This is a genomic window from Thermochromatium tepidum ATCC 43061 (assembly GCF_009664085.1).
Classification (GTDB): Bacteria; Pseudomonadota; Gammaproteobacteria; order Chromatiales; family Chromatiaceae; genus Thermochromatium; species Thermochromatium tepidum.
Genome location: NZ_CP039268.1, coordinates 1,156,402 through 1,214,072 on the forward strand (window position 1 = coordinate 1,156,402; position 57,671 = coordinate 1,214,072).

The window sequence follows — 57,671 nt, forward strand, 5'->3', positions numbered from 1 at the left end:
GGCGCCGTCCGCCGGACGTCTGATGCGCATCGCGTCGGGCGGCGTTCATCAGAGGTGTCTCGCCACGCCGTCGGCGCGCCATCTCGATCAGGGCGGGTGCCTGAAGGATGCTGACCAGGGCATTGTCTCCGGTGATGACCATGCCAGCGACCAACCCGCCGAGGCGCAGATGGGCTGGGAGTGGCTTGATGACCATGTCGCGCTCATCGAGCAGCCGGTCCACGATCAGGCCCAGCTTGGTCTGGCGCGACTGGATGACGACCACCAGCCAGCCGGCGCCGGACTCGTTGTCTGTGGTGATCTGGAGCGCGGGGAGATCGCCGGCCTGGATCAAGGGCAGGAACTCGTGGCGCAGCACCATGGCCGGGCGGTCGCCGACCTGCAGGATCTGGTCGCGCGGTACCCGGATCAGCTCGGCGACCTGATGCGCGGTCAGCCCAAAGGTCCGTCCGCCGGCCTCGAAGAGCAGCACCCGCATCACGGTGAGCGAGGCCGGGAGCTGGAGCGCAAAGCGGGTGCCGAGGCCGGGACGGCTCGTGATCGACAGCGAGCCGCGCAGCTCCTCGACGATGGCGCGCTTGACCGCGTCCAGGCCGACGCCGCGCCCCGAGATCTCGGTGATGATGGGGCTGGTGCTGAATCAGGGCAACAAGATGAGCTCGTTGATGGATGCGTCGTCGAGACCTGGGGCGCGGGCCGGATCGATCAGTCCCTTCTGGATCGCCTTGGCGAGGATGCGCTCGCGGTCGAGTCCGCGCCCGTCGTCCTCGATCTCAGCACCCCGACACCTTCCTGGCGCGCCGAGAGCCGGATGCGACCGAGGCGCGGTTTGCCGGCGGCCTGGCGTTCGTCCGGGGATTCGAGTCCGTGATCGACGGCGTTGCGCACCAGATGCACCAGGGCATCGCTCAAGTGATCGATGAGCTGACGATCCAGCTCGATCTCGCCGCCGCTGATCTCGCACTGGACCTCCTTGCCCAGCTCGCGTCCGAGTTGACGCGCCAGTGGCGCGATCGGCTCGAAGACGATGGCCAGCGGCAGCATCCGCATCACCAGGGCGCGATCATTGAGTTCGCTCGTCAGGTGCTCCTGTTCCTGGACCAGATCGCACAGGGCGAGCGTGAAGGCGTGCATGGCCTGAGATTGGGCCTTCAGAGGCTCGCGTTCAGGTTCGGTCTCGGCGCAGACCAGGGCGGCTAAGGATTTGTCGAGTGCCTGGGCCTCCATCAGCTTCAGGCGCAGCTTGACCTGGTTGGAGACGACCTCGCCCATGAGCTTGATGAGCTCGTCGAGCTTGTCCATGCGCACCCGCACGCTGTCGAGGGCGCGTAGGGCGGTTGGGTCCGCGTGTGCCGGCTCCGCCGTCAGCAGTTCGGTCGGCGCGGGCTGGCTCGGCGTGCTCGTCCTGGAGTCCATGGGGCCTGAATCTGAGGGTACCGCAATGCGCGTTGGCTCGGATTCGGTCGCGGATGGCCCTGTCTCAGACCCTCTTTCCTCTTGGAAGGGGGGTGAGACCTCGGCATTGCCCTGAGCGGCTGCCGCAAGTGCCGCGCAGAGTGCCGGGTCGGCGGGCGGGATCTGACCCAGGTTCGGTTCCACCTGCTCGACTAGGGCACCAATGGCGTCCAAAGACCGCATCAGGAGGGTGCCGAGTTCGGGATTCAGGCGGATGCGGCCTTCGCGCAATGCGCCCAGCACCTCTTCGAGCTGGTGTGCGGTCTCGGCGATACCCGTCAGCTTGAGCATCCGCGCCGAGCCCTTGAGTGTATGGGCGGCGCGGAAGAGCTCGTTGATCGAATTGACGTCCAGGCCGACACCCGAGACCAGGGGCGCCAATCCGGCCTCGAGCCGCCCCAGCTGGTCACGGGCCTCGCTGGTGAAACGGGGCAGGAATTTCTTGATGTCCAGGGCCATGATCAGGATCGGCTCAGAGGCTTGCTTCGAGTCGGGCCAGATGCAGTCGGCACAGTCGGTTCAGATCGCCGAGTGCCAGGGCCGGTGCGCCGATCAGGATCGTTTGAGGATTGGCGACCTGGGTATCACGTTCGAGCTGGTGCAACACGATCCTGTACTCACGCCGTGCCAGTTCTGTCTGCCCGGTCTCGCGATAGACCTCGGCGAGCTGGAAGTGGGCCGGCCAGCAGTCAGGCTGGTGGTAGATGGCGCGGCGCAGGAAGGCGATGGCGTCGTTCGTCTGTCCCTGCCGCCGGGCACCGCGTCCCAACACCAGCAAGGCCCCCAGGTGCCACGGATCGCTCGCCAGTATCTGATGCGCCAAGGCCAGGGCGTCCGCAATCCGATCCAGCTCAAACAGCAGATAGGCCTTGAGCACCAGATCCTTCGCCCTTGGCTGGGGACAGGCACAGAGCGGTTCGAGCCGTTCGAGGGCTGTCTGATACCGTTCGGACTGGGTGAGCGTGAGCGCCTCGTCATAAACGGCATCCGCCGCCGCGTCGTCGTAGACCTGCGGCCCTGGCGGCGGGGGGCGCGCGACCGGCAAGGGATCCGAGCGCGGCACGCCACTGTCGGTATGCAAGACCAGCCGCGCCGGTCGCACCGCTCCGACCGGCAACGCCCGTCTGGCACCTTGGGCATCAGCCGTCACCGACGCACGCCCCATCCCAGCCGGCTCGTTGACGAACAGAAACACCCCGTCACGCTCACACAGCGTCAGGATGCCGAAATCATTGGCCAGCGTCTCGGAGATGCCGACGATCAGATACCCGCCGGGCACAAGCAGCGTCTTGAGCCGCTCCAGCACGCGCCTGCGGGTCGGTTCATCGAAATAGATCGAGACATTGCGAAAGAAGATCACATCCTGGTTGGCCAGGGTTTGCGGATACTCGGGATCAAGCAGATTGAGCGGATGGAAGTGCACCCCGCGGCGCAGACGCTCGTCGATCCGGAAATGATTGGTGTCTTCGGGACTGAAGTAACGCTCTTGGAGCTGAGGATTCAGGGCGCGAAACGAGAGACGCCCATAGATCCCGGCCTGCGCGCGCTCCAGGGCTGTCCGATCCACGTCCCCGGCGTTGACCTCGAACAAAGACTCGGCCAGCTCACCATAGCGCTCGCGTAATGCCATCAAGATCGAATAGGGCTCCTCACCGGTCGAGCAGCCGACCGACAGCAGCCGCACTGGGTCATCGGAGGCGCGACGCGCCAGCCGCTCGGGACAGAGCCGTTCGGTCAGCAGACGCAGATGCTGGGGCTCGCGATAGAAGTAGGTCTCGTTGATGGTGATGAGACTGGTGAGTGCCTGGAGCTCGGTCTCATCGTTGCGCAACCGCGCCAGATAGTCCTCGGGTGAGCGGGCGCCAATGCTGTCGATGCGCTTGGCGATCAGCTCGCGCCAGAGATCGTTGCCATAGGTGCCGGCATTGAGCCCTAGATGCTCGCGGATGAACTGCTGGATGGCGTCGAGATTCATGGCAGCGTGCCCACCAGACGGCACAGGGCGCCTGCGATCTGGTCCAGGGGCAATACCTGGGCGATGGCGCCGGCGAGGATGGCCTCGCGGTTCATGCCGAAGATGAGCGAGCTGGCCTCATCCTGGGCCAGGGTCCAGCCACCGGCAGCACGGATGTCGAGCAGCCCGCGCACCCCGTCGCGACCCATGCCGGTCAGGATCACGCCCAGCCCCCCCTTCCCGTAATGCTCGGCCACCGAGGACAACAGCCGGTCGCAGCTCGGGTGATAGATGTCGCGCGCGTCCGGCTCGACATAGCGCAGACGTCGGTCAGCGCTCAGGATCAGATGCTGGGCTGGATCGGCCAGATAGATGCGCCCGGGTTGCGGACGCTCGCCGGACTTGGCCACCACGACCTGCAACGGACAGAGGCCGTCGAGCCAGTCGGCCATGGCCGCGGCGAAGCCGACCGACAGATGCTGGACGATCAGGATTGGAGCGGCGAGCGTCGCCGGCAGTTGTGGAAGCAGTGCCGCCAGTGCCTGGGGGCCTCCCGTAGAGGAGGCGATGGCGATCAGACGCTCGTCCTGATTTTCAGGACGCCCGCCGACCGCACCCGGCAATGGTAGCGACTGAAGTGCCGGCTTGGTCTGAGGCACGAGCGAGGTGGTACTCGACTGACGCCGGATGTGCCGGATCACGGGTACCCCGGCGAGCATCCGCAGTCGCTGCGCCAGGGCGCCACCATCGTCGATCCCCGGTTTGGCGGCGGCCTCGAGCGCCCCGCGCGCCACTGCCTCCATGGCATGGTGCGAGTCGGCCAGATCCGAGAGCACCAGGATGGGCGTGGCCCGCACCGCCATGATCTCCTCGATGGCGGTCAGGCCGTCCATCTCGGGCATCTGCAAGTCCAGGGTGATGACGTCGGGTTTGAGCGCGAGTGTCAGCTCCAGCGCCTCGCGCCCGTTGGCCCCCTCGCCGCAGACGCTCAGTCCGGGTTCGGATTCCAGCAGGGCGCGGATGAGCGCGCGCGCCGCGCCGCTGTCATCGACCACGAGGACGCGGATCGGTTTCATGCCTGACTCTGGCCCGAGTCCTCGGCTAGCGGCGGTTCGGACGCGGCGGGCCGTTCATCGAGCACAAAGCGATCGACCTGACCCTTGAGCGTCGCCGACAGCTGCATCATGCTCTGAGCCACCTGCGAGAGGCGCCGCACCGACTCGGCGGTCTCGGCGCTGGCGGTCACGATCTCCTTGAGCGCGACCACGATTTGATTGCTGGCGGTGCGTTGCTGTTGGGTCGAGAGACTGATCTGCTGGGCCGAGCTGCTGGTCTCGCTGGCGGTCTGCACCAGTTCGCGCAGGAAGTCGGCGGTGCGCGCCGAGGCGTCCAGACCCTGATCGATGCCGACCGAGCCCTTTTCCGAGGTGATGACCAGCCGGCCGATGGTCTCCTGGATCTCGGTGATCTTGTGCGCGATCTCGGACGTCGACGCGCTGACCGAGTCGGCCAGACGCCGGATCTCGGCGGCCACCACACTGAAGCGTTTGCCCGCCTCACCGGCCGATGAGGCCTCGAGCGCGGCATTGAAGGCGATCAGCCGGGTCTGATCGGCTAGGGTGTCGATGATCTCCATGATGCGCGTGATCTCCTTGGACTTGCCACCCAGATCCAGGATCTCTTTGAGCGAGACCTGATTGTCGTGGCGGATCTCCTCCATCTTGGTCACCAGTTGGCGCATGGACTCCTCACCCTGACGACTGCCGTCATAGGTGCGGCGTGCGATCTCGACCACGGATCCCGAATATTCCGCGATCTGCGCCGAAGACGCAGACAGTTCCTCCATGGTCGAGGTGATCTCGGCCACCGAGCTCGACATCTCGCTCGAGGTAGCCGCCTGACCCTCGACGGCCTGGGCGATCTGACGCGCGGCCTCGTGGACCGAGAACGCATTGCGCTCGACCTCAGCGACCAGATCGCGTAGATGACGGCGCATCCGGTCCGTGGCCGCCGCCAGCTCGGCCAGTTCGTCGCGTCCGTCCAGGACGACCGCGCGTGATAGATCCCCGGCGGCCACGCGGTCGAGGCTCTGGGCGACACGCTGGATGCGGCGCGCGAGCACCCGCGCCGAGACAAAGGCCAGCGTCATGCCGATCGCCAGCATCAGACCGCCGAGCAGCCAGGTGCGCTCGATCGCCCGCGTCCGGATCCGGGTGTAGACCTGACGATCCTTGGCGATCTCGATCACCCCAAGCGGCTGGCCGGCATAGTCGCGGACCTGCTCGGCATAGACGGCCAGCTCCAGGCCGCCGATGGTCAGTTGGGCATACTGAGGCGTACCTGAGGAGGCCGCGGCGATGGCGGTCGCGTCGAGGAGTGGGCGGTCGCCGGCGGTGCTGGCAAAGGTCTGGATCTGGCCGTCACGGATCAGGTGCAGTCCCGCCTCGACGCCGTGGCGCGCCTTGAAGCCCTCGAAGAAGGCCGGTCCGAACGACATACCGAACTCGACCGAACCGAGGTGACGGCCCTGATCGAAGACCGGCACCAGGCCGCGCGCGCCCAGACCGCCGACGCCCCATTCCAGCCCGCGATGGGGGTACGCTCGGCATTGGTATCCACGACCGAATGGCGGAAGCTGGAGAGATCATCGCCGTATTTCTCGATCTGGTGCAGCCGCAGAAAGGAGGTCGCGGGTGGGGTATGGAACTGGAACTGGACGGCGCCATAGTCCTTGCTCAGCACCTCATAGGGCGGCAGAAGCTGGGTGCGCAACCAGTCGCGATCGCCGGCGGCAAACCGATGCTGGACCTCGGGGATATTGGCGACGAGCGCGCTTAGGGCCTCGGCCAGTCGGGTCTCGGTCTCGACGTCGAGCCGGATGCGTTCGGCGTACTGGTGCAGCTCGGTGCGCTCCGCCTCCAGGGCCAGGCCGTCTAGGGCACGCAGATTAAAGAAGGACAACACCAAGACGGCGAGCAGGATCGCGGTCCCGGCGCCGATCATGGAGTTGACCCAGAGACGGAGGTTGGTGAACATCGATTGTTTCTCGTGCAGGCCGCGTCTGGCGCGGAGGTTGAAACCGCGTTTCCCGACTGCCGGATGCTAGCCCAAGCCGAGCCGTCAAAGAAGACCGTCACCCCAGAGAAGATTAAACCCGCCGCTGGAGCCGTCATGGAGAGCTACACCGTCGTCCGTCCCGAACATCTCAACCACTATGGCCATCTGTTCGGCGGCTGTCTGCTCAAATGGGTCGATGAGATCGCCTGGATCGCCGCCAGTCGCGACAATCCGGGCTGTCGCTTCGTCACCGTCGGCATGGATCGGGTGGAGTTTCACCGCGGCGTCGATCTAGGCACGGTGCTGCGCTTCGTTGCCAACGCAAGCCGCCGCGGACGTACCTCACTGACCTATGACGTGAGCGTCTATGCCGATGATCTGGAGACCGGCAGCGAGGAGCCGATCTTCTCGACCCGCATCACCTTTGTGCGGGTCGACGCGCAGGGGCGGAAGACACCATTGCCTACCGCCGTACCGTCTCTCGTCTGACGGCGGGCGTGTCATGGCGTCTTCTGGGTTCGATCCATGACGTAGCCGGCCAGCCCCGCGCGCAGCGCCTCCGGCAGCGACTCGCCGACATGCACCTCATCCGTCACCAGGACATGGATGGTCCTGGCCGTCGCCAACTCCTCGCCGGCTTCGCTCAGGAAGCGATAACCGATCGCAAACGAGCGCCGGCGCAGATCCTCAACCTGGACCTCGACCCGGATCCGGTCCCCGTGACGCATCGGATGCCGGTAATCGGCCTCGGCATGGGTCAGAGGCAGCAGGATCTCGCCGTCGCGGATCATGGCGTGGATCGGATAGCCGATGTCCTCCATGAGGGCCTCAAGCGCGTCCTGCGCATACCGGAACAGATGGGCGAAGAACAGCCGCCCGGCGGCATCTGTGTCGTGCAGCCGGACCTGGAACGCATAGTGGAAGGGGCGATCCGTCATGACGGTGCTTGACGAAGACACCTCCCTGTGTCTTTGCGGTAGTGCATTGGTCCAGGGGCGCCGATTGCGTTTTAGGAGGAACGCTTGGCAGCGACCGAACCGCGGGTGCTCAGCATGAAGAATGCCGCGACGATGAAGGCAGCGATGGCCACGGCGATGACCATGGTCACGGGCTTGTTGGCGGGGTCGACGACCTTGAAGGGCTCACCGATCTTGACCAGGATGGCCGAATGGCGCGGATCGGCCAGCAGATAGCCGCAGAATCCGAGGAAGGCGCCATAGAACACCATCTTGATGTCCAGATAGAGACCGACCAGGAGCGCGACCAGGGCCGTCATCATCACCAGGGTCACGGCGGCCTTCTGGCCACCCATGGCGGCATCGACGCCCATCTTGTGCAGGATGTCCAGCACCCAGATGAAGGCACCCCAGATGATGATCTGCTTGATCAGATAGAACAGACGCGAGTCACCCCGGACATAGGCGTTGCCCCAGGCCGTGACCAGGGAGATGAGCCCGATGACCGGGACGAAGTAGCCCCAGTAGAGGGCGATGCCGCTGGTGTTCTCGCGGGTGAGCGCGAAGAGTGCGACCGTACCGGCATAGAGGATGAAGAGCGGGAACAGGGCGAGCATCAACGAGCCTTGCGATTTTGTGGATGTCGTCACGATGAAGCCTCCTGACGTTTGGGTTGCTGTGATTGATGAGCCGATAGCCTGTGTGAAACGGCAAGCGAGACCAGCGAATCGGTCAGGCCTGTTGATAGTAACCTCACTGAAACTGCGTGTTAAGGGTCGAACGCAAACTCGATGGGGTGCCGTAACCCCGCTTTTGGCGAACAGTGTGCGATGGATGCCTGTTGTCCATTGCTTGGAGGCCGCCGGAGGACTAGAGTTCATCCCATCCAGTCGAGTCGAAAGGGTCGCCGCCATGCCCGCTCCTGCGCCTCTCTCCAGCATCGTGCGTCTCGCACTGATCGGTCTGGCCTGTGTCTGGTCGCTTGCCGCCACGTCCGCCGAACGCTCCATCGAGCTCTTACCCGGCATCGACTACTTCGGGCGGGACTATGCGACCCTCAAATCCATCAGCCTGGACGACTGCCAGACGGCCTGTCTGAATGACAGTCGCTGTCGCGCCTTCACCTACAACACCAAGGCCGCCTGGTGCTTTCTCAAGGAGAGCCACGAGGAGCCCCGCCCCTTCGCGGGTGCCGTCTCCGGGCAGGTCGTCGAGCGGGCCGTTCAGGTGACGGGTGCCGAGGGTACGGCGCCGCGTCCCGTCTCATCGCAGGCGCGACTGGCCGAGCTCCAATTCCTGCCCCCGCGCGAGCTCGCCGAGGCGCGCCGACTGACCGCCAAGCTGGCGAGTGCGCCTGCGCCCGGGGTCAAGCTCGCGACCCTAACGGCCCAGGCGCGCACCGCGCTGCAATCCAATGAACCCGCTCAGGCCGCCGCACTCTACTCCCAGGCACTGAATCTGGCGCCGGAGGATCCGACTCTCTGGATGGCGCTGGCCGAGTCCTCGCTCGCCGCCGCCGAGGCGGGCGATTGGGACGACCGACAACGCTATCGTCAGCAGGCGACCGCTGCCGCCATCAACACCTATACACAGGCGCTGAACGACGCCGAGCGCGCCGCCGCGCTCGCGCTCATCGCCCGGACCCTGGCCCAGCGCCAGGAATGGCGGGCCGCGATCCGCGCCAATCGCGCCGCACTCGCCCTGGTCGATTCGCCCGCGCTGCGCCAGGTTCTCGATCAGCAGATCGCTGAGCATGGTTTCCGGATCAAGGGGCATGATGTCGAGTCGGACGCCGCCAGCCCGCGGATCTGTATCCAGTTCAGCGATCCGCTCGATCTGCGCCGGCCCAATCTCACCGACTTTGTGCGCGTCGTCGGTCGCACCGATCTGCCGATCGAGGCCGAGTCCAAGCAGATCTGTATCGATGGCGTGCGCCACGGTGAGCGCTATCAGGTGCTGGTGCGTCCCGGGCTGCCGGCCGCCGACGGCGAGATCTTGATTAAGGGCTCGGAACTCGACATCTATGTCCGCGACCGTGCGCCCATGGCCCGCTTCCTCGGGCGTGCCTATGTGCTGCCCAAGGGTGGCGAGGCGGCGATCCCGGTGGTCTCGGTCAATACCGAGCGTCTCGAGGCCGAGGTCCATCGACTCGGCGATCGCAGCCTGACCCAGGCGCTGGAGGAGGGACTGCTGGAGCGTCCGCTTGGACGCTGGAACCTAGAGCGCATCCAGGAACGCACCGGCGAGGCGGTCTGGAAGGGGGAGATCGAGGTCAAGTCCGAGCTCAACCGCGAGGTGACCACGGCGGTTCCGGTCGGGGCGCTGGTACCCGAACTCAAGCCCGGGATCTATGTCCTGACCGTGCGTCCGCACACTGCCCCCGATGACGGCGATTCGCTCGCGACCCAGTGGTTCCTGGTCTCGGACCTGGGTCTGACCACGCTGGCAGGCAATGACGGACTCCATGCCCTAGTCCGCTCACTCTCCAGTGCGAAGCCGCTCGGAGGGGTCGAGCTGCGTCTGGTCGCGGTCAACAACGAGATCCTGGGGCGCGCGACCACAGACAGCGCCGGCCATGCCCGCTTTGATCCCGGTCTGCTGCGCGGCAGCGGGGGCAATGCCCCGGCCCTCTTGGTGGCCGAGTCGCCCGCCGGCGACTATGCCTTTCTCGATCTGACCCAGCCGCCATTCGATCTGAGCGATCGGGGCGTCGAGGGGCGGCTGCCGCCTAAGCCGCTTGACGTTTATCTCGTCAGCGATCGCGGCGCCTATCGTCCGGGCGAGACCGTCCATCTCACCGCCCTGGTGCGCGACGCGCGCGCGCGGGCGGTGACGGAGCTCCCGATCACCTTCATCGTCAAGCGCCCGGACGGGATGGAGTCTCTGCGCACCCTGACCCAGGATCAGGGGCAGGGCGGGCATGCCACCGAGGTGCAACTGACCAAGACGGCCCCGCGCGGCACCTGGCGTGCCTCTGTCCATGCCGATCCCGAGGGGCCGGCCCTGGCCGAGCTGGCGTTTCTGGTCGAGGACTTCCTGCCCGAGCGCCTGACCTTCGAACTGGATTCATCCACTCCGGCGATCGATCCGGACGATCCGCCGTCGCTCAGGCTCGATGCCCGCTTCCTCTATGGTGCACCGGCCGGCGGTCTGGCACTGGAAGGCGAGATCCAGGTGAAACCGACCGAGACCCTGGACGCCTTCCCCGGTTATCGCTTCGGTCTGGCGAGCGAGACGTTTGAGCCGGTCGGCGGCCCGCTGCCGGAGGGGCGAACGGATGCCGCGGGTCATGCCGAGGTGCCCTTGGATCTGCCCGAGATCCCGCCGACCAGCAAGCTGCTGGAGGCCGAGATCCAGGTGCGGGTGCTGGAGCCGGGCGGGCGTCCGGTCGAGCGCCGGCTCAAGCGTCCGTTGGCAGCCAAACAGACGCGGATCGGACTCAGGCCGCTATTCGAGGGGGCGGTGGAGGAGGGCGGCCATGCCCGGTTCGAGGCCATCGCCCTCGGCGCGGATGGTCGGCGTCAGTCACTCGCCGGGGTGCGCTGGACCCTGGTGCGGCTCAAGACCAGCTTCCAGTGGTACACCTCAGATGGCACCTGGAACTATGAACCCATCACCACCACCGAGCGCGTGGCCGACGGCACCCTGGATCTGGATGCCCAGGATCCTGGACGGATCGAGGTCCCAGTCGCTTGGGGCCGCTATCGTCTGACGCTCTCGACCTCGGACGGTTCGGTGCTGCCGGTCGATCTGGAGTTCGAGTCCGGCTGGTACGTCGAACCCAAGACCCAGGACACACCGGATCTACTCAAGGTCGTGCTCGACAAACCAAGCTATCGGGTCGGCGACAAGGCGCGGGTACGGCTCGAACCGCGCTTCCCGGGGATCGCCCTGGTGATGGTGATCGACGATCGACTGATCGGCATGCAGGCGGTCGAGGTGCCCGAGTCTGGGGCGACCCTCGAACTCCCGGTGACCGCCGACTGGGGGCCGGGCGTCTATATCACGGCGGCGCTCTATCGCCCCATGGACCTGGAGGCGCGCCGGATGCCGGCCCGTGCACTGGGTCTGACCTGGGCGGGCGTCGATCCAGGGGCGCGTCGGCTGGCAGTCAACCTCCCCGAGACGCCCCAACTCAGCGGCACGGTGCGTCCGCGCCAGACCCTCGAGATCCCGGTCCAGGTCGAGGGGGTCAAGCCCGGATCGCCGGTCTATGTCACGGTCTCGGCGGTCGATCTTGGGATCCTGAACCTCACCCGCTATCAGCCACCCGCGCCGGACGACTGGTATTTCGCCCAGCGGCGGCTGGGGATGGAGATCCGCGATCTCTATGGCCGGCTCATCGACCGGATGCAGGGGTTGCCGGGCGTGGTACGCAGCGGCGGCGATGCATTGAACCTGACGATCGAGGGCCCGCCGCCGACTGAGGAGCTGCTTGCCTATCATTCGGGGATCGTCAAACTCGACGCGCGCGGTCAGGCGCGGGTCGCCGTGGATATCCCCGACTTCAACGGCACGGTGCGCGTCATGGCCATGGCCTGGGGCGCTGAGGGTGTTGGCCATGCGGTGCGCGATCTGACGGTGCGCGATCCGATCGTGGTCACCCCAACCCTGCCGCGCTTCCTGGCCCCAGGCGACCGCTCGCGTGTGCTACTCAGTCTGGACGCGGTCGAGGGGCCGGGCGGCGAGGTTGGGCTTGCGGTGGCCGCTGAAGGCGGTCAGGTCCAGGTCGCGCCTGAGTCGGCCCGCTCCAGTCTGACCCTGGCGGCAGGCCAGCGTGCGCAGACCAGCGTCGCGCTTCAGGCCGAGTCGGTCGGGGAGGCGCGTCTGAACATCGACCTGCTGACCCCGGACGGTCAGGCCCTACGCAAGACGCTGCGCGTACCAGTGCGCGCCAATGCGCCACGCACCAGCCGTACAGAGGCTGTAACGCTCCAGCCAGGTGAGGGACTGACCCTGGACGCCGAACGGCTCGCCGACCGGGTGACTGGAACTGGCGTCTTGACGGTCTCGATCGGTGGGGCTGGACGGCTGGATGTCGCCGGGCTCTTGATGGCGCTCGACCGCTATCCCTACGGCTGTGCCGAACAGCTCACCAGCCGGGCGCTCCCCTTGCTCTATCTCAATGAGGTTGCCCAGGCCATTGGACTGGCCGGCGAGGGCGGGGTGCGCGCGCGGGTGCAGGCGGCGATCGGCGAGATCCTGGCCAAGCAGGACAGCAACGGCAGCTTCGGCCTCTGGGGCAACGATGGCGGCGGCGACACCTGGCTCGATGCCTATGTCACCGATTTCCTCACCCGGGCGCGCGAAAAGGGCTATGCAGTGCCGGAGGTCCCCTTCCAACTGGCGCTCGACAACCTACACAACGGCCTCAGCAGTACCCCGGACTTCAGCTCAGGCGGCGAGGACATCGCCTATGCCCTCTATGTGCTGGCCCGCAACGGACGCGCCGCGATCGGCGACCTGCGCTACTACGCCGACACCAAGCTCGATGCCTTCGCCAGCCCCCTGGCCGTCGCCCAGCTGGCCGCCGCGCTTGCCATCCAGGGCGACCGCCCCCGTGCCGAGGGGCTGTTTCGGACCGCGCTTGGTCGGTTCATGCAGGGCCACGACGATCGGCGCTGGCGTTCGGACTATGGCTCGCTGCTGCGCGATGGGGCCGGGCTGCTGACACTGGCCGCCGAGAGCGACTCCTCGGCGCTGAACCTCCAATCGCTCGCCCAGCGGCTCCAGGCGCTCTGGGCGAGCGAGTCCTATACCAGCACCCAGGAACAGGCCTGGCTGCTGCTTGCCGCCCGGGCACTGATGCAGTCGAGCGAACAGCCAGCCCTGAGCGTCGATGGGGCGACGCAGGTGGGCTTTTTCCAGCGTCGCCTCGATGAGTCCCAACTCGCCGTGCGCCCATTGTCGATCGTCAATCGCGACACGCGTCCGGTTGAGGCCTTGGTGACGGTGACGGGCGTGCCCCGCGTGCCCGAACCGCCCGGCGGTCAGGGCTATCGGATCGAGCGCGCCTATTACGATCTGGATGGACGGCGGGTCCGGTTGGCGGAGGTCGAGCAGGGCGCGCGTCTGGTCGCGGTGCTGACGGTTGAGGCGAGCGCGCCACGTCAGGCGCGCCTGATCCTCGATGATCCCTTGCCGGCGGGCTTGGAGATCGAAAATCCCCACCTGATCGGCGCCGGCGACCTCGCGGGCATCCCCTGGCTCGGGCTGGAAAGCGAGGCTCAACACACCGAGTTTCGCGCCGATCGCTTCATCGCGGCCATCGACCGGGAGGCCGACGACCCGGTACGGTTCCAGCTTGCCTATCGGCTGCGTGCGGTCTCGCCCGGTGTCTTCGCCCATCCGGCTGCAACGGTCGAGGACATGTACCGGCCCAGTCTGCGCGCCTGGACCGGGAGCGGCACGGTCGAGGTGCGCGAGTTGGGACGCTGAGCCGAACCGTTCCATCAGACTTACTCATTCCTGCTCACACAGGAACAAAGCTGACTTCCTGCTTCGCAGAGGCCGGTTTCGTCTTGAGCGTGCGCCCAAGGCCAGAGCCCGCCTCTCCACAGGCTGTCACCGAGCAATCAGCTTGTCGCTGAAAGGGCTGGCAGCCGCCAGCCGAACTCTCGGCCACTTTTTCAAAGGCCTCTTGGATGCATGACCATCTTGCGAGACATGCAGATATTACAACATTCTCGCAAAAAAGTTCAACTATCAACGAAACTGTTCGAGCCCCAGGCCGGGACGGAATCACCCGAGACGTGCCGTGGGATAGAAGTCCAGATACCACTCCACGAACCGCGCCACGCCCTCGGCCACGGGTGTGGTGGGTTTATAGCCTGTATCGCGGACGAGGTCTGTGACGTCGGCGAAGGTGTCTGGGACATCACCCGGCTGGAGCGGGAGCAGTTCCATCTCGGCCTTGCGGCCCAGGCACTGCTCCAGGACCGAGATGTATTCCAGCAGCTCGACCGGCTGGTTGTTGCCGATGTTGTAGACGCGGTAGGGCGCGCGGCTGCTGGCCGGGTCGGGCCTGGATCCGGACCAGTCGGGGTTGCCTTCGGGCACCCGGTCGAGCACGCGGATCACGCCCTCGACGATGTCGTCGATATAAGTGAAGTCACGTCTGTGGCGACCGTAATTGAAGACCTGGATCGGTTCGCCGGCGAGGATGGCGCGGGTGAACTTGAACAGTGCCATGTCCGGTCGGCCCCAGGGCCCGTAGACGGTGAAGAAACGCAGCCCGGTGCTCGGGATCCGGTAGAGATGGCTATAGGTGTGGGCCATCAGTTCATTGGCCTTTTTGCTGGCGGCATAGAGGCTGAGCGGATGGTCGACATTGTCGTGGACCGAAAACGGCATCTGGGTATTGGCGCCATAGACCGAGCTACTTGAGGCGTAGACCAGATGCTCGACCCCATAGCGGCGACAGCATTCCAGGACATTGGCAAAGCCGAGCAGGTTGGTATGGACATAGGCCATGGGATTGGTAAGCGAATAGCGCACCCCGGCCTGGGCGGCCAGATTCACCACGCGCTCGGGGCGATGGACGTGGAAGACCTCGGCCAGTCCGGCGCCGTCTGCGATATCGAGCCGCACGTCGGTGTAGTTCGGATGATCGAGGGTGCGCGCCAGCCGTGCCTCCTTGAGCCTGACGTCATAGTAGTCGTTGAGATTGTCGACCCCGATCACGGTGTCGCCGCGTTCGAGTAGGCGCATTGAGAGGGCCGAACCGATGAAACCGGCGCTGCCGGTGATCAGGATCTTCATCGAGACTCCAGGTGTGTGAGATTACAGCCGTCCGTCGACCGCCTCGCGTGGGAGCACGGATTTGACGTCATAGAGGATGGCGCCCGGCTTACCGAAGGCGCGGAGGCGTTCGGCACCCCAGTCGGCGAATTGGCGATGGGCCACGGCCAGGATGATGGCCTCATAGACGCCGTGCTCGGGCTGCTCGACCAGTTTGAGGCCATACTCGTGCTCGGCCTCGGTCGGATTGGCCCAGGGATCACAGACATCACAGCTCAGACCATAGTCCCGTAACTCGGCGAGGATGTCGATGACGCGCGTGTTGCGCAGATCCGGGCAGTTCTCCTTGAAGGTCAGGCCCAAGACCAGCACCCGGCTATCCCGGTTGAGTCTGCCGTTGCGTGCCAGCCGCTTGATGACCTCCCCGGCGACATAGGCCCCCATGCCGTCGTTGACGCGCCGCCCGGCCAAGATGACCTCGGGGTGGTAGCCGATCTCCTGCGCCTTGTAGGTCAGATAGTAGGGGTCGACGCTGATACAGTGTCCGCCGACCAATCCGGGACGAAAGGGCAGGAAGTTCCACTTGGTCTCGGCCGCCTCCAGTACCTCCAGGGTATCCAGTCCTAGACGGTTGAAGATCAGTGCCAGCTCGTTGACAAGCGCGATATTGAGATCGCGCTGAGTATTTTCGATCACCTTGGCCGCCTCGGCGACGCGGATGCTGCTGGCCAGATGAGTACCGGCGCTGATGATAGAGGCATAGAGTGCATCCACGAAGCGCGCAACCTCAGGTGTGGAGCCTGAGGTGACCTTCTTGATGGTGGTCAGACGATGTGCCTTATCGCCAGGGTTGATGCGCTCTGGGCTGTAACCGGCATAGAAGTCACGGTTGTAGGTCAGGCCCGAGAGACGCTCGAGGATGGGGATGCAGACCTCCTCAGTCGCCCCTGGATACACGGTGGACTCATAGATGACGATCCGACCCGGCTTGAGGATGGAACCGATGGCGCGGCTGGCCGATTCGAGCGGACCGAAATCCGGCTGTTTGTGGGCATTGATCGGCGTCGGCACGGTGACGATCAAGACATGACAGTCGGCGAGCGGCTCGATGGTGTCGGTGTATTCGAGTCGGCTGGCGGTGCGCAGTTCGTCCGGCTCGACCTCGAGCGATGAATCGCGCCCGGCGCGCAGCTCGGCGATGCGCGCAGCGTTGATGTCGAACCCAAGGGTCCGATACCTTTTGCCGAACTCGACGGCGAGCGGGAGCCCGACATAGCCGAGCCCCAGAATCCCGATCTGGGTCGTGGCGAGGTCCGAATGAAAGGGGGTGTCCAAGTTGGATTCTCCTGGCGATGGCGATGCCTTAGCCGTTGCCGGCAAAGATCCGATAGGCGGGGTTGTCGGTCTCGTCCCAGTGCGGATAGCCCAGGCCGGCGAGTGTGTGTTCGAGGTCTGGATACTCCTCGGGTGGGATCTGCAACCCCATCAACACCCGTCCATAGGCCGCGCCATGGTTGCGATAGTGAAAGAGGCTGATATTCCAGCGCTTGCCGAGCCCGCTCAGAAAATCGAGCAGGGCGCCTGGACGCTCGGGGAACTCAATCCGCACCAGCCGCTCGTGTTCCAGACCAGGTGCATGCCCCCCGACCATGAAGCGAATATGCTGCTTGGCCGTTTCGTTGTCGGTCATGTCCAGTACCCGGAACTCCTTTTCTGTCAGGCGGGCGATCAGCTCGGCACGCTCATCCTCGCCCTTTGTCAGTTCGATCCCGACGAAGACCTGGGCGCGGCGGCTGTCGGCATAGCGATAGTTGAACTCGGTGATCTGGCGTCTGCCGAGCGCGCGACAGAAGCTGAGGAAGCTGCCGGGACGTTCGGGGATCTCGACCGCAAACAGGGCCTCGCGATGCTCGCCCAGTTCGGCGCGTTCGGCGACATGGCGCAGCCGGTCGAAATTGATGTTGGCCCCGCTCTCGATGGCGATCAGATGGGCGTTGCGTGTGTCCGTGGTCTCGACCCAGCGCCTGAGTCCGGCCACAGCCAGTGCCCCGGCCGGCTCGGCGATTCCGCGCGTGTCGTCGAAGATGTCCTTGATCGCGGCGCAGATCTCGTCGGCAGTCACCAGCACCACCGCATCGACGCGCGCGCGCGCGATGCGGAAGGTCTCTACACCGATCTTCCGGACCGCTACACCATCGGCGAACAGTCCAACTTGGGGCAGGGTGACAGGCTCACCGGCAGCCAGTGCGGCATGGAGCGTCGGCGCGTCCTCCGGCTCGACACCGATGATCCTGACCTCGGGATAGAGCCATTTGACATAGGCCGAGATACCGGCGATCAACCCGCCACCGCCGACCGGGACAAAGATGGCATCTGGCGGCTCGGGATGCTGGCGCAGGATCTCCATCCCGATGGTGCCCTGACCGGCGATGACGTCCGGATCGTCGAAGGGATGGATGAAGGTCAGTCCCTTCTCGTCCACCAGTTCGCGGGCATGGGCATAGGCTTCATCATAGGAATCGCCGTGGAGCACCACCTTGCTGCCCTGGGCGCGCACCGAGCGCACCTTGATCAGCGGCGTGGTGCGTGGCATGACGATGGTCGCCTGGAGTCCGAGTCGATTGGCGCCAAGCGCCACGCCCTGCGCATGATTGCCGGCGCTCGCGGCGATCACACCGCGCCCGCGTGCCTCGGCGTCGAGATGGATGAGTTTGTTGTAGGCCCCGCGCAGCTTGAATGAGAACACCGGTTGCAAGTCCTCGCGCTTGAGCAGCACGGTATTGCCCAGGCGCGCCGAGAGTTGCGGCGCGAGGGTGAGCGGGGTCTCGACAGCGACATCATAGACACGCGCCTTGAGGATGCGGTCGACATAGGAGTCAGGCATTCAGAATCCTCGGTCGGGGATGGAGCTATGGTTTAGATTAGGGTTTTGTCATCGTGGAACGTCTCGGCGCGCTTGGAGTCTGAGTCTCCTGACTCCATCATCGAACGAGCCGGCAAGTTCGATCTTCCGCGCCAGCCGGCTAGACCTCAGGCGCCCTGTCTTAGGGTCCGTCTTCGACATGCCTGATCACGCCGAGGTCGAGTGCAGGAGGATGGCGCGCTTGCTTGATCTGCCCAAGCATCGTATGGATTTGGAGATCGTAGCAACGACCTGTGCCCAGGCCCAACTGGAGCGGGTCACGCTATCGCTGGTTTGAATTTAGACTTCATCACACCGCATCTCAGCTGCGTCGGTGATCTAGACCTACATGTGCCACCGACGTGGTCCAAGACGAGCGTCCGTTTTTCCGAGAGTGAGGTATTAGTCCATGTCGATCTTTGAGCGTTATCAGGCTCGGTATGAGGCCTCGCGTGAAGAGGTGATGAGTCTTAACGAGTATCTGGAACTGTGCAAGACTGACCCCACTGCCTATGCTGGTCCAGCCGAACGGTTGTTGATGGCGATCGGCGAGCCGGAGTTGATCGATACCCGCGATGACCCACGCCTGAGCCGGATCTTCCAGAACAAGGTGATCCGGCGCTATCCGGCCTTCTCCGAGTTCTACGGCATGGAGGAGGCGATCGAGCAGCTGGTCTCCTATCTCAAGCATGCCGCGCAGGGGCTGGAGGAGAAGAAACAGATCCTCTACCTGCTGGGCCCGGTCGGGGGCGGCAAGTCGTCCTTGGCCGAAAAGCTCAAGGAACTGATGCAGGAACGGCCCTTCTACGCCATCCAAGGCTCGCCGGTGTTCGAGTCGCCCCTGGGTCTGTTCTCGCCTGAGGAGGATGGGGCCATCCTGGAGGAGGACTATGGCATCCCGCGCCACGCCCTGCGCACCATCATGTCGCCCTGGGCGGTCAAGCGCCTGCAGGAGTACAACGGCGACATCACCAAGTTCAAGGTGGTCAAGCTCTATCCCTCGATCCTGGAACAGATCGCGATCGCCAAGACCGAGCCGGGCGACGAGAACAACCAAGACATCTCGTCCTTGGTGGGAAAGGTCGATATCCGTCAGCTCGAACGCTTCGCCCAAAACGACGCCGATGCCTACAGCTATTCGGGGGCACTGTGCCGGGCCAACCAGGGCCTGATGGAGTTCGTCGAGATGTTCAAGGCGCCGATCAAGGTGCTGCATCCGCTCCTGACCGCCACCCAGGAGGGCAACTACAACGGTACTGAGGGCCTATCGGCGTTGCCATTCCAGGGCATCATCCTCGCCCACTCGAACGAATCCGAATGGCAGAGCTTCCGCAACAACAAAAACAACGAGGCCTTCCTGGATCGTGTCTTCATCGTCAAGGTGCCCTATTGCCTGCGGGTGAACGAAGAGGTGCAGATCTACCAGAAGCTGCTGCGCAACAGCTCGCTGGCCACGGCGCCCTGCGCGCCCGGGACCCTGGAGATGCTGGCCCAGTTCTCGGTCCTGACCCGGCTCAAGGAGCCCGAAAACTCCAGCATCTATTCCAAGATGCGGGTCTATAACGGGGAGAACCTCAAGGACACCGACCCCAAGGCCAAATCGATCCAGGAATATCGCGACTATGCCGGGGTCGATGAGGGGATGAGCGGGATCTCGACCCGCTTTGCCTTCAAGATCCTGTCGCAGGTATTTAATTTCGACCACACCGAGGTCGCGGCCAATCCGGTGCATCTGCTCTATGTGCTGGAGCGCCAGATCGCGCGCGAGCAGCTTCCGCCCGAGACCCAGGAGCGTTATCTCGGCTTCCTCAAGCAGTATCTGGCCCCGCGCTATGCCGAGTTCATCGGCAAGGAGCTCCAGACGGCCTATCTGGAGTCCTATGCCGAATATGGTCAGAACATCTTCGATCGCTATGTCACCTATGCCGATTACTGGATCCAGGATCAGGAATATCGCGACCCGGACACCGGCGAGATGATGAACCGCGCCATGCTCAACGAAGAGCTAGAGAAGATCGAGAAACCGGCCGGGATCTCCAATCCCAAGGACTTCCGCAACGAGATCGTCAACTTCGTGCTGCGCGCGCGCGCCAACAACGCTGGAGCCAACCCGAAATGGACCAGCTACGAGAAGCTGCGCGTGGTGATCGAGAAGAAGATGTTCTCCAACACCGAGGATCTGCTGCCGGTCATCTCGTTCAACGCCAAGGCATCGGCCGAAGAGAAAAAGAAGCACGAGCAGTTCGTCGACCGCATGACCGCCAAGGGCTACACGCCCAAGCAGGTGCGTCTGCTCTCGGAGTGGTATCTGCGCGTGCGCAAGGCACAGTGAGCGGACCAAGACCATGTCACACTTCATCGATCGGCGTCTAAACGGCAAAAACAAGAGTGCGGTCAACCGCCAGCGCTTCCTGAGGCGTTACAAGTCCCAGCTCAAGCGGGCCGTGGCCGACGCGGTCAACAAGCGCCGCATCACCGACATGGACTCCGGCGAGAAGGTCAGTATCCCGGCGCGCGACATCTCGGAGCCGGTGTTCCATCACGGCAAGGGTGGGGTGCGCGACCTGGTGCACCCCGGCAACAAGCAATTCGAGTCGGGCGATCGCATCCGTCGGCCCGAGGGCGGGGAGGGTGGCGGCTCGGGACAGGGGCGGGCGAGCAAGGACGGGCGGGGCGAGGACGACTTCGTCTTCGAGCTCTCGCGCGAAGAGTTTATGGACCTGCTGTTTGAGGACCTGGAACTGCCCAATCTGGTGCGCAACCAGCTTATGGGGACCACAGAGTTCAAAGCAGTGCGTGCCGGCTACTCGACCCAGGGCGCGCCGACCAACATCGATGTGGTGCGCTCGCTCAAGGGGGCGGTGGCACGGCGCACCGCGCTTGGCGCCTCCGCGCGTGCCCGCATTCGTGAACTGGAGGAGGAGATCGCGCACCTGCTCGCTGAGGGGGCACCTGAGACCGATCCCCGTATCGGCGAACGGCGTGCCGAGATCGACCGGCTCAAGACCCGCCTCGCCGCGTTGCCCTTCATCGACACCTTCGATCTGCGCTATCAGAGCTTTGTCAAGCAGCCCGAACCGACCAGTCAGGCGGTCATGCTCTGTATCATGGACGTCTCAGGCTCCATGGACCAGGAGCGCAAGAATCTGGCCAAGCGGTTTTTCATCCTGCTCTACCTGTTCCTCAAGCGCAATTACGAGCGGATCGATCTGGTCTTTATCCGCCATCACACCATCGCCCAGGAGGTCGACGAGGAAGAGTTTTTTTACTCGCGCGAGACCGGCGGCACCGTGGTCTCGAGTGCGCTCAACCTGGCCTATGAGGTGATCAAGGAGCGCTACGATCCGAGCCTCTGGAACATCTATGCCGCTCAGGCCTCGGATGGCGACAACTGGGATTCGGACTCCAGTCTCTGTCGCGACCTGCTAATCGAGAAGCTGCTGCCGCTGATGCGCTATTACGCCTATGTCGAGATCACCCCGCGCCAACATCAGAGCCTCTGGTATGCCTACGAGGAGGTTAAGGCCGTGCATCCGCACTTCGCGATGCAGGAGATCGACGGTGCCGAGGACATCTATCCCGTCTTTCGTGAGCTGTTCAAGAGGCAGACGGCATGAGCCGACGACTCATCACGGATTCGTCTGAGTGGTCCTTTTCGCTCCTGGAGCGTTTTGATCGCGAGATCGCGCGTTTGGCCCACGAGGTCTATGGGCTTGATACCTATGCCAATCAGATCGAGGTCATCAGCTCCGAGCAGATGATCGATGCCTATTCCTCGGTCGGTCTGCCGATCTATTATCACCACTGGTCGTTCGGCAAGCAGTTCGTGGCCACCGAGCAGACCTACAGGCGCGGTCAGATGGGCCTGGCCTATGAGATCGTCATCAACTCAGATCCCTGCATCGCTTATCTGATGGAGGAGAACAGCTTGCCGATGCAGGCCCTGGTGATCGCGCACGCCTGCTATGGACACAACAGCTTCTTTAAGGGGAATTATCTGTTTCGCACCTGGACCAGTGCCGACGCCATCATCGACTATCTGGTCTTCGCCCGAAAGTACATCGCCGAGTGCGAAGAACGCTATGGACAGGATGAGGTCGAGCTATTGCTCGATTCCTGTCATGCCTTGATGAATTATGGAGTCGATCGGTATAAACGCCCCGCGCCGCTGTCGCTGGCCGAAGAACAGCGCCGTCAGCGCGAGCGCGAGGCCTATCTGCAATCTCAGATCAATGACCTGTGGCGCACCCTTCCGACCACTGTCGAGCGCAACGAATCCTCGCGTGAGGAACGCTGGCCGGAGGAGCCGCAAGAGAACATCCTGTATTTCATCGAGAAGAACGCGCCTTTGCTCGAGCCCTGGCAGCGCGAGATCGTGCGCATCGTGCGCAAGATCGGGCAGTATTTCTATCCCCAGCGCCAGACCCAGGTCATGAACGAAGGCTGGGCCACCTATTGGCACTATACGCTCCTGAATCACCTCTACGACGAGGGACTCGTCAGCGATGGCTTCATGATCGAGTTCCTGCAATCCCATACCAGCGTGATCTACCAGCCGCCGTTCGATGCGCCCTATTACACGGGCATCAACCCCTATGCGCTCGGCTTTGCCATGATGCGCGACATCCGCCGCATCTGCGAGTCGCCCACCGACGAGGACCGTCACTGGTTCCCCGACATCGCTGGCCAAGACTGGCTCCAGGTGTTGGACTTTGCCATGCGCAACTTCAAGGACGAAAGCTTCATCGCCCAGTTCCTCTCGCCCAGGTTGATGCGCGAGTTCCGGTTCTTTGCCATCACCGACGACGACCTGGAGGAACATCTCAGGGTCAAGGCGATCCACGAGGAGAGCGGTTATCGTGTCCTGCGTCAGGCGCTGGCCGAACAGTACAATCTGGGTACGCGCGAGCCCAACATCCAGGTCTACAATGTCGATCGGCGTGGTGACCGCTCGCTGACCCTGCGTCATTTCATGCACAACCGGCGTCCACTCGGCGACTCGGTGCCGGAGATGTTGCGCCACATCCGCCGTCTGTGGGGGTTCACCGTACGCCTAGAATCGGTCGACGACCGCGGTCGGGTCGAGCTCATCGGTGAGGTTTGAATTGACGACATGAAGACATCGTTTCCACTGGTCCTGCTGTCCTGGCTGACCCTGATGACACCCGCGGTCGGGCGCGCCAACGATCTGCTCGTCGCGACCCTGGAGGCGTTTCGCGACTCCAGGACATTGGCCATCGACGGTGTGCCACTGCTCTCGGCGCCCGTGCTCGCCGATTTTTATCTCCAGCGTGACTACGCCCTGGTCTGGTCCAATCCGACACAGATCGATGCGCTGCTCGATCTGGTCGAGCGGAGCGAGGAAGACGGATTTCGCCCCGAGGACTTCCATGTCGAGCGCCTGCGCACACTGAGCCGACCCGGCGTGCTCGCGGCACTCCGTGGCAGCGCGCGCCTCGCCGCCGATCTCCAGCTCAGCGATGCGCTCTTGCGCTATGTCCATCACACCCGCTACGGCAAGCTCGATCCGGTCATCGTCGATCCACAATGGAACGATCGCCCCCCGGTGCCTGCCGAGCGTCTGATCGCCGACATGCACGGGGCCCTGGAGGCCGAGGATCTGGCCGACTTTCTCAACGGGCGTTTCCACAAACCCTTTTGGTATCAGGATCTCAAGCGTGCCTTGAGTCATTATGCAGGTGCGCGTCACCTCAATCAGCTTCCCCCGCTCACGCCTGGACCCCCGCTTTCGCTCGGCAGCCGGGGTGAGCGTGTCGCCCTGTTGCGCGAGCATCTGCGTCTGCTCGGTTATGGTGAGCGCCGGGACTCCGATCGGCCCGATGTCTTCGATGCCGCCCTAAGCGAGGCGGTACGCGCCTTCCAGCGGGCTCGTGGTCTCGTCCCAGATGGAATGGTCGGCCCCCAGACGCTCGCGGCGATCCATGATCCCGTCGACGAATCCAAGATCGATCGCATCCGCCTCAACCTGGAGCGCATGCGTTGGCTCTATGAGGACCTGCCGTCCGACTATATCTTCGTCGACGTCGCCGACTACATGGCCCACCTGGTGCGCGGACACGAGATCGTCTGGAGCACGCGCGTCATTGTCGGCAAAGAGGATTCGCAAACACCCATGTTCCGCGACCGGCTCGATCATCTGGTGCTCAATCCGACCTGGACCGTGCCGGTCTCGATCCAAAAAAATCTCGGTAACGTCTCGGACAAATACACCCTGATCGATCGACGCACGGGGCGCCGGGTCAGCGGCGGCAATGCCGCCGACTACAAACGCTATCGTGTGGTCCAGTCGCCGGGGCCGGACAATGCACTGGGACGGGTGAAGTTCATGTTCCCCAACCGCCATGCCGTCTATATGCACGACACCCCCAGCAAGGCACTGTTCGGGCGCCCGGTGCGCGCCCTCAGCCACGGCTGTGTGCGGGTGCAGAATCCGATTGAGCTCGCCGAGCTGCTGTTGGAGGAGTCAGGCTGGGATCGGGCGCGCATCGACAGCGTCTTTGAAGACACCAAGACGCGCTATGTCAATCTGTCTGAGCCCTTGCCGGTTCTGCTCTATTACCTGACGGCCCGTGCCGACGCCAAAGGCAGCCTCAGCCTGCGCCGCGACATCTATGGACGCGATCCGGCGGTGGCCGAGGCGCTCGACCAGCCCTTGCAGCGCACGCGGATCGCGCCCTATGCCTTCCTGCCGCTCGAAGCCACCACGCCCGATCCGGCGTTGGAGTATAGTGTACGATTGACGCGCTCAGATGTCGGCGCTCGCTAGGCGCTCCCGCGCGGATTGGCCGCCAGATCTGCCGCGTCTGGCCAGTCCGGGCGGCTTCGGCATGAGCGGCCTTGATCCATAGATTGGCTAAATCTCGGATTGATTTGGCGAATTTTTGCTTGCCTCCAGAGTATCCCGCCGGTTAGCATCCCCCCTGCGAACGAGTATCCGAAGGGTTCTTGCTCAAGCGCCCAAACACCAAACGACATGCGGAGGAAGCGTTTTGGTCAATCGACGCAACTGGCTATCACCCTTGGCGCTAGCGTTCTCGCTCTTGCCAATGACCCAGGCCCAGGCATTTACCACCGAGGGCCTGGCCTCCTACTACGCGGATCGCTTCAATGGCCGCCGCACCGCGAGCGGCGAGCGTTTCGACCAGGATGAACTGACGGCGGCGCATCGCACCCTGAGGTTTGGTACCCGGGTGCTGGTGACCAACAAAATCAACGGTCGCTCGGTCGAGGTCACCATCAACGATCGCGGACCCCATGCGCAGGGACGCACGATCGATCTCTCCAAAAAGGCCGCCAGTGAAATCGGCCTGCTCGGCCATGGCGTGGTTCCGGTCGAAATGCAGGTTGTCGACGTTGGAGATGTGGAGCCCTCCAGCGCCAATGAGCAGGCTCTGGCTCAGGCGCAGCGTCTACTCATCGAGCTATTTTGATCCAGGGTCTGCACAGACCACCTTGAACCCGCATTTTGCGCGTTTGTTCATCCTTCTTGCGCTATCCATCCCCGTCCTTCAGGACGGGGATGGATAGCGCACCGCGCGTAGCGCGGTTAGGCCGTCCGTCTCGCCACCTCCGTATCCCTGGTCAACCGAGCCTGTTCTCACAAGCCCCGGACTTCAGGCCGGGGGAGTTGACCGCAGGCTCCTTTGTGGCATGGTGGCGCCTATTGTCACCCATTCGTCCCCGTAACCAAAGGACCGCGCGATGCACGCCGAACTGCTCATCCATGCCGAGTGGATCCTGACCGTGGATCCCGAGGATCGCCAACTGACCGATCATGCCATCGCCATTGCCGACGGGCGTATCCAGGCGCTCCTGCCCTACGAGGAGGCACGGCGCACCATCCAGGCCGAGCAGACCCTCGAGCTGCCCGGTCATGTCCTGATCCCGGGTCTGATCAATGCCCACACCCATGCCGCCATGACCTTGCTGCGGGGCTTAGCCGATGACCTGCCGCTCATGACCTGGCTGTACCAGCACATCTGGCCGACCGAGCAGCGCTGGGTCGATGCCGACTTCGTCGCCGCTGGGACGCGCTTGGCGGTACTGGAGATGTTGCGCGGTGGGGTGACCTGTTACAACGACATGTATTTCTACCCCGAGGTTTCGGCCCAGGTGACGGCCGCGGCCGGGATGCGCGCCCTGATCGGGATGATCCTGGTCGATTTCCCGACCCGCTATGCCGCCTCGCCCGATGAGTACATCGCCAAGGGGCTGGCGCTGCACGAGTGCTATCGTGACCACCCGCTGATCCGGGTCGCCTGGGCGCCGCATGCGCCCTATTCGGTCTCGGATGGGCCGCTGCAACGGGTAGCGAGCCTGGCGCACGAACTGGGCGTGCCGATCCATATCCATCTGCACGAGACTCGAGACGAGGTCGAGCAGGCGGTCCAAGCCCGGGGCGAGCGCCCCTTTGCGCGGCTCGATCGGCTGGGTCTGATCGGCCCGGCCCTGGCCGCCGTGCACCTGACCCAACTCACAGACACCGAGATCGCGCGCCTGGCCGAGACGGGCGCAAGCGTTGTGCACTGTCCGGAGTCCAATCTCAAGCTCGCCAGCGGTTTCTGCCCGGTCGCGCGGCTCTTGGAGGCGGGGGTGAACGTCGCGCTCGGCACCGATGGTGCGGCCAGCAACAATGATCTCAATCTGCTCGGCGAGATGCGCACCGCGGCCCTGCTCGGCAAGGGTGTCGCCGGCTCGGCCGCCGCCGTGCCCGCGACCGAGGTGCTACGGATGGCGACCATCAATGGGGCACGCGCCCTCGGTCTGGACGCGGAGATCGGCTCGATCGAGCCAGGCAAGTCGGCCGATCTGGTCGCGGTCGATTTGCGCGATCCGCACACCCAGCCGATCTATCACCCGATCTCGCAGCTCGTCTATGCCGCTGGACGCCACCAGGTGCGTCAGGTCTGGATCCGGGGCCGTCAGGTCATCCGCGATGGTGCCCCGACCACCCTGCACCTGGCCGAGGTGCTCGCCGAGGCCCAGATCTGGGGGAGACGGATCGGCGGATGAATGACCCCAAAACGCCGCGCGCCCCAGGGACGTGAAAGTCACTCCGTTTCCTCAAAGACTTTGCTCGCTTTGCTCACCTGTGGTTCAAAGACGTTTTGCCGATGGGATACCCGCATGTCACTCACAGACCGGCTCTTCATCGCCCTGCAACACCTGATCCCCCAGCGCTGGCTCTCCGAACGCCTGTACTGGCTGGCGCGCGTCCGGTGGCGACCGTTCAAGCGGCTGATCATCCGAAACTTCGCGCAGATCTATCGCATCGACATGCGTTTGGCGCTGGAACCGGACCTAGACGCCTATCCACACTTCAATGCCTTCTTCACCCGCGCGCTCCGTCCCGATGCCCGCCCGCTCGACCCGGACCCGGCGGCCATCCTCTGTCCGGTCGATGGTGCCATCAGTCAGATCGGGACCATCGAGGCCGGGCGGCTGATCCAGGCCAAGGGGCGTCACTATCGCGTCGAGTCGCTGCTTGCGCTCGCACCCGGCGAGCCCCATCCCTTCGAGGGCGGGCGTTTCGCAACCCTGTATCTCTCGCCGCGTGACTACCATCGTATCCACATGCCGCTTGGTGGGCGGCTCGATCAAATGGTCCATGTGCCGGGCACGCTCTTTAGCGTTAACGCCATCACGTCCGCGGGTGTATCCGACCTGTTTGCGCGCAACGAGCGTCTGATCTGCCGCTTCGAGACCGCAGCCGGTCCCATGGCGCTGATCCTGGTCGGCGCGATCTTCGTCGGCGGCCTCGAGACGGTCTGGGCCGGTGAGGTCACGCCGCCGCATTCGGGCTTAGAGCCCCGGCGCTGGGACTATGCCGTCGACGAGCAATGTATCCACCTGGAACGCGGTGAGGAGATGGGACGCTTCAATCTCGGCTCGACCGTGATCCTGCTGCTGCCCGATCAGACCGAGTGGGAACCTGGACTGGTGCCCGGCATCGGGGTCCAGTTTGGCCAGCGGCTCGGGAGATGGCGCCCGGCAGACCCTGGCTGAACCAAAGGTGACTGAAGGCGTTTCTATCACCCGTCCAAGACTGGCGAGGCTTGATCGCGCTGGATGGATCGCGGATCCTTAATGCACAGCCTTGAACCCAGCACGACCTTAAGGAGGGCCCCATGACCCCAATCGTCCCCCGAATCCTGATTGCCGCCAGCCTGTATCTCCTGACCAGCTCGATGCCAGTCCTGGCCTCAGCCGATGACCCCTTGACCGAAGAGGCCAAACAGATCATCAAGGAATTCTCCGGGCAATTACAGTCCGAACTTAAGGCGGCGATCGAGAGCGGCGGCCCCGTCGGGGCGATCTCAGTCTGCAAGGATCGCTCGCCCGCCATTGCCGCCGAGCTGTCCGAAGCCAGCGGCTGGGAGGTTGGGCGTGTCAGCCTCAAGACGCGCAACACGAAACTTGGCACACCGGACGCCTGGGAGACCCGGGTGCTCGAATCCTTCAAGGCCCGTCTGGCCGAGGGCCAACCCGCCGAGACCCTGAGCCAGGCCGAGGTGGTCGAGGACGATCAGGGACGGAGGACCTTCCGTTTCATGAAGGCGATCCCAACCCAGGAGGTCTGTCTGGCCTGTCATGGCAAGACCATCGCGGCACCGGTCGCTCAAGCGCTCGATGAGCACTATCCGAACGACCGCGCACGCGGCTTCGAGGTTGGCGACATCCGCGGGGCCTTTACCCTATCCAAGCCGCTGACCGAGTAAAAGGGCGCTTGCAATAGCTCCAACGAGGCGGTCACCTGTGGCGACCGGCGATCGGGGGCGCCTGATCCTTGATGCAAAGAGGGGGGAGAGATGTCAGGGGCAAGATTCGACATCCTGTTCGACGGCACACTCAAACCGGGCGCCGATCCGCGTCTGGCGCGCGAGCGGCTCCAGGCGGCCTTCAAGCTGGACGCCACAGGTATCGAGCGTCTTTTCAAGGGCCAACGGCTTACCGTCAAGCGCAACGCGGACGCCGCTACCGCGGCCCGCTACAAGCGCATCTTCGAGGAGGCCGGTGCCATCGTCACCCTAAGGGCGGTTGAGGTTGCCGCGTCCACTCAATCTCCGTCACCTCCTACAAAGCCTCCTTTGGTCGCAGATCCCGAAGCCGGTGTCACGCCCAAGGTCACCACGCTTAAGACCGACACTGAGGCGGTCGCGAATCTCACTGCCGAGGGCGGCTTTGAGTTCCTCGAAGAGCCGCCCCAGGTTAGGCCGCCGGACCTCGATCTCAGCCATCTGAGCCTGGTCAACGGCTCGGATTGGAGTCTGGCCGACTGCGACCGGCCACCTGAGCCGGTGCATATCCCCGACATCAGTCATCTGCGTCTCGACGAGATCGAGACGCCCCCGGATGACAACGAGCCGACTGGACACAATCCCGCCCCATGAGCACAGATTTCGACCACATTGTCATCGGCGCTGGTATTAGCGGACTGGGTGCCGCACATTTCTCAGCCCGCCGCGGTTTGAGCACCCTGGTGCTCGAGGCGAGCGACCGCATCGGCGGCTGCATCAATAGCCAGACCTTTCCGGCGCTCGGTGGTTTCTGGACCGAGGCCGGTGGGCACACCTGCTTCAATAGCTATGGCAATCTGCTGTCCATCCTCGATGATCTGGGGCTGACCACCCAGGTCCAGCCCAAGCTCAGGGTCGGCTATAGGCTTTGGAAGGACGGTCGACGCCGCTTTATCCTCTCGGCCATCCATCCCTTCGAAGCGCTAGGCTCGCTGCCCAGGCTGGTCAAGGAACCCAAGGAGGGGCGCAGCGTGCGCGACTACTACAGCGCCGTCCTCGGTCGGCGCAATTATCGCGATCTACTCCAGCACGCCTTCCAGGCCGTGATCTGCCAGCCGGCAGACGACTACCCGGCCGAGGCGCTGTTTCGGCGCAAACCGCGCCGCAAGGACGTCATCAAGGCCTTCACCTTCGCCGACGGGCTTTCGGCCATCCCGAACGCCCTCGTCGCCCAGGGGACATTTGAGGTCCGCACCGGGCAGCGGATCGAGCAGATCGCAACCGAGGGTGAAGGGTTTAAGGTCCGACTCCAGGATGGCACCGCGATCAGGAGCGCCCATCTGACCCTGGCCGTGCCGCCTGATGTCGCAGCTATGCTGATCCCGGCTGTTTTTGCCCGGGCGCGTGCCCTGGTCGCTGGCATCGGGATGGCCGAGATCGAGACCCTGGTGCTGGTCTTCCGGCAGGACGCCCTGAACCTGCCGCCGCTCGCCGGTCTGATCGCGGTCGAGGACGCCTTCTATTCCGCCGTCTCGCGTGACTTTTTGCCCGACGCCCAGTATCGCGGCTTTGCCTTCCACTTCCGCCCCGGCGTACTTGATCCGGAATCCCAGGTCAGATGTGCCTGCCAGGCCCTGGGTGTCACCCCGGACCGGATCGCCGCCCAGTCGCGTGTCCACAATCGTCTGCCGGCGCTGCGCCAGGGTCATTTCAGACTGGTCGAGCAGCTCGATGCCGCGCTCGCCGGCACCCGTCTGGCCCTGACCGGCAACTGGTTCCTCGGCGTCTCGATGGAAGACGCCCTGACCCGCAGTCATAGCGAGCACGTCCGACTGTTCGGCGCCCGCACCTGAAGACACCCCACACCCGGAGAACCCAGCATGCAATCTATACTGCTCGTGCCGCTCTTGATCGGCGCTTTCTTCGGCCTGGCCCACGCCGAGGAGATCGGAAGTGTCTCGACCAAGTTCAAATGGATGGGCCCAAACGACAAGATCGTCGTCGAGGTCTTCCAAGACGAGGCGATCCCCGGGGTGGTCTGTTATCTGAGCCGGGCCAAGACCGGCGGTGTCTCGGGGGCCGTCGGGGTGGCCGAGGACACCTCGGACGCCTCGATCGAATGTACCCAGATCGGCCCCATCGCCCTGCCTGATGACATCCGGTCGGGCAAACGCAACGGCGAACCGGTGTTTAAGAAACGCACCTCGCTCCTGTTCAAGACCCTGCAGGTGGTGCGTTTCTACGATGGACCCCGCAACGCCCTGGTCTATCTGACCTACAGCGACCGCCTCATCGAAGGCTCGCCTAAAAACAGCGTCTCGGCGGTGGTCATTCAGCCGTGGAAGGGGGATCCCGCCCAGCCGGCGGGGGAGTGAGGGGCACTGCAACTGTGATGCAGACAACCGACCCAGAGACGCGGTCTGCTTGAGCCAATTGAAAATCCGTTCCTTGACATCCTCCCCGGCCTTCAGGCCAGGGAGGATGTCAACCCCTCTTGTCTTTCGCCTAAGAAGGGAATGCGCACACAATTCGGTCAAGCGCCCCGCCTTGGCTGTCTCCCGGCACGAGGACTGATGGCGCGCTTCGGGCCTGGCAGGTGCTCAGTGTCGGGTAAAGAATTCATCGATGAAACCGGGGCGTGCGATGGCATAGCCCTGGACATGATCGATGCCAAGCTCACGCATTAGGCTCAGGGTTTCGGCGTTTTCCACGAACTCGGCCACCGTCTGCTTACCCATAAAGTGGGCGATTTCGTTGAAGGAACGCACGATCACCTGATCATGGGGATTATTGACGATATCCTTGATGAAAGAGCCATCGATCTTGAGGTAATCGATCGGCAGGTGCTTAAGATAGCCGTAAGGTAACTGTTCAGGTGCCCCGGGGAAGCTACCCCGAGAAATTTGGCTGAGGGGTGTTGCCCTTGAACACTTGGATGAGGGATTGGAAGAGGTCGAAGTGCTGCTTCTGCAGGGTGGCGAGGTAGGAGCGGATGATGCAGAAGGCCTGTGCGCCTTCGGTGGTGCGGAAGCAACCGGCGATCTTGTGCTTGACCTTGGGCATGCGGATCGCTTGTTCGGCAAGGTTGTTACTGAACGGAACGCGTGGATCGGTCGTGAAGCGCAGGACATCGTCGGCATGATCACGCAATCGTCGGTAGAGATTGAACGGCACGCTTTGCGCCGTGCGCCCGCGTCTGCCGCTGGCGGGTTTCTCTGGATTGGCGGCGGCCGCTTCAGCAAGGATCGCCTCGTAGTGAGTGCGGATCGCCTGGATGCGCAGAGCCGTCAGCGGCTGGCCATGGGCGGCCACCGTTTCATGGTGGGCAGAGACCAACAAATCGATCATGCGCTTGGCCCACGCTTGTCCGCATTCCTCATGGACGAAGGTCAATTCACGCAGATGATGGGCGTTGCACAGCGCATGGGTGCAGGTCAGTTCCCGATACGAGGCCCAGCCGTCATGAACCAGCGTTCCCTTGAGCCGATACAGCAGACCGAAGTCCTCAAACGCCGCCTTGCCGCGCTTGGCATGCAGACCCAGCCAGGTCAGGGTGTCGGTCACCGCGGTGTGCAGCCAGTTGAGCTTGCCTGCCACGCGAAAGCCAGACTCGTCGGCGCCCGCGACATCCGCCTGAGCGACCGCATCCGCGATCCGCGCGACCGTCGGAGCCAACCGCTCACTCGCCTCCCCGATCATGGCCTGAACCGTGCCGGTCGAGATCGGCACACCATACAGGTCTGCAAGGACGTTGGCGGTGCGCGCCACGGGCAGCATGTGGTGCTGCGTCAGATAGACCGCCTGCGCCTTGACGCCGGGGCCATATTGAACCGGGGCCGTGACCTCGGGCGGGAATTCGCTGCGGTGCAGTTTGCCGCAGGTGCAGCGCAGCGCGTGAATCCGGTGCTCGGTCACTTCCATTGTCACCGGCGGCAGATCGAAGACCTGGCGGATTTCGGTCGTGGCCTGCCCCGTGAGCGATTCGCCGCAGACGTCGCATACCTCGGGCAGTGGATGATCCACCACGTGATCGGGCTGCGCCACTTGCTTGAGCGTCGAACCGGAATGACCCGGCTGACCGCCAGGCGGTCGGCTTCCCTGCTTGCGCATCGACTTCGTCTTCTTCAAGCCTTCGGCCGAGGATGGAATGCTCGAGTTGCGGCTGTTCTTCGCCATCTGCCCGCGCAGATGGGCGACTTCCCCCTGCAGCCGGGTCACTTCCGCTGTCAGCCGGACGACTTCCTGGCGCAACGCGGTGACCCAATCCCACAGCGCATGAATGAGTGCGTCTTTCTCCGCGTGCGTCAGGCCAGCAAGATCGGGCAGTCTTTCCATGCCGCTTATTGTCAGCTGTCCTTCCCGTTCTTAAACCCGGATCAGAGACTCTTTTATGGGGAACCTGAACAGTTACGCCGTAAGACGAGAGCCCAACACCAAAGTCGTCGAGATAGATCGGGCAGCCCAGTGCCCTGAGGTGCTCGAGGTTGGCTGCCGCGCGTTTGAGATCGGTGATGGCCGCGGTCTCGGTCACCTCGAATCCCAGCCGCCTGGGGGGGATCGCCCAGTGTTCCAGACGCTGGCTGACCCAGGCGACGAAGTCGGCCTCACCAATGGTCTGACCCGAGACATTGACGGCCACGCTGCCGAGTGGCCCCTCCAGCCCAGGGTGTGCGTTGAGCCAGCGCAATGTGGTCTCGATGACCTGGCGATCCAGTATCTGCATCATGTTCAGGGCCTCGGCGGCGGCGATGAAGTCGCCAAGCGGGAGGGGACGATGCCGTTCATCATAGACGCTGAGCAGGATCTCCGAATGATGCGCGACCGGCTCTTGGCCATCCTCGAGCTCGGTCAGCGCGGCGATGATCTGAAAGCGTAGCCGTATCCGCCCCGAGCGGATGGCCTCTGCGGTCTGGGCGCAGATCCGCATCTGTTCCAGTTGTTTGTGGATGACTGGGTCCTCATCACGAAAGAGGATCACCCGGTCACCCCCCTGACGTTGGGCGGCCAGGCAGGCCAGGTTCGCCGTCGAGAGATAGTGTTCTGGCGGCTGCCGTCGGTCCTCGATGAGGCTAAACCCCAGGCTCCAGGATAGGCCCTGGGTAACCGACTGGATCTGGATTGGGATCGCGTTCAGGCTCAGGCGCAGGCGCTCGCCCAAGCCCCGGGCCTCGTCGTGATCCCGAATCCCGATCAGGACGCCGAAGCGACCATTGCCGAGAGAGGCCAGACACTGGTTGTGGGCAAGGTGCAGGCGCAACTGGTCCGCGGCGTACTTGAGGATCTGCTCCCCGGTGTCCGATCCATACTGGAAGGTCAGGATGGCGAGGCGGTCGAGCTCCAGGATCCCCAGGGCATAGGGCTGGACATTGGGGTCGGCTTGGGTGAGGACCCTGATCAGGGCGAGTTTGAGCTGACGCTGACTCGCAAGCCCCGTCAGGGGATCGGGAAGGTCATGCTCATGGATCTGAGACTCCATGCGCTCCAGGGCGGCGGTGGTGGCACGCTGTACGCTTCCTGTGGGCGGCGGGCGGTCGATGACGAGGCGTTGGCGCAGGAGCCTGCGGGCCAGGCGGCTGCGACGCAGACTGGTTAGGCGCTTGCCCAGGGGATCGCTGAGGCCAAGACGCGACCCATCCGGGCTGCGCCAGATCAGACAGAGCGCCATTGGACCAGCGCGTTCCTGAGTCCAGAGCAGGGTGCCGATCGGTAGGGCATCGATGCGGGCGATTGCCGCGTTCCAGTCTGCCTCGGCGATCGTCTCATCGACCGTGTCCGGCCCATCCTCAGGGTCGGGTAGGAGCGGCCTGAAGGGCTGATGGAGCCCGGGGGCGACCTGACCGGCACGCACCTGTTTAAGCGCCTGATGGACGCGCTCGGTCAGCTCGGCGTGCTCCTCGGCCGTCAGGCCCGCGGCGCCCAATCCATCGAGGATCTCCTCGAGGAGGACCTCCTGGCGACTCAACTCAATGGCGCCCCGATGCGCCAGGGCCTCGCCACCGGTGTCGAGATGCAGTTGCCAGAGCGTGCGCCAGTGACGACGCCAACGCGGACTGTCCACACCTGCGGTGATACCGACCATCTCGAGGAGGCTGCGCCAGCCGCGATCGAGGATCTCGGTGACTACTGGGTGGATGTATAGGCCATCCAGAAGGCTGTTGATCCGCTGACGAACCCCTTCCCGGGCCTGGCGATGACGCTCGCGGATATTGCAGAGCGAGATCCAGTGCGCGTGATTTGTGCGACTCAGGTGCTCAAGGTGCGCCTTGAGCCCCCGCATCTGTTCGCTGAGCACCTCCAGGGCCGGGAGATCGCCCGGTTCGGTCGCCACCAGACGCTCGACCAGCTGTTCGAATTCTTGCTGACGCTCGGGGTCGTCGCGGGCCCCATTGGGAAGCAGGCGCGCGAGTTGCTCGACTTGATCGAGCAGGACCGTCAATGGATGTCGCTCATCGAGGAGTGCGCCCGGATGCGTCAAGGCCATGGAGAGCAGATGCGCTGGGATACGCTCCAGTACGGTCTTGAGCGTCTTCGGTGTGGATTGGTCGCTCAGGATCTCGGTGATGAGACGATCGGTCAGGTCGACGCGCCCCTGGGTCCAAGGGAGGTCGAGTCGCCCGCTATCCAGGGGGGGATGCTGTACCCCGTGCTGGATGGGCGCGGGTCTGGATGGCTGGAGGGCCTGAGCGCGCAGGGCGTCGAACAGTTCACGCACTCGGAGATCCTGTGGTGCCGGGGTCGGCTCGGCTGGCAGGGGTCCCGGCGCCCGCTGGTCTGGCATCGGGTTGGGTCTGGCGGGCGACTGGGGTGTGGTGGTCGGCTCGGGTGGCGCGGGCGGTTCCGGGGTCAGATCCGAGGGCGGGACGAATCCATCCCCGGGGTCGGCGCTGGGTCCGACCTCGGGGTGTGGCGCCTGTAAGGTCTGGACCCCAGGCTTGGACGCGGTCAATCCGAGATGGGACCAGTCGAGAGAGAGTGCGCGATAGAACGCCGCGAGTGCATCGGCGATCCGATGCCCGCCGCTCCGCAGACCGATGCGCAGGATCGTGTCGCTGACGCCGACTTGACCCAGGAGTCCCTCCAGCACATCGAGTAGGCGTTCGGGTTCGATCGGCCAGAGTGGCTGGCCCGATAATGGCGTGGCCTGTGAACGCAGCATGCCCAGGAGTTCGCTCAGTTCCTGTTCCAACCGGGTGCTGAGCTCGGACTTCACCAGCCAGTTCTCGAACACCTCCTGATCGAGGAGCGCGAGCTCGATCCGCCCTTTATTTTGATCATGGGGATCCGGGGTCGGTGTGGGGGCGACGAGGGATTCTTGGATGACCTCATGCACCTGAGACGCCAGGCGTCCCGACTGGAGGGCCTGGATGAGCAGGCCGGCCTCGCTGGCGGCGAGTGACCGATGCACGTCGGACTCGGCATGCTCGCTGTATTCCAAGAGCGCTTCGAGTAGATGCCCGATCCACTGATCGAAGATCTCGGGCAAGCGCTCCTTGCTTAGGGCACGCAGCAACCCGAGTGCCTGGTGGTCGAGTTGATTCCGGTGTTCGTCTATGGCCGTTGTGGCCGCCTGATGAATGAAGCGACCCAGCCGGTCAGCCGTGTCCTCGAGCAGGGTCGTGAAGCGCAGTCCGAGTCCATACGGCGTTGTGCGCACGACCTCTGCCAGTGCGCCCGCCGCTCGAGGGTCATCAGGTAGGGCGATGTCCAGGCGGTAGGCTTGGCTTGGTCGCAGATCGTCAGAGATCTGGTCAGAGGCGAGCTCAAGAAAGAGTCCCCCGGCACAGATGTCACGGACCCGTCCATGAATCACTTGGCCCTGGGGGTGCCTGAGTTCGGCAGCGAGATCGACACGGTAGCGGGCGTTGACTCGGCGCTCGCGGCCATATCCCTGAGAGATTGCCATGGATGCATTCCGAATGAGCGAGATGAGCGAAGTGATCCACCGAGCGGATCGAGCTAAAGGATGGACCGCTCAGGGGTTAGCTTGATCTGGGTGTGGATGTGCGCGAACACCGTCAGGGCGCCCGCGATCACTCGATCTGGAACCAGTACCTTTTGTGCAACGAGTGCATTGAGTCCTCCCGTGAACCTCTTCCAGGCCGTCGCAGTATTCTGGCCATGAAAATCGAGGAAGCGTGTCGACCCGAGTGGGGCACCGATGATGCCTCGCAGATGACGGGCGATGGTCCGACCGCCGAGCGTGGCCCCCTCCAGGACATAGAGTCCACCGACCGTGGTGCTGAGATCGTCGAGCAGAGCGGGTCCAGGTGCGAATGCCAGGGTCGCCGAGTTGAACGTCAGACCCTGCTCCTCCATATCCGCGATCAGTGCCGGCAACTTGGGCATGATGCCGAGCCGATCGCGAGTCGTGTCGTCGAGCCGGGCGTAGAGGATCTGCTCCAGCGGGGCATAGACGGACAGGATGGCACGCAGATAACGACGATAGTCATCGAGTATCACGGCCTTCGAGGTCAGACGCGCCATCAGCGGCAGTTGCTCGATCTCGGCATGGATCTCGGCCGTGGCCCGGCGCAGGGCGAGGGCCAGGTCGATTTCGAGGCATGGATGTGAAGGGGAGGATGGAAATGACATGGGTCCGTCCGAATATTTAAGATCACGCCAACCGGACTTAAGCAACCTGAGCACAGACCATGAGCGAATCCCTAGCCCCAGGCTTTTGGGCCGAATGCGAGCGTGAGCAACTGCATCATGTGCAGTCTATCCAACCCTGGGGTTGTTTGCTAGGCGGACGCACCGGTGAGGCGATCGTGCGATTCGCAAGCGCCAATCTGGCCGACTGGACCAATTGGACGCCCGACTCGGCCCTCGGTCGCGCACTCACTGACCTGCTACCCGGATTCCCACCCAAGACCGAACTGGCCGATATCGCCGAGGCGCCCGATGCCTGGATGCGTGCCTCTTCCCGCAAGCATTTCTATCCGGGTCTGCTGGCTGGTCCTGTGGGTACGCTCGACGGTCTGCTCTCCTGCAACGAACACAACTGGCTGCTGGAACTGGAAGTCGCATTGCCCGCCAATCAGCACAACGAGGCTTACCGCCCCGTCCCACATCGTCTCTATCGCATGCCCTATTCCGAGCGCGATTGGGAGAACCACTGCCAGTATCTCGCCGACGAGATGCGTGCCGCAACCGGCTTCGAGCGGGTCATGATCTACCGCTTTCGTGACGATGGCTGCGGCGAGGTCATCTCTGAGAGTCTAACGGAGGGCCTGCTGCCCTATCTGGGTCTGAGATATCCAGCCTCCGACATCCCCCAGATCGCGCGCCATCTCTACCGGCTCAACTCGCACCGTCAGATCCCCGATATCCACACGACCGATGTCCCCATTCTGAGCCTCGACCCCGGCGCACTTGCCGATCTCTCGCTCTCGGACCTGCGCGCCGTCTCGCCGGTGCATCTGGAATATCTCCGTAACATGGGCGTCACCGCCTCACTGTCGTTCTCGGTGCCCATCGCCGGTGAGCTGTGGGGACTGATCGCCTGTCATCATTCCGAGCCGCGTCATCTGCCGCTGCCGGTGCGGCTGCGTTGTGCCGAGATGGCCCAGGTGTTCGCGCTCGCCATCGCCGGCTATCAGAGCGCGCAGCGGCTGATGGAGCTCAACGAGAGTGATCAAGAGATCCTCGCCCTGCGCTCGGCGCTGTGGCTCTCGGAGGGCGAGCGCGATCTGGGCGTGGAAATCAAGGACGGCCAGACCCATCCGATCGACCAGACCCTGGGCCAGACGCTCTTGTCGCTGGAGCGCGCCACGGGGGCGGCACTGGTCGACGACCTGGCCATCGTGACCTTTGGGCAGACGCCGGAGCCTTCAGATATCCGCGCCCTGGTCGACTGGCTACGCGAGACGATGCCCGACCCGATCTTCGCCACTGACCGACTCTCGTCACTCTTCCCGGACGCCCTCCAGTATGCCGAGCAGGCCAGTGGCTTGCTGGTGGTGCGTATCGAGGGCGATCGTGAGACCGGCGATCGTTGGTTTTTGTGGTGGCGTCCCGAGCAACCCCAGACGGTCCAGTGGGCGGGCGACCCACGCAAGGGTGCGCTCTTCGATGAGCAGCGTCAGGTGCTTTCACCGCGTTCGTCTTTTGAACGCTGGATCGAGACCACAGCGCGCCAGTCCGAACCCTGGACCGAGGCCGATCGGCTGCGCGCCAAGAAGTTCCGCAGCCTGGTGCTGCACGAAATCAATGCGCATCTCCTGGGGCGTTAGCGCACCTGCCCACGCAGCAGCTTGACCTGGAACAGGGTGTTGCGCTCCTCTTCCTCCAGTGAGGACTGGATGAAGCGGATGGTGCGGTGATAGCGCGGGATGATGTTGTACTTGAGTGCATTGACCCGTTTTTGGGCCTTGCGCTGTTCTTCGAGCAGACGATGAAGCGCGATCTCGACCTCCGAGAGCTGCGCGAGCCGCACGGCGGCCTCGGCCAGATGCTCGCGCGTGGTATCGAAGCTCACGTCCGTCCCCAGCAGCCCAACCGGCTTGAGCGGCAGACGCTCGCTCGTCACCGCCGGATATTCCACCCCGAGCGCCCGGCGCGGCAGGATATCCACCTTGAGGGCTGGCTCGACCCCGAGCGAGGCCTGACGGATGGCGCGGCTGCCCATGCGCAGATGGCTAATGGCCAGACACTGGTAGGCCTTGGCCAGCGCACGCTCGGACTCGGCGCGCAGCCGGCGATATTCGCCGATACGCTCATAGACCAGGCGCGTGAGCAGCTCGCGCTTGCGCTCCAGCAGGTCGTGACCGTCCTCCAGGAACCGAACCTGCTTTTTGAGCTTGAGCAAGGTGTTTTTGGTCGGCGGGACCTTGATCAGTTGTTGGACCATGCGGCCTCCCGCTCGATGAGACACTCGGGGCCGCCCATCGCGAACTCGCGGCACAACAGCGGCCGTTGTTCATAGATGCGGCAGCGTAGGCGGTCGCGGTCGAGCGCCGCGCACCAGCCATCGTCCAGACGCTTCATCACGACCGCGCCCCAGGCATCGCGCCTGGTGAAGTGAGGCGGCACCCCGGTCTCGGTCAGACACCGCACTTCGAGCCTGCAACAGGCCGCTGCGCACTGATCGCAGGTGACGGCAGGCGAGGGTGCGCTCATGCCTCGACCTCTCGGTAATACTTGGCCAGATCGGTCTCCTTGAGGCGCGTGAGCATGTCGCGCGGGAAGATACTCATCAGCTCCCAGGCCAGATTGAGCGTGGCCTCGATCGAACGATCCTCGTCCTCACCCTGGCCGACGAAGCGCTGATCGAAGGCATCGGCAAAGCTCAGATAGAGCCGGTCGCGCTCGGAGAGCTCGTCGGCGCCGATGATCGAGGCCAGATTGCGCGTCTCCTGGGCGCGCGCATAGAGGGCATAGAGCTGGGCGGCGACGCGCGGATGGTCCTCGCGGGTGTCGTCCTTGCCGATCCCATCCTTCATCAGACGCGACAGGCTCGGCAAGATATTGACCGGCGGATAGATCCCTTGATTGTGGAGCTCGCGCGAGAGCACGATCTGACCCTCGGTGATATAGCCGGTGAGATCCGGGATCGGGTGGGTGATGTCGTCCGAGGGCATGGAGACCACGGGCACGAGGGTGATCGAGCCGTGACGCTGGTGGATGCGTCCGCAGCGCTCGTAGAGCTCGGCCAGGTCCGAATACAGATAGCCCGGATAGCCCTTGCGTGCCGGCACGTCGCCCTTGGCGGTGGCGACCTCGCGCAACGCCTCGGCATAGTTGGTCATGTCGGTGAGCACCACCAGTACATGGCGGTCGAGGTCGTAGGCCAGATATTCGGCGGCGGTGAGCGCAGTGCGCGGCAGGATCAGGCGCTCGACCGGCGGGTCGTCGGCCAGATTGATGAACATCACCACGTTGCGCAGCACGCCCGAGTTGGCAAACTCGTCGCGGAAGAACTTGGCGTCGGCGTAGGAGACGCCCATGGCGGCGAAGACGATCGAGAAGCCGGCGGACGCATCGACCAGCTTGGCCTGGCGTACGATCTGGGCCGCCAGCCGGTTATGCGGCAGACCCGAGCCGGAGAAGATCGGCAGCTTTTGGCCGCGTACCAGTGAGTTGAGTCCATCGATGGTCGAGATCCCGGTCTGGATGAACTCGCGTGGATAGGTGCGTGCGGCTGGGTTGATGGCCGAGCCCCCGACCGGACGGCGGATGGCCGAGAGGATCGGTGGACGACCATCGCGCGGGACACCGAGCCCGTTGAACTCACGCCCCAGGATCTCGGGCGAGAGTGCGATCTCGATCGGCTCATCGAGAAAGCGGACCCAGGTGTTCTCCAGGTCCAGGTCATCGGTGCCCTCGAAGACCAGGATCAGCACCTCGTCATCGCTAGCACGGATGACCTGACCATTGCGGACCTGGCCGGCGTGGTCCTGGATGCGAACCCGATCACCGAAGGCGACATTGGGGGTGTGTCTGACCACCAGCAGACCGCCGCGGGCCTCGACGGCAGTGCGGTATTCCTTGATGCTCATTGAAAGGCGCCTCGCAGGATGGGCCGTGTCTTCATACAACTAGGCGCTTGGGACATTGGCCTTGGCGTGTTCGTTTGATCAAACGCGAATGTGTGTTGGAAATCCGGGGACAAGCCCAGATTCCGCGATTTCGCCTTCATGACAAAAAAATCTCATCTGTCCTTCGCTCTCGCAGATCCACACCTCTAGAGCGCCCTTGGCAAGATAGAGTTCGATCTTCTCGTTCATCTCTCTGTCAGTATTGGTGGGTGATCGAACCTCGATGCACAGTTCAGGGGCTTTTGGGTAAGGTGTCTCGAATCCAAATTTTTCGATGAACCGAGAGGATGCCCAGCATACATCTACCACTTTGACGTTCTTGGAGGTCTGGATGCTCGTCTCGACCAGGAGTTTGCCGTCGTCGATCTTTTTTGCCAGCTCCATGACGAGTCGCGATTGCAAATATCCATGGAGATTCGACGCCGGACTCATGACGATATGGCCGTCCTCGTTGAGTTCGATTTTGTATGGAAGATCCTTGAGTACGGGGTCTTGCAAGACCTGGCTCCATTCCATGTCGTTCTCCTCATGTCATATTCGCCAGTGTTTTAGGATGCGATAAAAATCTTGTGAACTGCATCTTTCGCGATCGATGCGGTTCATAGACCCTCCGCAAGGAAACCCGCGACTTGAGTCGCGGGAGGAATGGCGGGTGCGCGAAGCGCGCCATGTGGTGTATAATACACCGCATGGTTGACATAGTAACCAACAGGAACTGCGTCTATCAAACGGCATACCATGTGATCTGGTGTCCGAAGTATCGGCGAGATGTACTGACGGGACTGGTGGCAGAGGAAATGGGGGCGATGCTGGATGCGATTTGCGCGGAGCGCGGCTGGCCGATGATCTCCAAAGAGATTCAGCCCGACCACGTTCACCTGTTTGTCAGCATCCCGCCTGCCATTGCTGTGGCCGATGCCGTAAAAATCCTGAAAGGGACAACGGCGCGCAAGCTGTTTCAGCGGTTTCCGTGGCTCAAGAACCGCCTTTTGGACGGGCATCTGTGGTCGCCCTCCTACTATGTCGGCACGGCAGGTAACGTCAGCGCCGAGACGATCCGGCGCTACATCGAACGATCCGAACACGTCACCAAGCGGCGATAACCCATGCTGCGCACCGCCTCGATTCGCCTGAATGTTCGCCCGGACCAAGTGGCGGCCTTGGGGGCTCTGCAATCGGCTTATGCCGATGCCTGCAACCGCTTGGTGCCGACGGTGATCGAACATCGCTGCTGGAACCGCGTGGCGCTGCACCAGTTGGCCTATGCCCGGCTGCGCGAGGAAACACCGCTGGGCTCGCAAATGGTCTGCAACGCCATCTTCTCGGTCTGTAAGTCCTACAAGGCGCAAAAGGAACTCGGTCGCATCAAGAAGGACGAGCCCGCACCTGTAGTGCACTTCGACCGCGCCAGTGTCCATTTCGACAAGCGAACATACTCCATCAAAGGGGAGTGCCTGAGTCTCTACACCCTTTCTGGCCGCATCGCCGTCCCGATGGTGCTGGGCGAGCATCAGCGTCGCATCATGGCCTCGGGCAAGGCCAAAGAAGCCGAGTTGGTTTGTCGCAAGGGTCGCTGGTATTTCAACCTCGTCGTCGAGTCCGACGATGCGGACCCCATTGCATCCAGCCCCGTCATGGGCGTGGATGTCGGAGAAAACAATCTCGCTGCCACCAGCACGGGCAAGGTATGGGGCGGCGGGCAACTGCGCCACAAGCGCAACTGCCACCTTGCCCTTCGTCGTCGTTTGCAGTCCAACGGCAGCCAAAGCGCCAAACAGAAGCTGCGGCAGGTCTCTGGCAAAGAGCAGCGACGTGTGACGCACATCAACCACGAAACGAGCAAAGCGATCGTTGCCGAAGCGCGGCGCATTGGTGCTTCCAAGATCGTGATGGAAGACTTGTGCCATATTCGCGACCGCATCCGGGCTGGCAAGCGCGTGAGAGCGAGACTGCATCGCTGGGCTTTCCGGCAACTTCAGACCTTTGTCGAATACAAGGCCAAGGCTGCCGGAATCGCGGTCGAATACGTCAATCCGGCCTACACCAGCCAGACGTGTTCTTGCTGCGGGGCGTTGGGTCGGCGCGTCAAGCATCGTTTCGTGTGCGACAAGTGTGGTCTCCGGGCGCACGCCGACTGTAACGCCAGTCGAAACCTGGCCCGGATTGGTAGCGGCGCCCCGCTGCCAAGGGCGGCTGTAAACACGCCTAATGTTGGGGATGTGGTCAACCATGTTTGCTGTGTCTCACAATAAAGCCTTCGACTTCAGTCGAGGGTTGTTTACTGGCGCACTCTATACAGCCTCCCCCTGCTTCGCATACTCGATTCGTATCGCCTCCATCACCTGATCGACCTCCTGTCGAAACGCCTGAATCTGCTCCAACTGCTCACTCGAATACATCGACTTGATCCGCCGCATCTTGGCCAGGAGCGGTAGACGCTGCAATTCGGCCACAGGCACACCCAGCTTGATCAATGCCTCACCGCGCTTATAGATCGTAATCGCTAGGTCGAGCAGGGCATATTGCTTGGCCGGTGAACAAAAGGTATCGATCTCATCCAATGCACTCTGCTGCAACACCCCTTCCTTGATCAAGGACGCCCCCTCCAACTCCCAGCGCTGCATATCCGACAGGGCCTCGGGTCCCACCAGATTCACGATCCGCGACAATTCAGCATCCCGTGCCAACAAGGCCAAGGCGGCCCCGCGACGCTTCTCCCAATCCGGATCGATCTCCGTGTGCCACCATTTAGCCGCAGTCTTGACGTGTTTTGAGAAACTCGTTACCCAATCGATCGATGGATAATGGCGTGCGTCGGCCAATTCCTTCGACAGGGCCCAAAAGGTCTCGATGATGTCTTTGGTATGACTGGTGACCGGTTCCGAGAAGTCCCCTCCCGGCGGCGACACCGCCCCAATCAGCGTCACCGAACCGGATCCCGCCCCAAAGGTCTCTACTCGCCCCGCCCGCTCATATACGGCCGCCAACCGCGACGCCAGATAGGCTGGATAGCCCTCCTCGACCGGCATCTGCCCTAGCCGCCCCGAGACCTCGCGCAACGCCTCGGCCCAGCGACTGGTCGAATCCGCCAGCATCACCACGTCATAGCCCATATCGCGGTAATACTCGGCCATCGTGATCCCGACATAGACCGACGCCTCGCGCGCCACCACCGGCATGTTGGAGGTATTCGCCACCAACAGGGTCCGCTCCATCAGCTTGCGCCCAGAGTAGGGATCGTCCAGCTTTGGGAAGGTCTCGAGCACATCGACCAGCTCGTTGCCGCGCTCGCCACAGCCGACATAGATCACGATGTCGGCATTCGACCAGCGCGCGATCTGCTGCTGAACCACGGTCTTGCCCGCCCCGAACGGTCCAGGCACTGCGCCCTTGCCACCCTTGATCTGCGGAAAAAAGGTGTCGATCACCCGCTGTCCGGTGATCAGCGGCGACACACCGTCATCACGCCGCCGATAAGGACGCGGCCGACGCACTGGCCAGCGGTGATAAAGACTGAGCCGATGACTCACACCCCGATGATCGCGCACCCGCGCAATGGTCGACTCGATGTCGTACTCAGCCTCCGGCGCGATCTCCTCCAGCTCACCTTCGATGCCGGGCGGCACCAGGATCCGGTGCTCGATGGTCAGCGTCTCCTGCACCCGCCCAAGCACCGTCCCCGGACCGATCCTGACCCCAGGTTCGAGCTCCGTATTCGGCTCGAACGCCCAGCGCTTGGCACGATCGAGCGCCGGCACGCTCAGACCGCGCCGGATGTAGTCGCCCGACTGGAGCGCGAGCTTCAACAGCGGACGCTGCACCCCATCGAAGATGCCGCCCAGCAGTCCAGGCCCGAGTTCGACCGACAGCGGCCAACCCAGTCCCACCGCCGGCTCACCCGGCCGCACCCCATCGGTCGACTCATAGGTCTGGACCACGGCCCGCTCGCCGCTGAGCGAGATGATCTCGCCATAGAGCCCGAGCTCGCCGATCTTGACTTGTTCGCCGCTGCGTGCGCCCGGTAGCTCGATAGTGACGATGGGGCCATTGATGTCGCGGATGACGCCGATCTTATTGGTTTCACTCATGGTCTTCGCTGCCTCGCTCATCCAGTGAACAGGCTGCCGGTATCGAAGCCGCCGGGCAGCAGACGCTCTAGGATGGTCTGTTGGATACGGGGACGCAGGCGTTCGAGCCGGCCCTCGAAGGTATGGTCGACGCGGATCCGTCCATCGGCGCTCGTCACCAGCACGCCGCCGAGCGTATGGATCACCTCGGGCGCCGGCACCAAGACGGCGCGCTTGCCGGGGGGCAGGGCGCTGACGATTGTGTCCCAATTCACGAACAGCCGGCGCTGATCCTGGGCATTGGCGGTGACCAGGATCTCGGGTGACTCAATGACCTCAGCCGCTTCGACGATCAGACGCTGCAACCAGGCGTTATAGGCGACCTCGTCATCAATGAAGACCCGCATCCGCTCGGACAGACGCTGTTCGACATCGAGCACCAGATTCCAGCGCACGCGGTCGAGATGGGTCTGCATCTTGAGTTCGCTCGCCTGGACCCGCTGGCGGAAGGTCCGCTCGGCCAGCGCCTTGGCGTTGGCCTCTTCGCGTGCCTCACGCAGACGCAGCCGCTCGGCGGCCTCGCGCAGGATACTGTCGCGACTGCGGGCGGCACGCTCGCGGTATTCGGAGGCGAGCCGTTCGGCGCGTGCCAGGATGGCGCGTTCGAGTGCTTCGACCTGATTCACGGTGACTCTCGCTCGCCGCTCGGGGCGGTCTCCAGGGTCGAGGTTCCAAAGAGCGAGGCCAGCCGCTGAGCGACCTCGCTGGTCAGACTGGGTTGTGGACCGAGCGCAGGGACGGCGATCACCACGATCCGTCCACCTTCTTGCCGCACCCGGTGCAGGTTCGGGATCTTCTGGCTCATGAGCGCGTCATCGACCACGACGAATGCCTTGGCCTGGGTGCGGCGCAGATCGCGCAGCAGCCGGTCGGCCTCCTCCGGGGTCGGGTTTGCATAGGTCTCGAAACCGATCAGCCGAAAGCCGTCGGCGAGCGTCTCCTCGCCGAGGAACAGCATCCGGGTCGGATGGCTCGGATCCGGTGGGTGCTCGGTCATGATCAACGGCGCTCAGAGCTTATTGAGCAGCAGGATCGATATGACCAGACCATAGATCGCGATACCCTCGGCCAACCCCAGATAGATCAGCGTGCGACCGAGGTTCTCGGGCTTCTCGGTGATGGCTGCCAGCGAGGCGGCACCGATCGGACCCACGGCGATGCCGGCGCCGATGGTCGAGAGTCCGGTCGGAATGCCAACGCCGATCATGGCCAGACCCATGCCGATCGACATCTCTTTGAGTCCCGCGGCGGCTCCGGTCTCGGGCACGGCCAGGGCATCGCTGACACCGAGCACCAGCAGGGCGATCTGGGCCCCGACGAAGACTACCAGCTGCGAGCCGAGCAGTGGACGGAACCAGGACCGGATGACGCTCACGGCCTGCGGGCGCTGGTCGAGCAGGAACCCGGCGACGATCAGGCCGAGGATGGCGAATGACATGAGTGCGACGAGCCAGAGCATGGACGAATCCCCTCGTGTTTGAAGTCCGGTTTAAGGTGTTCGGTCAGCGGCGAAGGCAGCGCATCAGGCCGGCCCACGCCCGAACCGGATCGGTCTGAAGGCATAGCCATCCCCTGAGAAATAGCGTGAAAAGCCCTCGTAATACTGCAAGCGCATCACCTGGATCATGACGATGCCACCCTCCAACACCAGCACGAAGACATTGCCCAGGATGACCGTCACCACATGGCCGAAGGCGCCCATCATGTCGGCCAGGGTGAAGACGGCGATCGAGAGCGCGACATGGTTGAGACTGAAGGCCGCCACGCGCAGGAATGACAGGGTATTGGAGACATAGCCGATCAGGGTCTCCAGGGTCTCGATGACCACGACCAGGATCTTCTCACCCACAGGCGCTTGCTGATGCAGCCAACTGTGCCAGGCCAGGACCAAAAGACTCCCAGCCACCAGGGACGCGGGCCAGATGCCGAAACCCGTGCCGTCGACCAGCCCGGTTCCACCGGCGATCAGGGCCAGATAGAACACCAGATTGACCACGCCATGATGTCCGAACAGGGACTCGCGCCACTGCCCGGTCGCCCAGCGGTTATAGATGGCCAGCAGACAGGCGAGGACGATGAAGAAAACGCCCCAGATCAGCGCCAAACGCAGCATCAGCAGCGGATCGCTGAGCGGATTCATCCACAACGCCGGCAGGACGTGCTCATAGCCAAAGAGACTGCCATAGAGAAAGCCGAACAGGACCGATGACCCACCGGCCATGAGTCCGAACGGCCAGAAGCGTCCGAGCCTGCCGCGCAGCGTCCAGGCGGCGAGCGCGATCACCGCGCCCTGGCCGACGTCACCGAACATGCTGCCGAACATGATCAGGAAGGTCAGCGCGAACAGTGGCGTCGGGTCCACCTCGCCATAGGAGGGGATACCGTACTGATTGACCAGCAGCGCAAAGGGCGCAAGCAGACGGCCCTTGACCGGAACCGTGGGCACCAGTGGACGCTCCTCGGGTAGTGGATCGCGGACGCTCAGCGCATAGCGTCCGGCCAGCGCCGCATCGAGCCGCCGGCGCAGGGCGTCGAGGGCGCGCGCTGGTACCCAGCCGGCCAGATGCGCCAGATGGCCGGTACTGCGCAGCGCGCTGTCGAGCTGCACCAGGGGCTCGGCCAGCCTTAGGGTGCGCTGGGCCTCGCGCAGCGGCTCGCGGTAGGGTTCCGACCAGCGTTCCAGGGTCTCGGTGAGTGTGGCGCGCTCCTCGGCGATCGCGTCGAGACGTCTGGCAAACTGGCGCTGGAGCTTGGCCGGTTCGCTGTCGAGCTCCTCTGGGATCGGCAGACGCTGAAAACCGGCGGCGGCGAGCACCGGCGACAGGTCTGACTCATGGTCATCGCTCGGGCCGACGATGACCAGATGGACAGTGTCATGGCCCTCCAGGTAGACGTGCAGGATGTGCCCGGCGAGCGCCACCGCCCCTTCGAGCTGGCGCAGGTTCTCGCGCGGCACGAGACCGACATGGATGTTCAGAAACCGGGTCCGGGTCCGCAGCATCCCGAGGTCGATGTTGAGATGACGAAAGTTCTCTAGCGCCGCCTGCTGCTCGCGGATCAGACGCTCGGCGTCGTCGAGCCGTCTGAAGTCCTCCTCGTAGTTGGAGACCTCTTCCCACAGCCGACCGAGCCAGTCGTTGAGCCGGGCGAGCTCGTCCTGCTCGATGACGCGCATCGGCTCCAGGCTCGTCGGCGGCTCGAAGCGGATCAGCCGGGCGATCTTGTCGAGTCGCGACTGGGCCTGGGTGTGGAGGTCGTGGAAGGGACGGACGGGCAGGGTGGCGAAACGCTCACTCTCGGGTTCGCGCGGGTCGGGATGGAAGCACTGGGTCTCGGCGAGTGCAAGCGAGGCGCGCGGCAGGTCCTCAGTCAGGACCAGCAGACGAACATGCTTCATCGGTGTGGGTTTCAGCATGGCCTCGACTCCTGTTCGCTCATGGACTGGGTTCGATCTGGGCGAGCGCATGCCGGATCGTCTGATCGTCGAACCCGAGCAGACGCCCCTGAACGACGGCGAACAGGCGCATCAGATCGGTCTCGCGCAGCATCAGATAGGCCAGGGCGCGTGCCACCGCCGAGGGACTGCGCGCCAGGACCAGTCGAACCTCGTCGATGGCATAGCGCGCCAGGCGTTGCTGAACCTCGGCGATCGAGCGGCAATCGGCGATCAGGACGTTCAAAGGGGCAGGCAGCGCCTCCAGCACCTGTTCGAAGCTGTCGAGATCGGCGAGATGCAGCAGACGATCGCGCGTGAGCAGACGCATCGAGGGCACCAGCCAATAGTAGGTCTCGGAGGGCGAGAGTCCGTAGGTAAAGCGAAAACGCAACAGCCAGAGCAGTCCGACGCGGTCGAGTTCGGCCGAGATCAGCCGCCTGAGCCAGTCGTGATCCGGCGCACCGAAGCCCTGGACGCGGCGGGTCAGGCCGATGAAATAGCGCTGATCGATCGCGGCCTCCAGGGCGAAAGGCTCGCGCTGGCGTTCATAGACCTCGCGTGCCTGGCGGGCAATCTGACGTTGTGGCCCGGCCTCGAGCCGGCGCAGCAGTTCGAGCACGTTCTCGGCGCCGAAGAGCTCCTTGTCGGCCAGACGGATATGGGCCGGAAGCTCGAATAGGTTGTCGTTGATCTGCTGACGATCGAGCTGGTGGAGCTTGCCGCGGATCAGGGTCTTGAGGTTGTAGAGCGCATACTTGCGTCCCCAGTCGAGCACCAGCGCGCGGGCGTTGACCTCCATCGAGCGCGTGAGCACCAGCAGCTCGGAGAGCAGGAGCTGGATAAGACTCTGCTCGACGGCCCGGCGGCGCACTGCCGGCGTGGTCTGATCATCGAGCAGGGGAGCGAGGCCGAATTCCTCGGCCAGCGTCGGCAGCGGCAGCTGGGCCAGGCGCTCGATCAGGCCCGGGGCGAACAGCCGGGTGGTCATCACCGAGACGCGGGTGTTGAGATAGGCTTGATTGGCGACCTGGCTCATGGTGGAGTCCACGCTGCCCAGTGCGGGCTTAGTGTTCCAGGCCGATCAGGATCTGAAAGGCGGCCTCCAGCGCCTCTTGCTCGCGCTGCTCGGCCTGATCGCGCAACTGGACGTGACGCTCGTCATAACGGCGGCGCAGCTCGGCGATGGTCTGCTCGGCGCGCTCCTCGGCCTTGGCGATGAAGGCGCGTTGCAGCTCGGGGATGCGCAGCGTGAAGCGCTCGTTCTCGGCCTTGGCGTCGACCATGGCCTGCTGGATGAGCCTGTCCTGCTCAGCCTCGGCCTGTTGGACCAGCCGTTCGGCGCGCAGCTCGGCTTCGAGCAGGCGTTTGAGTGTATCGTCCATCAGTGTCACCTTCAGTGCTCGGGCCTAACCTCTGCGCCACCCAGGGTCGCGCACTGGCCAATGGGGCCAAGCTTAAACCCTTCGGGCCGCGCTCGCTAGCCGGGGCCTGTTTCAGATCGGATTGGCCGGACGCCTCCAGGTATAGACGGCGGTGACGGCATAGTTCCAGACCGCCCCGACCAGGATGCCGGCCAGTGCCGACAGCACCCAGCCGGAGTGCCCGGCCCGGAACAGATAGTCCGCAATCCCGACATTGGCCAACGCACCTAGGCTACAGGCCAGCACGAAGCTGAGCCACCCCCAGAGCAACTGACGCCCGCGCAGACGCAGGTCGCGATAGGTCAGGAGGTTGTTGAGGAAGAAATTGCTGGTCATGGCCACCAGGGTCGCCGTGGCCTGACCGACCAGAAAGGCATCCTCACCGAGGAGATGCAGGATCGGCCAGAGCACGCTCAGGTGTACCAGCACCCCGAAGGCACCGATCAGCGAAAAGGCGATGAAGCGCAGCGGGATCATTGGGCCGACCAGTTTTTGGATCAGCATCAGCAGATACTCCCAGAGCACGGTGGTGTCGAGCTTGCTCTGCCCGGTCCGACGGGGCCTGAACCTAAAGGGCAGTTCGCGAAGGCGTAGTGGCGTCTTGCTGGCCGAGAGGATGTCGAGCAGGAGCTTAAATCCGACCCCGCTGAGGCGCCGCACGCAGCCGTGGATGACCGAGGCGCGCACTATAAAGAACCCGCTCATGGGGTCGCTGAGTTCGGCGCGGATCAGGGTCCGTCCGATCCAGGTCGCCAGACGGCTCATGCCCTGGCGCCTGGCACTCCAGTCGCCGAGGTCGCCGCCTGCGACATAGCGGCTGCCAACGACGATGTCCAGATCCTCGTCGCGGATGGCCTGGAGCATGTGGGGGAGCAGGGCCTCGTCGTGCTGAAGATCGCCGTCCATCACCGCCAGATAAGGGGCCGTGGTCGAAAGCATCCCCTCGATGCAGGCCGAGGACAGTCCACGCCGGCCGATGCGCTGAATCACACGGATACGCGGATCCAGACGCGCCAGTTCGCGCGCGCGCTCGGCGGTGCCATCGGGCGAGTCGTCATCGACGAAGATCAGCTCCCAATCGAGCCCCTCGAGCACGGACGCGACCCGGCGCGCCACCTCGGCGACCGCCTCGGCCTCGTTATAGGTCGGCACGATCACGGCCAATTCAGGCGGACGCTGATCAAGGGTCGGGGGTGTGCGCTCGGGCATCGGGTATAACCTTGGGCGGTTCTGATGGACAATGGGCGCCGATAGGCGCCGCGTTGGACGCGCCATTCTATAACCGACACGGTTTTATGATGCATCTTAACGACAAAGCGTCTTCAGTCCTGGCTGGAGGACGTCCGCTCCTCCGGGTGTTCGGCGCCCTGATCCTTTGGCGTCTGGCCATCGCCGCCGTGCTGCCCGTGACCCAGGACGAGGCCTATTATTTCGACTGGGCACGTCATCTGGCCTGGGGCTATTTCGACCACCCGCCCGGCGTGGCCTTATTGGGCTTGGGTGTGTCTCTGGGGCCCGGCTCGGTGTTCATGGCGCGGCTGGGGGGGCTGTTGGCCGGGGCGGCGACCCTCGTGGTGCTCGATCGTCTCTATCGTCACTGTGGCCTGACCGATGTCCGCGACCGGGCGCTGGCGCTGCTGTTGACGGGCGCGACCCTGGGCGGGATCGCAGGCGGTGTCCTTACCACGCCCGACACCGTACTGGCGCTCGCCTGGGCGCTGGCGCTGCACGAGGCCGAGCGGGCGCTCAGTGGCGATCCGCGCCGCTGGATCAGCGCCGGGATCGCCACTGGGCTGGGGCTGTTGGGCAAGTACACCATGTTCCTGATCGGTCCAGTCCTGGTGCTGGCCATCCTGGGCACGAACCGGCGTCAGTTACTGACGCCCTGGCCCTATCTGGGCGCAGGTGCGGCGCTCCTGGTCTTTGCACCGAATCTGATCTGGAACGCGCACAACGAATGGCTGACGCTGGGGTTTCAGTTCGGACATGGTTTCGGGGTCGAGCTCGGCGGGGTGGTCGCGCCCGAGGCCCGGTCCATCGTGCCGTCCGGCCCCGAGACGACCGGGGAGCGCGCCGCGCGTCTGCTGGGCTATCTCGGCGTCCAGCTCGCCCTGTGGGGTCTGATCGGGTTGCTGCTCCTGCTTGCGCCCTGGATCGGTCGGTCCGACGCCAGACCCGCGTCCTCGCGTCTGACCCCAGTTGGACGGGTGTTGCTGCTGGCCGCCAGCCTCTTTCCCCTGGGGTTCTTCGCCCTGGTGGCCCTGATCAGCGCGGTCGAGGCCAACTGGCCGGGGATGTATCTCCTTGGCGCTGCGCCCCTGGCGGCCCTCTGGCTGCGTCGGGCACGGCGCTGGGCCTGGTGGGCGGCCCTGACCAATCTGGGGTTGGCCAGCCTCTATGCGCTCCATGCCGCCACCGTTGCACTACCCCTGCCGGACGGCTGGAACCGCATCCTGCGCGAGACGCATGGCTTTGCCGAGCTGGCCGAGATCGCCGCTCGACTCGATGCCCCGGTCCAGGCCGATCGCTATCAGCTCACGGCCATGCTAAGGTTCTACCGACCCAGCGAACTGGCCGCCACCAGCCAGTGGCCAGGACTCACGCGGCCCTCGGAATATCTGCGCGGGCGAATCGCGCCCCGGATCGACCCGACGACGGTCATGGCCCCTTTCTGGCTGCTGACCCGCTCCAGCGGACCTCCCGAACTCCCTGGTTTTCGCGTCACGACCGAACGGCATCTATTCGACTGTCCCGGGCGACCCTTGATCGAAGGGGACGAGTCAGCCTGTCGCCGCCCGCTGCAGCGCTGGTCGCTGTATCGCTACGAACGCTGATCCGCCTGGACGGCGATTCTCGATGCGCGGCTTGGCATCCAGTCGAGCTGTCACTGATGACGCTGGGCAGAGAGGCCGCCTAGGGAGGGGTGATCGTCCAGGATCTCGGTGACCAGGACCGTTCCAGGTGCGACCCGGGGCTTGGTGCCGGTACTCATCTCGAAGCCATGCCGCTTGATCCCGAGATAGCGGCTGGCCCAGGCGACCAGGATCTCGGCGACGTACTCGGCGTCCTCAGGGTTGGTGAGCATGTGGTCGGCCTGGTCGAGCGAGATGAAGCTCTTGGGATGCAGCGCCGACTGATAGATCCGCGCCGCCTCGCTGATATCCACGATGGTATCGAGCGGCGAGTGAAAGATCAGGAGTGGCCGCCTGAGGGCACGGATGTGATCGGGCGAGACATAGAGGTCCAGGTCCTCGAGGAATTGCCGGCGGATCCGGAGGCGCCGGTGGCCGATCTGGACCGCGGCCTCGCCGCGCTCGGCGAGCTGGTCGCGCGCACCGGTCAAGAGGTGCTTGACGTGTGCCGCCGTCGCGGGCGCGGCGATGGTCGCCACCGCCTGGACCGAGGGCAGGTGCGCGGCCGCCGCGAGCACGGCCGCACCGCCCAGGCTGTGACCGACCAACAGGGCCGGGGCCGCGAAGTCCTGTTCCAGCTTGCGTGCCGCCGCCAGCAGATCCTGGACATTGGACGAGAAGTTGGTGTCGGCGAAATCGCCATCGCTGTGGCCCAGGCCGGTGAAATCGAAGCGCAGCGTCGCGATCCCGCGTTCGGCCAGTGCCCGGCTGATGCGGCTGGCGGCGGCCATGTCCTTGCCGCAGGTAAAGCAATGGGCGAAGAGGGCGTAACTGACCGCAGACACCGGCTCGGGCGGGGTCTCCAGTAGACCGACCAGGGTCTGGCCGTTGGCGTTGGGGAATTCGAGTCTAAGGCGTGACATGTGCGCCACCCTGTCGTCTGTGGCGTTGCAAGCTACCCAGCCCGGGCGTATCGCTACAACGGATCGTTTCTATAAAATCAATCTAATCATAGAATTGAATTCGCAGCCAAGCTGTGTTGCGCATTCGCGCCCGGCTTGTGCGACACTGACTGGCTTAAGCCTCAATCACCTGCGACTGCATCCATGTCCCGCTCTGCCCGCCCCTTGCGCGCCCGGATCCATCTGGACGCGATTCGCCATAACTATCGTCGCGCCCAGTCGCTGGCGCCGCATTCGCGCGCGCTCGCGGTGGTCAAGGCCGATGCCTATGGGCATGGCGCGGTCGCCGTGGCGCGTGCCCTAACCGGTGAGGCCGACGGCTTTGCCGTGGCCTGTGTCGAGGAGGCACTGGAATTGCGCGAATCCGGTATCCGGGGGCCGATGTTGCTGCTGGAAGGGGTCTTCAGTCCAGATGAGATCGCGCTCGTTGACCGCGCCGGACTCGCAATGGTGGTGCACTGTCGCGAGCAGCTGGACTGGGTGCTGGCGGCACGCCCCAGCCGGCGGCTCGATTGCTGGATCAAGCTCGACACCGGGATGCACCGGCTCGGTTTCTGCCCGTCCGAGTTCGCCGAGGTCAATGCGCGGCTGGCCGCCTGTCCGCATGTCGGCGAGCGCGTGGCCATGACCCATTTCGCCCGTGCCGACGAGCCGGACCATCCCTATACCTCGGTTCAGATCGATGCCTTCGAGCGGGCGCTGAACGGTGCCCGGATCGGGCGCAGTCTCGCCAACTCGGCGGCGGTGCTCGCCTGGCCCCAGACCCACGGCGACTGGACGCGCCCCGGGATCATGCTCTATGGCGTCTCACCCTTTGCCGGCACCGGGTCGAACGCGAACCTGGAGGCGGGTGAGCTGCGCCCAGCGATGACGCTCGAATCGGCCCTGATCGCCATCCGCGACCTGAAGGCCGGCGAGCCGATCGGCTATGGTGGACGCTTCGTCTGCGAGCGTCCGACCCGAATCGGGGTGGCGGCCATCGGCTATGCCGACGGCTACCCACGACAGGCGCGCGATGGGACGCCGATCGCCGTCGGTGGACGGCCCACCCGGCTCATCGGGCGGGTCTCCATGGACCTGATCACGCTCGACCTCACTGGCCTCGAGACCGCCCGCCCCGGCGATCCGGTCGAGCTCTGGGGCCGAACCGTGCCGGCCGCCGCCGTTGCCGAGGCGAGTGACACCATCGCCTATCAGCTCTTCACCGCGATCGGCCGGCGCGTGTCTCGGAGATATGAGGAGGCTTGACGCAGGATGATCGGCGGGAACGAAAGGGCCACTCTCCTGGTCACCGGACCGGCGCGCAGCGGCAAGAGCGAATGGGCCGAGCGACTGGCGCACGAGTCGGAACGATCGGTCATCTATATCGCCACCGCACGCGAGGATCCGGATGACGCCGACTGGATGGCGCGCATTGACGCGCATCGCCGGCGCCGTCCCGCACACTGGTCGACCCTGTGCGTCCCCACCGAGCTGGAATCAGCCATCGCGACGGCGGACAGGGGCGATGTCTGCTTGCTGATCGACTCGCTCGGGACCTGGGTGGCGAACCTGATCGAGCTGGATGACGCGGCCTGGCAGGCGCGATCTGAGCGTCTGCTCACAGTGCTCGAACAGCGCCCAGCGGCCCTGGTCATCCTGGTCGCCGAGGAGACCGGCTGGGGTGTCATCCCCGCCTACCCGAGTGGGCGCCTGTTCCGCGACCGGCTCGGCGGTCTGGTGCGCCGGCTCGGACCGCGCTGTGCGGCGACCTATCTGGTGACGGGTGGGCACGCGCTCGACCTGCGCCGGCTTGGCGTCCCGCTTGAGCGCTGAGCGATGTCGAGCCGCTGGGTGGTGCTTGGGCGTCATACCGGCTGGCTGGTGGGCGGGGTTATGCTCTGGGTCGCGCCCGTGCTGGCGACAACCCCGCTCCCGAGCGTCATGAGCACCAACCTCTGTGCCGACCTGCTCCTGCTGCGGATCGCCGACCCGGGACAGATCCGCTCGGTCTCGCGCCAGGGTCAGGACGCGCGGATCTCGCCCGTGGCTGATCAGGCACGGGCCTATCCGGGCAATCGCGGTGGGGTGGAGGATCTGCTCTACTTCAAACCGGACATCGCCCTCGTCTATCAGGGCTGGATGGGGCGACCTCATGCCAAACGGCTGGCCGGACAGGGGATCGAGGTCATCGCCTTACCCTATCCCCGGGGCTGGGACGAGGCACTCCAGACCGCGCGCGCCCTCGCCGCGCGCCTCGGGCGTGCCGAGACCGGCGCGGCCCTGATCGAGGGGCTCGAGCGCCGGATGCAGGCACTGGCCCGCCCCCGCGGCGCAGGCGCGCCCCGCCTGCTCTATCTGCGCCCGAGCGGCGGCACGGCGGGGCAGGGCACCTATGTCGATGATCTGATCAGGCGGCTCGGTCTGCGCAATCTGGCCGCCGAACAGGGCATCAAAGGCTGGGGACGCTTTCCGCTCGAGCGCCTGGTGTCCGCGCCGCCCGATGTGTTCCTGCTCGGCTATTTCGATCAGGCCCAGTCGCCTGCGCGCTCGGCCTATGGCCGTCATCCGCGACTCCGTTCGCTCCTGGAACTTACCCCAGCGATCGAACTTCCGGGCCAGGCCTGGGGTTGCGGCGGGCTGGAGCTGCTTGAGGTCGCCGAACAGATCAGCGCGCAACTCACCGCGATCGACCAGACCCGATCCCGGACGCCATCCCCCTGATCAGATGCTGACTCTCGTGCTGTTACTCGCCCTGTCGCTGCTCAGTCTGGTCTCGCTCGGATTCGGCGAGGCGCCGCTCAGTATCGGCGAGGTGATCGCCGGTCTGCTCGGTACCGGACCCGAGACCCATCAGGTGATCGTGCGCGAGATCCGGCTGCCGCGCCTGGTGCTGGCCTGGCTGGTCGGCGCCGCACTCGGGGCCTCAGGTGCGGCGCTCCAGGGTCTGCTGCGCAATCCGCTCGCCGAACCGGGGCTGCTCGGGATCTCGGCGAGCGCCGGCCTGGGGGCGGTGCTGACGCTCTATTTCGGGCTCGCGCTGGTCAGTCCCTGGATGCTGCCGGCGGCGGCCATGTCCTTTGCCCTGCTGGCGACCCTGGTGCTCCAGGCACTGACGCGCGCCGGCTCAAACAATCTGACCCTGATCCTGGCCGGGGTGGCGCTGTCCTCGCTGGCCGGCGCCCTGACCGCACTGGCGCTCAATCTCGCGCCCAATCCGAGCGACGCGCAGGACATCGTGCTCTGGCTGCTCGGCTCGATCAGCGATCGCAGTTTCGACGACGTCTGGCTCTGTCTGCCCTTCGTGCTGCTGGGTCTAGCCCTATTGCTGGGGTGCGCGCCTTTGCTCGATGCACTGGCGCTCGGTGAGGCCGAGGCGAGCAGTCTCGGGGTCGATCTGGTGCATCTGCGTACCCGCATCGTCCTGGGATCGGCGCTCAGCGTCGGCGCGACCGTGGCGATCACAGGCACCATCGGGTTTGTCGGGTTGGTGGTGCCGCATCTGCTGCGTCGTTTCGTCGGCTTCCGGCCAGGACC

Annotated in this window: 47 protein-coding genes and 3 pseudogenes (2 of these 50 only partly in view); 21 read left to right on the top strand and 29 right to left on the bottom strand. The window is 64.2% G+C overall.

Annotation, left to right across the window (positions count from 1 at the left end; all coding sequences use genetic code 11):
• From E6P07_RS14050 to E6P07_RS13885, 7 genes and pseudogenes are all read right to left on the bottom strand, one after another.
• A protein-coding gene (locus tag E6P07_RS14050; protein ID WP_343031245.1) for an ATP-binding response regulator crosses the window boundary here: on the bottom strand, nt 1–478 show its 5' portion. The gene continues 293 nt to the left of window position 1, outside the view; 478 of the gene's 771 nt are visible here — the first part of the coding sequence; the start codon lies at nt 476–478; the stop codon falls past the left edge of the window.
• A gap of 72 nt (nt 479–550) precedes the next feature.
• Nucleotides 551–625, bottom strand: a pseudogene (locus tag E6P07_RS14055) (hypothetical protein); the annotation flags it as partial.
• Nucleotides 626–705: 80 nt separating this feature from the next.
• Nucleotides 706–1,914, bottom strand: a complete 1,209-nt coding sequence (locus tag E6P07_RS14060; protein ID WP_343031246.1) for a chemotaxis protein CheA — start codon at nt 1,912–1,914, stop codon at nt 706–708.
• Between the two features lie 13 nt (nt 1,915–1,927).
• Nucleotides 1,928–3,430 carry a CheR family methyltransferase gene (locus E6P07_RS05360; protein WP_153974659.1) on the bottom strand — a complete coding sequence of 501 codons (1,503 nt, stop codon included), beginning with the start codon at nt 3,428–3,430 and terminating at the stop codon, nt 1,928–1,930.
• The gene (gene cheB, locus E6P07_RS05365; protein WP_153974660.1) at nt 3,427–4,485 is read right to left on the bottom strand and encodes a chemotaxis-specific protein-glutamate methyltransferase CheB; all 1,059 of its coding nucleotides are present in this window, start codon (nt 4,483–4,485) and stop codon (nt 3,427–3,429) included. Before cheB ends, E6P07_RS05360 begins: the two co-directional genes overlap by 4 nt.
• Entirely contained in the window at nt 4,482–5,573 is a 1,092-nt protein-coding gene (locus tag E6P07_RS05370; protein WP_425505157.1) for a methyl-accepting chemotaxis protein, read from the bottom strand. The genes cheB and E6P07_RS05370 overlap by 4 nt, the downstream gene beginning before the upstream one ends.
• Before the next feature lie 117 nt (nt 5,574–5,690).
• Nucleotides 5,691–6,445: pseudogene (locus tag E6P07_RS13885) on the bottom strand (cache domain-containing protein); the annotation flags it as partial.
• Between the two features lie 135 nt (nt 6,446–6,580).
• On the opposite strand from E6P07_RS13885, the gene E6P07_RS05375 reads away from it, so the two are divergent.
• Nucleotides 6,581–6,955, top strand: a complete 375-nt coding sequence (locus E6P07_RS05375) for an acyl-CoA thioesterase (RefSeq protein ID WP_153974661.1) — start codon at nt 6,581–6,583, stop codon at nt 6,953–6,955.
• Nucleotides 6,956–6,966: 11 nt separating this feature from the next.
• On the opposite strand, the gene E6P07_RS05380 is transcribed toward E6P07_RS05375, so the two are convergent.
• Both E6P07_RS05380 and E6P07_RS05385 read right to left on the bottom strand, forming a co-directional pair.
• Nucleotides 6,967–7,404 carry an acyl-CoA thioesterase gene (locus tag E6P07_RS05380; protein WP_153974662.1) on the bottom strand — a complete coding sequence of 146 codons (438 nt, stop codon included), beginning with the start codon at nt 7,402–7,404 and terminating at the stop codon, nt 6,967–6,969.
• A 71-nt stretch (nt 7,405–7,475) separates the two neighbouring features.
• Complete coding sequence (locus E6P07_RS05385; protein WP_246172942.1) at nt 7,476–8,072, bottom strand: hypothetical protein; 597 nt, start codon at nt 8,070–8,072, stop codon at nt 7,476–7,478.
• A gap of 262 nt (nt 8,073–8,334) precedes the next feature.
• Between E6P07_RS05385 and E6P07_RS05390 the strand changes: the two genes are divergently transcribed.
• The gene (locus tag E6P07_RS05390; RefSeq protein WP_153974663.1) at nt 8,335–13,860 is read left to right on the top strand and encodes an alpha-2-macroglobulin family protein; all 5,526 of its coding nucleotides are present in this window, start codon (nt 8,335–8,337) and stop codon (nt 13,858–13,860) included.
• A 303-nt stretch (nt 13,861–14,163) separates the two neighbouring features.
• On the opposite strand, the gene E6P07_RS05395 is transcribed toward E6P07_RS05390, so the two are convergent.
• Genes E6P07_RS05395 through ilvA form a run of 3 tightly spaced genes read right to left on the bottom strand, consistent with a single transcriptional unit; the run spans nt 14,164 to nt 18,046 of the window.
• Nucleotides 14,164–15,183, bottom strand: a complete 1,020-nt coding sequence (locus tag E6P07_RS05395) for an NAD-dependent epimerase (RefSeq protein ID WP_153974664.1) — start codon at nt 15,181–15,183, stop codon at nt 14,164–14,166.
• Between the two features lie 21 nt (nt 15,184–15,204).
• Nucleotides 15,205–16,497 (bottom strand): nucleotide sugar dehydrogenase, encoded by a 1,293-nt coding sequence (locus E6P07_RS05400; protein WP_153974665.1) that lies wholly within the window; start codon nt 16,495–16,497, stop codon nt 15,205–15,207.
• Between the two features lie 28 nt (nt 16,498–16,525).
• The gene (gene ilvA / locus E6P07_RS05405) at nt 16,526–18,046 is read right to left on the bottom strand and encodes a threonine ammonia-lyase, biosynthetic (RefSeq protein ID WP_153974666.1); all 1,521 of its coding nucleotides are present in this window, start codon (nt 18,044–18,046) and stop codon (nt 16,526–16,528) included.
• Nucleotides 18,047–18,473: 427 nt separating this feature from the next.
• On the opposite strand from ilvA, the gene E6P07_RS05410 reads away from it, so the two are divergent.
• The 11 genes from E6P07_RS05410 to E6P07_RS05460 all read left to right on the top strand — a co-directional run bounded on the left by E6P07_RS05410 (nt 18,474) and on the right by E6P07_RS05460 (nt 31,196).
• Nucleotides 18,474–20,396 carry a PrkA family serine protein kinase gene (locus tag E6P07_RS05410; protein WP_153974667.1) on the top strand — a complete coding sequence of 641 codons (1,923 nt, stop codon included), beginning with the start codon at nt 18,474–18,476 and terminating at the stop codon, nt 20,394–20,396.
• A gap of 13 nt (nt 20,397–20,409) precedes the next feature.
• Complete coding sequence (locus E6P07_RS05415; RefSeq protein WP_153974668.1) at nt 20,410–21,681, top strand: YeaH/YhbH family protein; 1,272 nt, start codon at nt 20,410–20,412, stop codon at nt 21,679–21,681.
• Nucleotides 21,678–23,168, top strand: a complete 1,491-nt coding sequence (locus E6P07_RS05420) for a SpoVR family protein (protein ID WP_153974669.1) — start codon at nt 21,678–21,680, stop codon at nt 23,166–23,168. Before E6P07_RS05415 ends, E6P07_RS05420 begins: the two co-directional genes overlap by 4 nt.
• 9 nt (nt 23,169–23,177) lie before the next feature.
• Nucleotides 23,178–24,851: a L,D-transpeptidase family protein gene (locus tag E6P07_RS05425; RefSeq protein WP_153974670.1), complete on the top strand. Its 1,674-nt coding sequence runs from the start codon at nt 23,178–23,180 to the stop codon at nt 24,849–24,851.
• Between the two features lie 280 nt (nt 24,852–25,131).
• On the top strand, nt 25,132–25,515 hold the full coding sequence (locus E6P07_RS05430; RefSeq protein ID WP_153974671.1) for a septal ring lytic transglycosylase RlpA family protein: 384 nt from the start codon (nt 25,132–25,134) through the stop codon (nt 25,513–25,515).
• Between the two features lie 271 nt (nt 25,516–25,786).
• Nucleotides 25,787–27,097, top strand: a complete 1,311-nt coding sequence (locus tag E6P07_RS05435) for a TRZ/ATZ family hydrolase (protein ID WP_153974672.1) — start codon at nt 25,787–25,789, stop codon at nt 27,095–27,097.
• 114 nt (nt 27,098–27,211) lie between these two features.
• Complete coding sequence (gene asd / locus E6P07_RS05440; protein WP_153974673.1) at nt 27,212–28,090, top strand: archaetidylserine decarboxylase; 879 nt, start codon at nt 27,212–27,214, stop codon at nt 28,088–28,090.
• A 122-nt stretch (nt 28,091–28,212) separates the two neighbouring features.
• A complete protein-coding gene (locus E6P07_RS05445; RefSeq protein WP_153974674.1) occupies nt 28,213–28,803 on the top strand; it encodes a Tll0287-like domain-containing protein in 591 nt (196 codons plus the stop codon).
• Between the two features lie 90 nt (nt 28,804–28,893).
• On the top strand, nt 28,894–29,475 hold the full coding sequence (locus tag E6P07_RS05450; protein ID WP_153974675.1) for a hypothetical protein: 582 nt from the start codon (nt 28,894–28,896) through the stop codon (nt 29,473–29,475).
• Nucleotides 29,472–30,674 carry a protoporphyrinogen/coproporphyrinogen oxidase gene (locus tag E6P07_RS05455; RefSeq protein ID WP_153974676.1) on the top strand — a complete coding sequence of 401 codons (1,203 nt, stop codon included), beginning with the start codon at nt 29,472–29,474 and terminating at the stop codon, nt 30,672–30,674. The genes E6P07_RS05450 and E6P07_RS05455 overlap by 4 nt, the downstream gene beginning before the upstream one ends.
• A gap of 27 nt (nt 30,675–30,701) precedes the next feature.
• Nucleotides 30,702–31,196 (top strand): CreA family protein, encoded by a 495-nt coding sequence (locus E6P07_RS05460; protein WP_153974677.1) that lies wholly within the window; start codon nt 30,702–30,704, stop codon nt 31,194–31,196.
• 225 nt (nt 31,197–31,421) lie between these two features.
• On the opposite strand, the gene E6P07_RS05465 is transcribed toward E6P07_RS05460, so the two are convergent.
• The 4 genes and pseudogenes from E6P07_RS05465 to E6P07_RS05480 all read right to left on the bottom strand — a co-directional run bounded on the left by E6P07_RS05465 (nt 31,422) and on the right by E6P07_RS05480 (nt 37,413).
• Complete coding sequence (locus tag E6P07_RS05465) at nt 31,422–31,724, bottom strand: EAL domain-containing protein (protein ID WP_153976151.1); 303 nt, start codon at nt 31,722–31,724, stop codon at nt 31,422–31,424.
• Nucleotides 31,711–33,156: an IS66 family transposase gene (gene tnpC / locus E6P07_RS05470; RefSeq protein ID WP_153974093.1), complete on the bottom strand. Its 1,446-nt coding sequence runs from the start codon at nt 33,154–33,156 to the stop codon at nt 31,711–31,713. The genes E6P07_RS05465 and tnpC overlap by 14 nt, the downstream gene beginning before the upstream one ends.
• Before the next feature lie 88 nt (nt 33,157–33,244).
• Nucleotides 33,245–36,724 (bottom strand): annotated as a pseudogene (locus tag E6P07_RS05475) (DUF1631 family protein); the annotation flags it as partial.
• Between the two features lie 53 nt (nt 36,725–36,777).
• Nucleotides 36,778–37,413, bottom strand: a complete 636-nt coding sequence (locus E6P07_RS05480; RefSeq protein WP_153974679.1) for a biliverdin-producing heme oxygenase — start codon at nt 37,411–37,413, stop codon at nt 36,778–36,780.
• A gap of 59 nt (nt 37,414–37,472) precedes the next feature.
• Between E6P07_RS05480 and E6P07_RS05485 the strand changes: the two genes are divergently transcribed.
• Nucleotides 37,473–39,053: a GAF domain-containing protein gene (locus tag E6P07_RS05485; protein WP_153974680.1), complete on the top strand. Its 1,581-nt coding sequence runs from the start codon at nt 37,473–37,475 to the stop codon at nt 39,051–39,053.
• Here E6P07_RS05485 and E6P07_RS05490 read toward each other — a convergent pair.
• From E6P07_RS05490 to E6P07_RS05505, 4 genes are all read right to left on the bottom strand, one after another.
• A complete protein-coding gene (locus E6P07_RS05490) occupies nt 39,050–39,670 on the bottom strand; it encodes a V-type ATP synthase subunit D (RefSeq protein WP_153974681.1) in 621 nt (206 codons plus the stop codon). The two genes, E6P07_RS05485 and E6P07_RS05490, sit on opposite strands and share 4 nt — an antisense overlap.
• Nucleotides 39,655–39,939 (bottom strand): YkgJ family cysteine cluster protein, encoded by a 285-nt coding sequence (locus tag E6P07_RS05495; protein WP_153974682.1) that lies wholly within the window; start codon nt 39,937–39,939, stop codon nt 39,655–39,657. Before E6P07_RS05495 ends, E6P07_RS05490 begins: the two co-directional genes overlap by 16 nt.
• Entirely contained in the window at nt 39,936–41,318 is a 1,383-nt protein-coding gene (locus E6P07_RS05500; protein ID WP_153974683.1) for a V-type ATP synthase subunit B, read from the bottom strand. Before E6P07_RS05500 ends, E6P07_RS05495 begins: the two co-directional genes overlap by 4 nt.
• A gap of 78 nt (nt 41,319–41,396) precedes the next feature.
• A complete protein-coding gene (locus E6P07_RS05505; RefSeq protein ID WP_153974684.1) occupies nt 41,397–41,873 on the bottom strand; it encodes a Uma2 family endonuclease in 477 nt (158 codons plus the stop codon).
• Between the two features lie 173 nt (nt 41,874–42,046).
• Between E6P07_RS05505 and tnpA the strand changes: the two genes are divergently transcribed.
• Together tnpA and E6P07_RS05515 are read left to right on the top strand one after the other, a co-directional pair.
• Nucleotides 42,047–42,460, top strand: coding sequence for an IS200/IS605 family transposase (gene tnpA, locus E6P07_RS05510; RefSeq protein WP_153974298.1), 414 nt, complete (start codon nt 42,047–42,049; stop codon nt 42,458–42,460).
• 3 nt (nt 42,461–42,463) lie between these two features.
• Nucleotides 42,464–43,609 carry an RNA-guided endonuclease InsQ/TnpB family protein gene (locus E6P07_RS05515; RefSeq protein ID WP_153974685.1) on the top strand — a complete coding sequence of 382 codons (1,146 nt, stop codon included), beginning with the start codon at nt 42,464–42,466 and terminating at the stop codon, nt 43,607–43,609.
• A 39-nt stretch (nt 43,610–43,648) separates the two neighbouring features.
• Here the strand turns inward: E6P07_RS05515 and E6P07_RS05520 are convergent, their stop codons facing one another.
• The 8 genes from E6P07_RS05520 to E6P07_RS05555 all read right to left on the bottom strand — a co-directional run bounded on the left by E6P07_RS05520 (nt 43,649) and on the right by E6P07_RS05555 (nt 51,550).
• A complete protein-coding gene (locus tag E6P07_RS05520) occupies nt 43,649–45,445 on the bottom strand; it encodes a V-type ATP synthase subunit A (protein ID WP_153974686.1) in 1,797 nt (598 codons plus the stop codon).
• Between the two features lie 17 nt (nt 45,446–45,462).
• Nucleotides 45,463–46,110, bottom strand: a complete 648-nt coding sequence (locus E6P07_RS05525; RefSeq protein ID WP_153974687.1) for a V-type ATP synthase subunit E — start codon at nt 46,108–46,110, stop codon at nt 45,463–45,465.
• Nucleotides 46,107–46,481, bottom strand: a complete 375-nt coding sequence (locus E6P07_RS05530; protein ID WP_153974688.1) for a V-type ATP synthase subunit F — start codon at nt 46,479–46,481, stop codon at nt 46,107–46,109. Before E6P07_RS05530 ends, E6P07_RS05525 begins: the two co-directional genes overlap by 4 nt.
• Before the next feature lie 12 nt (nt 46,482–46,493).
• On the bottom strand, nt 46,494–46,943 hold the full coding sequence (locus E6P07_RS05535; protein WP_153974689.1) for an ATP synthase subunit C: 450 nt from the start codon (nt 46,941–46,943) through the stop codon (nt 46,494–46,496).
• Nucleotides 46,944–47,006: 63 nt separating this feature from the next.
• A complete protein-coding gene (locus E6P07_RS05540) occupies nt 47,007–48,899 on the bottom strand; it encodes a V-type ATP synthase subunit I (RefSeq protein WP_153974690.1) in 1,893 nt (630 codons plus the stop codon).
• A 19-nt stretch (nt 48,900–48,918) separates the two neighbouring features.
• Nucleotides 48,919–49,956, bottom strand: a complete 1,038-nt coding sequence (locus tag E6P07_RS05545) for a V0D/AC39 family V-type ATPase subunit (protein WP_153974691.1) — start codon at nt 49,954–49,956, stop codon at nt 48,919–48,921.
• Nucleotides 49,957–49,984: 28 nt separating this feature from the next.
• Nucleotides 49,985–50,302 (bottom strand): ATPase, encoded by a 318-nt coding sequence (locus E6P07_RS05550; RefSeq protein ID WP_153974692.1) that lies wholly within the window; start codon nt 50,300–50,302, stop codon nt 49,985–49,987.
• Between the two features lie 111 nt (nt 50,303–50,413).
• Nucleotides 50,414–51,550: a glycosyltransferase family 2 protein gene (locus E6P07_RS05555; RefSeq protein WP_153974693.1), complete on the bottom strand. Its 1,137-nt coding sequence runs from the start codon at nt 51,548–51,550 to the stop codon at nt 50,414–50,416.
• 86 nt (nt 51,551–51,636) lie between these two features.
• Here E6P07_RS05555 and E6P07_RS05560 point away from each other — a divergent pair, with 86 nt between their 5' ends.
• Nucleotides 51,637–53,175 carry a glycosyltransferase family 39 protein gene (locus E6P07_RS05560; RefSeq protein WP_246172944.1) on the top strand — a complete coding sequence of 513 codons (1,539 nt, stop codon included), beginning with the start codon at nt 51,637–51,639 and terminating at the stop codon, nt 53,173–53,175.
• A gap of 50 nt (nt 53,176–53,225) precedes the next feature.
• Here the strand turns inward: E6P07_RS05560 and E6P07_RS05565 are convergent, their stop codons facing one another.
• On the bottom strand, nt 53,226–54,116 hold the full coding sequence (locus E6P07_RS05565) for an alpha/beta hydrolase family protein (protein WP_153974694.1): 891 nt from the start codon (nt 54,114–54,116) through the stop codon (nt 53,226–53,228).
• Between the two features lie 183 nt (nt 54,117–54,299).
• On the opposite strand from E6P07_RS05565, the gene alr reads away from it, so the two are divergent.
• The 4 genes in view from alr to E6P07_RS05585 are tightly spaced (at most 6 nt apart) and all read left to right on the top strand, a layout consistent with a single transcriptional unit that may run on beyond the window.
• Nucleotides 54,300–55,403 carry an alanine racemase gene (gene alr / locus E6P07_RS05570; protein ID WP_153974695.1) on the top strand — a complete coding sequence of 368 codons (1,104 nt, stop codon included), beginning with the start codon at nt 54,300–54,302 and terminating at the stop codon, nt 55,401–55,403.
• Nucleotides 55,404–55,409: 6 nt separating this feature from the next.
• A complete protein-coding gene (gene cobU / locus E6P07_RS05575; protein ID WP_153974696.1) occupies nt 55,410–55,970 on the top strand; it encodes a bifunctional adenosylcobinamide kinase/adenosylcobinamide-phosphate guanylyltransferase in 561 nt (186 codons plus the stop codon).
• A gap of 3 nt (nt 55,971–55,973) precedes the next feature.
• A complete protein-coding gene (locus E6P07_RS05580; protein ID WP_153974697.1) occupies nt 55,974–56,858 on the top strand; it encodes an ABC transporter substrate-binding protein in 885 nt (294 codons plus the stop codon).
• 4 nt (nt 56,859–56,862) lie between these two features.
• Nucleotides 56,863–57,671: the 5' portion of a FecCD family ABC transporter permease gene (locus E6P07_RS05585; protein ID WP_153974698.1), read on the top strand. 169 nt of this gene lie beyond the right edge of the window; the window shows 809 of its 978 coding nt (coding positions 1–809); it begins with the start codon at nt 56,863–56,865; its stop codon lies off the right edge, out of view.

Excerpts from the sequence above, each read along its gene's own strand:
- E6P07_RS14060 (WP_343031246.1), bottom strand. The coding sequence starts at position 1,914 with ATGGCCCTGGACATCAAGAAATTCCTGCCCCGTTTCACCAGCGAGGCC.
- E6P07_RS05360 (WP_153974659.1), bottom strand. The coding sequence starts at position 3,430 with ATGAATCTCGACGCCATCCAGCAGTTCATCCGCGAGCATCTAGGGCTC.
- cheB (WP_153974660.1), bottom strand. The coding sequence starts at position 4,485 with ATGAAACCGATCCGCGTCCTCGTGGTCGATGACAGCGGCGCGGCGCGC.
- E6P07_RS05370 (WP_425505157.1), bottom strand. The coding sequence starts at position 5,573 with ATGCTGGCGATCGGCATGACGCTGGCCTTTGTCTCGGCGCGGGTGCTC.
- E6P07_RS05375 (WP_153974661.1), top strand. The coding sequence starts at position 6,581 with ATGGAGAGCTACACCGTCGTCCGTCCCGAACATCTCAACCACTATGGC.
- E6P07_RS05380 (WP_153974662.1), bottom strand. The coding sequence starts at position 7,404 with ATGACGGATCGCCCCTTCCACTATGCGTTCCAGGTCCGGCTGCACGAC.
- E6P07_RS05390 (WP_153974663.1), top strand. The coding sequence starts at position 8,335 with ATGCCCGCTCCTGCGCCTCTCTCCAGCATCGTGCGTCTCGCACTGATC.
- E6P07_RS05395 (WP_153974664.1), bottom strand. The coding sequence starts at position 15,183 with ATGAAGATCCTGATCACCGGCAGCGCCGGTTTCATCGGTTCGGCCCTC.
- ilvA (WP_153974666.1), bottom strand. The coding sequence starts at position 18,046 with ATGCCTGACTCCTATGTCGACCGCATCCTCAAGGCGCGTGTCTATGAT.
- E6P07_RS05410 (WP_153974667.1), top strand. The coding sequence starts at position 18,474 with ATGTCGATCTTTGAGCGTTATCAGGCTCGGTATGAGGCCTCGCGTGAA.
- E6P07_RS05415 (WP_153974668.1), top strand. The coding sequence starts at position 20,410 with ATGTCACACTTCATCGATCGGCGTCTAAACGGCAAAAACAAGAGTGCG.
- E6P07_RS05420 (WP_153974669.1), top strand. The coding sequence starts at position 21,678 with ATGAGCCGACGACTCATCACGGATTCGTCTGAGTGGTCCTTTTCGCTC.
- E6P07_RS05425 (WP_153974670.1), top strand. The coding sequence starts at position 23,178 with ATGAAGACATCGTTTCCACTGGTCCTGCTGTCCTGGCTGACCCTGATG.
- E6P07_RS05430 (WP_153974671.1), top strand. The coding sequence starts at position 25,132 with ATGACCCAGGCCCAGGCATTTACCACCGAGGGCCTGGCCTCCTACTAC.
- E6P07_RS05435 (WP_153974672.1), top strand. The coding sequence starts at position 25,787 with ATGCACGCCGAACTGCTCATCCATGCCGAGTGGATCCTGACCGTGGAT.
- asd (WP_153974673.1), top strand. The coding sequence starts at position 27,212 with ATGTCACTCACAGACCGGCTCTTCATCGCCCTGCAACACCTGATCCCC.
- E6P07_RS05445 (WP_153974674.1), top strand. The coding sequence starts at position 28,213 with ATGACCCCAATCGTCCCCCGAATCCTGATTGCCGCCAGCCTGTATCTC.
- E6P07_RS05450 (WP_153974675.1), top strand. The coding sequence starts at position 28,894 with ATGTCAGGGGCAAGATTCGACATCCTGTTCGACGGCACACTCAAACCG.
- E6P07_RS05455 (WP_153974676.1), top strand. The coding sequence starts at position 29,472 with ATGAGCACAGATTTCGACCACATTGTCATCGGCGCTGGTATTAGCGGA.
- E6P07_RS05460 (WP_153974677.1), top strand. The coding sequence starts at position 30,702 with ATGCAATCTATACTGCTCGTGCCGCTCTTGATCGGCGCTTTCTTCGGC.
- tnpC (WP_153974093.1), bottom strand. The coding sequence starts at position 33,156 with ATGGAAAGACTGCCCGATCTTGCTGGCCTGACGCACGCGGAGAAAGAC.
- E6P07_RS05480 (WP_153974679.1), bottom strand. The coding sequence starts at position 37,413 with ATGTCATTTCCATCCTCCCCTTCACATCCATGCCTCGAAATCGACCTG.
- E6P07_RS05485 (WP_153974680.1), top strand. The coding sequence starts at position 37,473 with ATGAGCGAATCCCTAGCCCCAGGCTTTTGGGCCGAATGCGAGCGTGAG.
- E6P07_RS05490 (WP_153974681.1), bottom strand. The coding sequence starts at position 39,670 with ATGGTCCAACAACTGATCAAGGTCCCGCCGACCAAAAACACCTTGCTC.
- E6P07_RS05495 (WP_153974682.1), bottom strand. The coding sequence starts at position 39,939 with ATGAGCGCACCCTCGCCTGCCGTCACCTGCGATCAGTGCGCAGCGGCC.
- E6P07_RS05500 (WP_153974683.1), bottom strand. The coding sequence starts at position 41,318 with ATGAGCATCAAGGAATACCGCACTGCCGTCGAGGCCCGCGGCGGTCTG.
- E6P07_RS05505 (WP_153974684.1), bottom strand. The coding sequence starts at position 41,873 with ATGGAATGGAGCCAGGTCTTGCAAGACCCCGTACTCAAGGATCTTCCA.
- tnpA (WP_153974298.1), top strand. The coding sequence starts at position 42,047 with ATGGTTGACATAGTAACCAACAGGAACTGCGTCTATCAAACGGCATAC.
- E6P07_RS05515 (WP_153974685.1), top strand. The coding sequence starts at position 42,464 with ATGCTGCGCACCGCCTCGATTCGCCTGAATGTTCGCCCGGACCAAGTG.
- E6P07_RS05520 (WP_153974686.1), bottom strand. The coding sequence starts at position 45,445 with ATGAGTGAAACCAATAAGATCGGCGTCATCCGCGACATCAATGGCCCC.
- E6P07_RS05530 (WP_153974688.1), bottom strand. The coding sequence starts at position 46,481 with ATGACCGAGCACCCACCGGATCCGAGCCATCCGACCCGGATGCTGTTC.
- E6P07_RS05535 (WP_153974689.1), bottom strand. The coding sequence starts at position 46,943 with ATGCTCTGGCTCGTCGCACTCATGTCATTCGCCATCCTCGGCCTGATC.
- E6P07_RS05540 (WP_153974690.1), bottom strand. The coding sequence starts at position 48,899 with ATGCTGAAACCCACACCGATGAAGCATGTTCGTCTGCTGGTCCTGACT.
- E6P07_RS05545 (WP_153974691.1), bottom strand. The coding sequence starts at position 49,956 with ATGAGCCAGGTCGCCAATCAAGCCTATCTCAACACCCGCGTCTCGGTG.
- E6P07_RS05550 (WP_153974692.1), bottom strand. The coding sequence starts at position 50,302 with ATGGACGATACACTCAAACGCCTGCTCGAAGCCGAGCTGCGCGCCGAA.
- E6P07_RS05555 (WP_153974693.1), bottom strand. The coding sequence starts at position 51,550 with ATGCCCGAGCGCACACCCCCGACCCTTGATCAGCGTCCGCCTGAATTG.
- E6P07_RS05560 (WP_246172944.1), top strand. The coding sequence starts at position 51,637 with ATGATGCATCTTAACGACAAAGCGTCTTCAGTCCTGGCTGGAGGACGT.
- E6P07_RS05565 (WP_153974694.1), bottom strand. The coding sequence starts at position 54,116 with ATGTCACGCCTTAGACTCGAATTCCCCAACGCCAACGGCCAGACCCTG.
- alr (WP_153974695.1), top strand. The coding sequence starts at position 54,300 with ATGTCCCGCTCTGCCCGCCCCTTGCGCGCCCGGATCCATCTGGACGCG.
- cobU (WP_153974696.1), top strand. The coding sequence starts at position 55,410 with ATGATCGGCGGGAACGAAAGGGCCACTCTCCTGGTCACCGGACCGGCG.
- E6P07_RS05580 (WP_153974697.1), top strand. The coding sequence starts at position 55,974 with ATGTCGAGCCGCTGGGTGGTGCTTGGGCGTCATACCGGCTGGCTGGTG.